This is a genomic window from Streptomyces sp. NPDC004647 (genome assembly GCF_040609575.1).
Classification (GTDB): domain Bacteria; phylum Actinomycetota; class Actinomycetes; order Streptomycetales; family Streptomycetaceae; genus Streptomyces.
The window spans coordinates 1-55,952 of record NZ_JBEXKU010000016.1 but is presented as its reverse complement, the minus strand read 5'-3'; the positions used below and the strand labels follow the sequence as shown (position 1 = coordinate 55,952).

The window sequence follows — 55,952 nt, the reverse complement described above, 5'->3', positions numbered from 1 at the left end:
GGGCGGCGACCGGCCTGGCCCTCGCGCGCGTGCCGGTCCGCCCCGAGCACCTCACCGGCACCTGACAGCTCTCCGGGCGGTACGGACGGCTCGTCCGCACCGCCCGGGGACCGGCACCGTACCGCTCGCGGTGTGCAGTGCAGTACCCCGTTTCGCAGTACCCCGTTCGTTCGTCTCGGGCCGTCCCCCGGGTCGTGCATCCCAAATCCCGCGGAGATTTCCCCCGCACGCGGGTGCCCCTATGAACCTTGGGAGTTCGCACCATGACCCAGTCGTCAGTAGAGCCGAGGACCGCGTCGCCGGACGCGGGCTCCGGCTCCCGCCCGCCCACGGGCCGGTCCTGGCTCGACCGGTACTTCCACATATCCGCCCGAGAATCGACGGTCGCGCGAGAGGTGCGCGGCGGCATCACCACCTTCATGGCGATGGCGTACATCCTGCTGCTCAACCCGCTGCTGCTGTCCGGTGAGGACGCGAGCGGGAACACCCTGGCCCGCACCGGTCTGATCACGGCCACCGCGTTCGCCGCGGCCGTCAGCACCCTGCTGATGGGCTTCGCCGGGAAGGTGCCGCTGGCGCTGGCCGCCGGACTCGGCGTCTCGGGTGTGGTGTCCACCCAGGTGGCTCCCAACATGACGTGGCCGCAGGCCATGGGCATGTGCGTGATCTACGGCCTGGTGATCTGCCTGCTGGTCGTCACCGGACTCCGCGAGATGATCATGAACGCCATCCCGCTGGCGCTGAAGCACGCCATCACCATCGGCATCGGGATGTTCATCGCGCTGATCGGCCTCGTGAAGGCCGGCTTCGTACAGATGGGTGTGGAAGCAGCCCCGGTCACCCTGGGGGCCGGCGGCGCGCTCGCCGGCTGGCCCGTACTGATCTTCTGCGTCACTCTGCTGCTCATCTTCATGCTGCAGGCCCGCAACGTCCCGGGCGCGATCCTGATCGGCATCGTGGCCGGCACGGTCATCGCGGTGGTGGTCAACGCGGTCGGCAACCTCGACCCCAAGACCTGGGGCGGCGCCCCGCCCGAGCTCGACGGAAGCGCGGTGTCCTCGCCGGACTTCTCGCTCTTCGGCCAGGTCGAGTTCGGCGGCTGGGACTCGGTCGGCGCCATGACCGTCGGCGTGATCGTCTTCACGCTCGTGCTGGCCGGCTTCTTCGACGCGATGGCCACGATCATCGGTGTCGGCACCGAGGCGGGGCTCGCGGACGGCAAGGGCCGGATGCCGGGGCTCAGCAAGGCGCTGTTCATTGACGGCGCGGGCGGTGCGATCGGCGGTGCCTCGAGCGCCTCCGGGCAGACCGTCTTCATCGAGTCGGCCACCGGCGTCGGCGAGGGCGCGCGTACGGGACTGTCGAGCGTGGTCACGGGTCTGTTCTTCGCGGCCTGTCTGTTCTTCACGCCGCTCACCCAGATCGTTCCGGGCCAGGTCGCGGCCGCGGCCCTGGTCGTCATCGGCGCGATGATGATGCAGAACGCCAGGCATGTGGACTGGAGCGACCGGGCGGTGGCGATCCCGGTCTTCCTGACCGTCGTGCTGATGCCGTTCACGTACTCCATCACGGTGGGCGTCGGCGCGGGCGTCATCGCCTTCACCGCCATCAAGGCGGCGCAGGGAAAGTGGCGCGAGCCCGGTGCCTTCATGTGGGTGCTGACCGGGATCTTCCTCGTCTACTTCGCCCTCAGCCCCATCGAGCACTGGCTCGGCGTCAAGTAGCGCCGCCGTGTCCTCCGCGCAACCCTGAAGGAGAGGTGATCGCCATGCTGGACATCGCCGAAGAGCTCGACCGGTGGTGCGAGCAGGGACGCGACTTCGCCGTCGCCACGGTCGTGGCGATCAGCGGCAGCGCACCCCGGCAGCCCGGTGCGGCCCTCGCGGTCGACACCGACGGCACGGCGATCGGCTCCGTCTCCGGCGGCTGCGTGGAGGGCGCGGTGTACGAGCTGTGCGAGCGGGCCCTGGAGACCGGCGAGTCGGTACTCGAGCGGTTCGGGTACAGCGACGAGGACGCCTTCGCCGTCGGGCTGACCTGCGGCGGTGTCATCGACATCCTCGTCACCCCGGTCCGTGGGGGTGGTTCCTCGGCGGGGGGCGGTTCCCCGGTCCGTGCGGGGAGCTCCTCGGTGGAGGGCGGCTCCTCGGCGGCGGTCGGTTCTTCGGCGGGGGCCGGTTCCTCGGCGGAGCCCGGTTCCTCCGCGGAGCGCACCGACCGGGAGACGTTCGCGGTCGCGCTGGCCGCCGCTGCCGCAGGGGAGGCGGCGGCAGTCGCGCGCATCGTCGAGGGCCCGCCGGAGCTGCTGGGCCGGCCGCTGGTCGTACGGCCCGGCGGCTCGTCCACCGGGACTCTGGGCGGTCACCCGGAGCTGGACCGTACGGCGGCGGGGGAGGCCGTCGCCCTACTGGACGCGGGACGCACGGAGACGATCGTGATCGGCGCCGACGGCAGCCGCTGCGGACAGCCGGTGGTCCTGCTGGTGGAATCCAGCGTGCCGCCGCCCCGCATGATCGTCTTCGGCGCGATCGACTTCGCCTCGGCTCTCGTCCGGGTCGGCAAGTTCCTCGGTTACCGCGTCACGGTGTGCGACGCCCGCCGCGTCTTCACCACCGCGCTGCGCTTCCCCGAGGCCGACGAGATCGTGGTCGACTGGCCGCATCGCTACCTCGACTCGACCGAGGTCGACAGCCGTACGGTGCTGTGCGTGCTCACCCACGACGCCAAGTTCGACGTCCCGCTGCTGGAGCGGGCGCTGAGGCTGCCGGTCGCCTACGTCGGCGCGATGGGCTCCCGCCGCACCCACCTCGACCGCCTCGACCGGCTGCGCCAGGCCGGTCTCACGGAGCTGGAACTGGCCAAGCTGCGCTCCCCGATCGGCCTCGACCTCGGCGCCCGTACGTCCGAGGAGACGGCCCTGTCGATCGCCGCGGAGATCGTGGCGAACCGCCGCGGCGGCACGGGCGTACCCCTGACCGGCGCCCACACCCCGATCCACCACGACGCGACTGAACCGACAGGCCGAATCGACTCGGTCGTCGCCTGAGCCTGCTGCGGGGTATGCGAGGCGGCTTCCAGAGGTCATCCCACCCCACAGTGCTACGAGCGTCGCGTCACCGTCATTGATGCCTTCTTCGTCCTCGCCGACACAATCATCACCGTGCGCGGCCCGATCCGGTGGTCCTGGACAACTCACCGCTGGGACGAACGGCCGAACCGCCGACCATGACCACACACCTACTGTATCCGCGCGACCTCTTACCGCGGCGCGACGGCCGCGAGTACTCCCCGTGTAGCCGTTCCGTTTGGCCAGGTCCACCCGGCGACGAGGCGTCCGGACGACCTCTGCGCGGCCTCCGCCGGCCGCAGGACGCGGTTGACCTGAACGTCAAGCCCGTCGTCAGGGCCAGTTCCGTGCACGGTGACCGTCGGGTCAGGGGCGTCGCTCTTGCTCTGCTGCTGCGGCATCGCCTCACCGCGCAGGAGGGTGCGCAACTGCGCCACCACCACCGGGTCGTGGACGCCATCGTAGATCCACCGGGTGCCGAGCACCACATGCTCGGAGGTGCCGATCAGCGCCTCGCCGGGGACGCCCTCCAGCGCCGCACCGCGGTATTTGCCGCCTGTGAATACTCTGTGGATGCACTGTAAGAGATGTAATGGAGATGGAGAAATTCCGGGTGAGGTCTCGCGGCGGCCCGGCCGCCCATTACGCCCCTTACACCATGCCGCAGAAAGCAAAAAAGGAGTGAGGGCGGTATCGGCCGATCCAGGCCGACACCGCCCTCACCCCCCGGCGCTGTGCGCAGGCAGGCTCAACCGCGGCAGTCGCCGACTTACTTGCCGAGCTCGGCGTCGAGGTTCTCGAAGGAGTCCGCCGCCTTCTCCAGGTACTGGGCCAGGCCGTCGAGACCCTCGTTGGTCTTCGACATGCCCTGCTTGAACTCCTCGAAGTCCTGGCCGAACTTCTTCGACGCCTGCCGGGTGACGAAGCCGCTCTCGAGCAGGCCGTCGATGTAGGTCTTCAGGTCCTGGAGCTTCTCCTCGATGCGCTCCTTCTCGCGGTTCATCTTCTTCGCGGCGGCCCGCATGTCCTCATATGTGACATCGAGGTCTTTAGCCATGACGCTCCCCTTCCCTCCGTTGACGACCGCGAGGTCCCCCTCCCGGCATACGTGTGGCGCGCACCGGTTCGGGCACACGCCGTTGGGCACCTTAGTCGCTAACCACTCACAGATGCACACAAGTTCAGTCACGCGGCCATCAACTCCCCTTAAATCGGGACGTTGTTGAGGAATACCGCAGGTGCACGACCGAGTTGCCGGGACGATATTCTCTCCCTCGTAGAGAGGCATTTCGAGGAGGAGCTAAGTGCGTTTGAAGCTGACTGTCGTCGACCCCTATACGAACGCCAGCAAAGACCTTGTCCTCGATGCCGACCCGGAGACCCGTATCGACGCCGTTGCCCGGGAGCTGGCGGCCCGGGTGCGGGGTGGGGTCGGGCCCGGCTCGCTCGCCGGGCAGCCCGGTCCCGCGCTCTACGTCGACAACTGCCAAGTGGACCCCGCCCACACCGTCACCACCTCCCCGCTGCGCGACGGCGCGGTGGTGAGCCTGGACGACCCCTCCGCCACGCTGCCCGGCGAGCAGTCCGGTGTCATCGAGGTCCGGGTGGCCGGCGGGCCCGACGCCGGCGCCGTGTACCGGTTCGGCATCGGCCGGTACGACATAGGCTCCGGCCCGAACTGCCAACTGATCATCGACGACCCGGAGTTGCCCCAGCGCGCGCTGACGCTCTACGTGGTCTCCGCGGACGACCTCCGCCTGACCGTGCACGGCGGCAGGCAGGGCGGCGAGGGGCCGGGACAGCAGCCAGGCGGGCAGCCCGGCCGGCCGGGTGCGGCACCCGAGGACAAGGAGCCCAAGCCTGACGAGGTGCGCGTCGACGGCAAGCCGCTCGAAGGGCAGCGGCTGCGCGTCGGCTCCCAGCTCGCCATCGGCAACACCCTGCTCGACGTGGCCCGTTACACGCCCCCGGACGCGGCCCTGAAGTGGTCCGACGACGCCTCCGGGCTCGACTACAACCGCCCCCCGCGGCTGCGCCCCCCGGAGCGCACCACCAAGTTCCGCCTGCCGGCGCCCCCGAAGGAGTACGAGGCCCGGCCGCTGCCCTGGCTGATGGCGCTGTCCCCGCTCGCCATGGCCGTCACCATGGCGTTGGTGATGGGGCGCATGACGTACCTGCTGATCGCGGTCTTCAGCCCGCTGATCATGATCGCCAACTACTTCTGGGACAAGAAGCACGGCCGCAAGTCCCACGCCAAGCAGGTCAAGGAGTACGAGGAGCACAAGGCCCGGATCGAGCGCGACGCGCAGGAGGCGCTGGTCCTGGAGCGCGGCGACCGCCGCCTCGACCACCCGGACCCCGGCACCATCTGGGCCAACGCCACCGGCCCCCGCACGCGTCTGTGGGAGCGCCGCCGCAGCGACGCCGATCACCTGCTGCTGCGGGTGGGCACCGGCCGACTGCCCTCCGCCGTCGTCCTCGACGACCCCGAGCAGGACGACCACCGCCGCCAGGTCACCTGGGACATCGCCGACACCCCCGTCGTCCTGCACCTGGGCCGGCTCGGCGTGATCGGCTTCGCGGGTCCCGACGATACCGCGCGCAGCCTGGCGCGGTGGACGGTGACGCAGGCGGCCGCCCTGCACAGCCCGCTGGACGTGCAGTTCTACGTGCTCACCGAGGCGAACGCGCAGGCCGGTTGGGACTGGGTCCGCTGGCTGCCGCATGCCCGTCCGACGGCGCAGGACGCCAACGTCCTCATCGGGAACGACGCCGAGACCGTCGGCGCCCGTATCGGCGAACTCACCCAGATCCTTGAGGCCAGGCAGAAGGCCGCCCAGGAGAACCGCGGTCAGGTGGGCTTCTCCGACCCCGACATCGTCGTCGTCTGGGACGGCTCGCGCCGGCTGCGCTCGATGCCCGGCGTCGTACGGCTGCTGAAGGAAGGCCCGGCCGTATCGATGTACGCGATCTGCCTGGACGCCGAGGAGCGCTTCCTGCCGGGCGAGTGCAAGGGCATCGTGATCGCGGAGCCGCGCAATGCCCGGCACGCCAGGCACGAGCAGCAGGCCGGCGGCGGCGCGAGCGACGCTCTCGAAGTGCTGCGGCGGGCCGCCGAGGAGGAGCAGCGGAAGAACGCGGCGGCCGAGGCCGGCAGGTCGCGCCGCAAGCGGAAGCGGAAGAAGTCGGCCGCGCCCGCCACGCCGGCGCTGACCAACACCGCCGCTGTGCTGCTCTCCCTCGACAACCAGAGCGGCGCCCCCGCGCCGGCGGCGCCGGTGGCTGCGGAGCAGGTCGACCCCTCCGTGCTGCGGCTGCGCGTGCAGCAGGAGGGCAAGGCCAAAGTCCTGGGCGTACGGCCCGACTTCGTCTCGCCGGCCTGGTGCGCCCGGGTGGCCCGGGCGCTCGCCCCGCTGCGCGACATCAGCGGCGAGGCGACGGACAGCGCGCTGCCGGACGCCAGTCGGCTCCTTGACGTCATCGGGATGGAGCCGCCGACGGCCGGCGCGGTGGCCGCCCGCTGGCAGACCGGCGGGCAGTCCACGCTGGCGATGGTCGGTGAGTCGTACGACGGGCCGTTCGGCATCGACATCCGCAAGGACGGGCCGCACGGCCTCATCGCGGGTACGACGGGCTCCGGCAAGTCCGAGCTGCTGCAGACGATCGTCGCCGCGCTGGCGGTGGCGAACACGCCGGAGAACATGACCTTCGTGCTCGTCGACTACAAGGGCGGCAGCGCGTTCAAGGACTGCGTCCACCTGCCGCACACCGTCGGCATGGTCACCGACCTCGACGCCCACCTCGTCGAGCGCGCCCTGGAATCGCTCGGCGCCGAGCTGCACCGCCGCGAGCACATGCTCGCCCAGGTCGGGGCGAAGGACATCGAGGACTACCAGGACCTGGTGCGCCGTAATCCGGGTATGGCGCCGCTGCCCCGACTGCTGCTGGTCATCGACGAGTTCGCGTCCATGGTCCGCGACCTGCCGGACTTCGTCACCGGCCTTGTCAACATCGCCCAGCGCGGCCGCTCCCTCGGCATCCACCTGATGCTGGCCACCCAGCGGCCGTCCGGCGTGGTCTCGCCGGAGATCCGGGCCAACACCAACCTCCGTATCGCCCTGCGGGTCACCGACGGCGGCGAGTCGACGGACGTCATCGACTCGCCCGAGGCCGGCAACATCTCCAAGAACAACCCGGGCCGCGCCTACGTGCGCACCGGCGCAGCCTCCCTCATCCCCTTCCAGTCCGGCCGCGTCGGCGGCCGCCGCCCCGGCACCGTGGACCCGATGGCCGTCGCCCCGTGGACCGGGGAGCTGGACTGGGCCGGCCTGGGCCGCGCGGCGCTGGCGAAGCCCGCGGCCGCCAAGAGCGAGGAAGAGGAGATCACCGACCTGAAGGTGCTGGTCGACGCCGTCCGGGAGGCCAACGCGCACCTGCGCATCCCGCAGCAGCACAGCCCGTGGCTGCCGGCCCTTGCGGAGACCTTGCTGCCGGAGGACCTGCCGCCGGCGCAGGGTCTGGGCGTGCTGCCCCCGGCGCCGTACGGCATCGAGGACCTGCCGTCGAGCCAGGCCCGCCGCGCGGTCGCGATCGACTTCGCCACCTTCGGCCACCTGCTCATCGCGGGTGCGCCGCGCAGCGGCCGGTCCCAGGTGCTGCGTACGATCGCGGGCTCCCTGGCCCGCACCCTCTCCTGCGCCGACGTCCACCTGTACGGCATCGACTGCGGCAACGGCGCGCTGAACGCTCTGTCCAAGCTGCCGCACTGCGGCGCGGTGGTGGGCCGCAACCAGAGCGAGCGGGCCGTCCGCCTGGTCCGCCGGCTGTCGGCGGAGGCGAGCAGGCGGCAGGAGCTCCTTGCGGAGTACGGCTTCGCGGACATCGGCGAGCAGCGCGCCGGGATGCCGGAGGACCGGCGGCTGCCGCATATCGTGCTGCTCCTTGACCGCTGGGAGGGCTGGGTCTCCTCCCTGGGCGAGCTGGAACACGGCGAGCTGACCGACGAGTTGCTGACCCTGATGCGCGAGGGCGCGAGCGTCGGCATCCACCTGGTGATCACGGGTGACAGGCAGCTGCTGACCGGTCGGATCTCCTCGCTGACGGAGGACAAGTACGGCCTGCGCCTTGCGGACCGTAGCGACTTCTCGATGCTGGGCATCAACAGCCGCAAGGTGCCGGACGAGATCCCGCCAGGCCGCGCGTTCCGCAACGAGGCGGGTACGGAGATCCAGTTCGCGCTGCTGAGCGAGGACGCCACCGGGCAGGGGCAGAACGCTGCCCTTGTGGCCATCGGAGAGGGGGCGACTCGCCGGGACGCGGCGGTGCCGCGGGCCCTGCGGCCGTTCCGGGTGGACTCGCTGCCCAGCCGCATCACCTTCGACCAGGCATGGCAGCACGTCGACCCGGCGGCGTCCGCCTCGCCGCTGTGGGGCCTGGTGGGCGTCGGCGGCGACGACCTGACGGCCTTCGGCCCGGACCTGGCGTACGGCTCGCCGGGCTTCGTGATCGCGGGCCCGGCGAAGTCGGGCCGCTCGACGGTGCTGATGAACCTGGCGCGTACGTTTGTGGGCCGCGGCGCCCGCCTGGTCGTCGCTGCCCCGCGGACCTCCCCGCTGCGCGAACTGAACGGCCTTGAGGGCGTGCTGGCGGTCTTCACGGGCAGCGACATCGAGGAGGACGAGCTGCAGGAGGCCGTGGCGACGGCGTCTGTGGAGCGTCCGATCGTCGTCCTGATCGACGACGGCGAGCTGCTGGAGGACTGCGATGCGGAGGACGAGTTCAAGAGGCTGATCTCGACGGGCTCCGACCGCGGCATCGGCATCGTCATCGCCGGCGACGAGGACGACGTCTGCTCGGGCTTCAGCGGTTGGCAGGTCGACCTGAAGAAGTCCAAGCGCGGCCTGCTGCTGTCCCCGCAGGACACGTCGAGCGGCGAACTGATCGGCGTGCGCCTGAGCCGGAGCGCGGTGGGCGGCCCGGTGACCACGGGCAAGGGCCTGCTGCACCTGGGGAGCGGGGAGGCGTTCACGGTGACTGTGCCGGTGGGTTGATCCGCAACGGGAGCTGTTGACCACGTAAGGCAAAGGGAGGGGGACGTATGGGCAGCCGCGACCGGCTGGTTGTCGACTACACACTGCTGGAGGACTCGAAGAGGAATCTCGGACAGATCCATAAGGTCTTCGAAGGTATCGACGACCGCAGCGAAGCCATAAGCGATATCTGGGGCCACGACAGCATCGCCGAAAAGATGGACGAGTTCGTGAGCAACTGGGACAGCTATCGAGAAGAACTGGTCAAAAACGTCGAGGACTTGAAGAACCATGTGTCGGGGGCACTCAAGAACTTCCAGAAGCAGGACCTCGACCTGAAGAACGCATCCGAGAAAAACGGGAAAAACGGGGGAAAGTGACCGATGGTATCGGGTAAGGGCAGGCGGCGACCGACTGACTGGCAGCCGCTGGCGGAGAAGGATCCGATCCCCGGCGATCCGGAGGACATCCGGGACGAGGTCACCAAGATGAAGAACCTCGCCAAGACCCTCCGCGACCAGGCCCGCATCCTGCGCAAGGCCGAGGACGGCGATGCGCTGCAGGGGAACTATGCCGACAAGATCCGTGAAAAGTCCGGCGAGCTGGACAAGCGCTTCCGTGAGACGGCGGGCCGCTACGAACGGGTGGTCGGTGACCTCGGCAAATGGGCCAACGACCTGGAGGGTTTCCAGGAGCGGGCGGACCGGATCCTCAGGTCCGCAAAGCAGGCCAACGAGGATCACTCTGCTGATCTGAAGAAGAAGGAAGCCAAGGCGGAGAAGGACGGTGGCGATCCGCCGGACTACGTGGACGACAGTCACCTGGAGGCGTATCGCAAGCAGTTGAACGAAGTCACCGCCGACCGGGACGCCGCAGCCGAGAAGTGCGCCAGAAACATCGACGATGACATCTCAGACGTGCTTGAGGACAGTACGTGGGAGAACTTTGCGGATGGGCTCTCCACAGCGCTCGACGTCCTCGGCTATCTCGGGACTGCTATCGCAATCGTCGGCATCTTCTGCACGCCGGCGGGTTGGATTGTGGGGATCGGGCTCGCGATCGGGGTCGCGAGTTTGGTCGGTCACTCACTGCTGGCAATCACTGGCGAGGGTTCATGGACTGACGTGGCGTTTGACGCGATTGGGCTGGTGACGATGGGGCTCGGCGGGAAGGCCCTGACGGCCCTTAAAGCCAGCCGGGCCTTGACCAAGACCGCCTCCAAGGTTGCCGCGAGGACTGGAAAGGCTCGCGGGGTGTTGGAGCGTCAAAAGGGCGTAAAAAACTTCACCGATCGGGTTATAGCCCGCCACGGAGTCAATTCAGAGCGTGGGCAGATGGCGCAGAGGATCAAACTGCGCCAGCAGGAAAAGCTCAACGATGAGATGCGTGCAGCGGAGCGAGCGGAGGCTGACGCCCCGATGGCACAGGGGCGGGGACTCGGAGACAAGGAAGCCAAAGACCTTGCTGAGGACGCCAAGCAGATGGGGATTAGGCACAGCGGGAATGAGGTAGTCGAAAACGCTGCTAGGCAGGCCGATGAGGCGTCTAAGAAGTTCAATATGTACTGGCGTACAGGTACGGGGATCGACGTTGGCGACAAGGCGATTGACCTCGGATCAGAGGCCGTCGGTTTTGACGGCTACGGGGACCTCAAGGACGTCCCAACGATGGAAGTGGGGAGTCAATGGTGAGCAATTTCGGTAATAAGGGAAATGAGGACGCGATGTCATCTGGAAGTGATGAATCCAAGGCCCTGCTTGCAGTTCGAGTGACTGCGCTCGCACCCTTGCTCTGGTTCTTTCTGGTAGGAGGGGCGCTTAGAAAGGCTGTCGGAGAGGACTGGGTGCCAGTCGAGGTATACATCTGGCCCGTGATGATCGCTCCCGTTGTATTGACTGCGGTGTACGTGAAGTATCGACGGGTTATCCAGTGCGCCCCCAATGTGCGGTCGTTGTTTAGGGTCGCTGCGGGACTGTATATTATCGTGAACGGCGCAATGGTCCTCTATTCCTGGATCGCCGCGATTCCGGCAGCACTGTGTGTGGGAATCCTGCTGGATGGGCTGATCAACAAGCCCGGCAAGGAGGCTCCGTGAGTTTCAACGCGACGGCCGAAGCGCCGCCCATCGGATACACCCTCATCATCCCGCCGGGGTGGGCTCGGATTCCGCTCCGCGAGGGGACGAAAGAGGCTCTGGAGCGGATCTTTTTCACGCATATGGATAAGGTCCCGGACGGTGTAGCGCGCGACGACGCCATGAGCTTGCGACTTGAGCTGCGCCGTCAGCTGCAGAAGAGAGCTCGCGCTGCACGGCGTAACGGCGGCCTGGATCTCTATCTGCCGGTGATCCCGCGTGGTGGCACCCTCGTGGCCGCATCGATCATCGTGTCTGAACTGCCGATCGGTGGCGCCGATAACGCGCGAGTGCTGTCGCGGCTTGCAGCCAACACCGCGGGCCCCGGCGTTACCGCTGTGAAACTCGACGGCGTCAAAGCCGTCCGGCGGGAGAGTCAAGTGGCAGCAGACTCCAGCCAGGAGATCGACGTTGACTCGCGCCGGGTCGAATACGTCTTGCCGGTGGCAGGCACCTCAGGAAACTTCCTTGCGATCAGTTTTTCCACTCCAGGTGACGGAAACCTCGACAGTGAACTTACCGATGTGATGGTCGAGCTGTTCGACGCAGTCGTGAGTACATTCAAGTGGAGGTATGAATGAGCTGGCTCAACGTCAAACCCGCGGCGCGGCTCGACCCCTGGATCCGCGTTCCGCTCGCGTGGCCCGAGCTGGGTCTTGAGGACGTAGAAATTGCGCAGACCCCCCAGGCGTGGGCACGTGCGATTGCCGAGGAGTGGTGGGAAGACTTCGCGACCGAGAAGCCGCGACTGGGCGATGTCGACCTGCTGACCGACATCCTTGCGATGCACGCGGAGAGGGCGCCCGCCATTAGGCCGGATGCCGAAGTCTTCTTGCACATGCCGCACCCGAGAGACATTCCCCTTACCGTTTTCGTTGAGCTGGTCGAGATCGAGGAGGAAGACCGCGACACGGCTCTGCGTGAACTGGCGCAGGCTGATGCGAGCGACGCAATCGAGCTCCCGATCGTCGAGGACTTCGAATCCCCGCACCTTGGGACCGGTTTGCGCGTGCTGCGCTACGTCCAGGACGAGGACAGCAACGAGGTGCATGCCGGCCTCCGTTATGCCTGGCGCTACGAGAAGGGGTCGGGTGCTATGGATGTCCTCATCTTTCTGGCCCACCCGGATCCGGGTCGGATCATTCGTGCATCCCTCGACATCGACGAATTCGCCCGCACCATCCGAATCAGCTCGGAAGAGGAAAAGGATGCCTGGGGGGTCGCGTGATCCCGACGCCGCCATGACCATCTTCCACTGAAGCACAGCATGGTCCTTCCGTAAGCACTCGACTTCACCGAAGAACCGGACCCGAAAAAAGAGTGGTTGGCCATCCCCATCCTTGGGGGAGGGCGCTGGCCGGACTTCATGATCATGGCCGCCGATGGTGCGGGGTCCTATCCAGCGGAGTGGCACCCCTAAGACCTAGCCTGCTGACTCACGCGCGCGCGTGCCCGCACTCTCCCTCTTAGAGCAGCCCCTGAACACCGCAGCTATGGCCACTTCCGCTGGAGCGCAGAATGACCCTCCGATACTCGCTCGACTTCACCGAGGACCCGTCCCCGGAGGCGTGGATTGCTGTCCCCATCCTTGAGGGGAGGGGCGCTGGCCGGCAGCGGCGGAAGTGGGCGAAGAAATGCGCCGAGTTGCGCTGGGGCTTTGAGGGCGGGGCCCTCGTGACAAGTCGCAGGTGAAGGAGCTGGCGCGCTGGCTTGAGGGCTTCTCCGAGAAGCTTCCGCAGCGGACCCCCATGCAGCATCTGTTCGCGTACGCTCCGGATCTCAGCATGGAGCCCTTGCCGTTCTTCTTCTACGCGGCCCGGTCGGAAGGGCCGGTGGAGCAGATTTTGGACACGCTGGTGCGACGCAACGAGCCCGGAGCCGTCCAGAACCCCCAGGTCGTGGATTTCACCACCGACAACCTCGGCAAGGGGTTGCGCTCCATCCGCCACTACGTGCCGAAGGGGGGCGAAGCACTCTGCGTGTCGGTCAACTACGGGTGGCGCGTCGACTCTTATGGCGTCGACCTGTCCATGCGCACCGTCAGTGACAACCTCGGCTGGGTGTCCGCGAATATTGACGCGTTCGACGAGTTCGCTCGCCGCCTGAAGGTGGTGCACCCGAACGACATTGTTATTGATTGATGGCAAGGGGGCTGAGTCCCCCAGTTACGTAGATGGTTTCGAAGATTTTGCACGCAACTTGCATCCGGCCGATAAGCGGCACGGGTAGTTGGGCTGGTAAATGGTGCGGGAAGAAGGCGAGTTCGCCGTCGGCGCGGAGGTCGCTTCTGAGAAGCAGGCACGGGAAGTCCGATCAGTATTTCTGCGATGGCTGTTGTTCTACCTCGTGTGCTTGGCCGGGATCATCGGGCTCACATGGTTGGCACCTGCGGTCCCGCTGGATCCATGGATCAGCGGGGGTGCAGCTCCTGTGCTGGGATGGGCCCTCATCCCGCTCGCCTCGTTTATGGTGCCGATCTTCTGGATCCGGCGTGTCCCCTACAGTCGACGGAAGTTGGCGTGGCAGCTCCTGCTGCCACTTGTCAGTGGCGCTGTGCTGGGCTTCGTGTCACATGGAGCCGGCGAGGATTCAGCGTTGAAGGAGCGCGGCCGTTGGGTCAACTCCAAGGTTGTGGCGGTAGAGAATGATAATTCCAACAAGACCCGTCAGTGCACCTTGCAGAAGCTGAATGGGCAGAAGATAGAGCCGGATCTCAAGGAGAGTTACGGCTGCGAGGACGGGGTTGAGCGAGGTGAGGTGTTGCGGGTTCGGTACGACCCCGAGGGGGTGGCCAGCCCGGAAGAGTCCTGGAAGCCGGGGTCCTACGGAGGCCTGATCGCCGGTCTGGCGACGGTATTTGTGGCGTTTGGTATGTGGGGCTGTATGCGGATGTCCCGGCAGGACCGCGAGTAGCCGCCGCATGACAATCCCCGCGCGACTCGTGAAGTCAATCGACTCACCGCAGGACGAAGCACCCGGCGTTCAAGGGCGCTGACCGGCAGCGGCGGAAGTGGGCGAAGGAGTGCGCCGAGTTGCGCTGGGGCCTTGAGGACCGGGGGCCCTCGTGACAAGTCGCAGGTGAAGTTGCTCGCGCGCATGCTTGAGGTTTCTCCGAGCAGTTTCCGCAGAGGATCCCTATGCAGCACTTGTTCGCGTACGCTCCGGATCTCCGCAGGAACCCGACGACGGTACCGCGCGGGCGTGGTGACCGGGCCGGTCTCCCGTCGACAGCCGACTCCGTGGTCCTCGCGGCGAGGGCGTCCGGTGGTCGCGGTCGGGCGTACTGCGGACTGTATGCGGACCGGGGCGGGCCGGGCAGGCGGCTCGGGAATGCGCCGCCGCACGCCGTCTTCCAGCCGCCGCCAGGAGTCGGGCTGGGGCCTATCCGCCGGACAGGCGGCGCCGCGTCTTGCATGATGGCCGGATGAGCGATCGTGAGGAACTGCCGGTAGCGGTGGACGCGGAAGCGCTGCTCGCCCTGGCCGATGGGCACCACGCGCGCACCACACGGGCGTTGGGCACCCGCGAGGCCGGCGGCCATCTTGTGAAGATGTACGCCCTTGAGGCCCTCGGCCGCGCGGTGACGGAGCGGGACGAGGCAGTGGCGCTGCGGATCGCCGGGGCACATCTGGAGCTCGGCCGCGCCCGCGGATCGCTCGGGCTCGCCGTCCTGATCGTGCACGCGGGTGGAGACGGGGACTATGTCCTCGTCTCCAGCTGGATCGAGGGGTACATGACCGACCTCGCGGTCTTCGTCGGCCCGGCCGGGCAGCCGGAGCGACTGCGGCCGGGTCGGGTGGGGCTCGCCCCCTGCGTCTGGGAAGCAGCAGTCCTGGCCCATGAGCGCGACGCGTTCACGCGGCATGTCCTCGACGGCAGCGGCCGGGTCGCGGACCGGCTGGCCGCGTGGGGCGCAGACGTCATGGAGGGAGATGTCCGATGAAGGGCGCTCCCCGCGTGAGGCATGCGCGCCTCGCAGACCTGACGCGTGTCGCCGAACTGGCCGCCGAGCACGCCTCGTACGAAGAGGCAGCACCGCCCGCGCCCGACCTCGCGGAACGGCTCGGGGTCCTTCTCTTCGACACCGCGAACCCGCGTTTGCGCTGCCTTGTGGCGGAGTTGCCCGACAGCGAGGTCGTCGGCTATGCCACGTGCGCGCCCGAACTCTCCACCTGGGACGGCCGCGAGTACCTCCACATGGACTGTCTCTTCCTCCGCTCCGGCAACCGGGGCCTTGGCCTCACCGAGGTCCAGTGGCAGACCCCCGCATGGAACGAGGGCGCGGTCCGCTTCTACGACCGGATTGGCGCAGGCGTCAAAGAGAAGCTCCGCTACACGCTGCCGGTCCAGGGCTGAACCCTCCGCCGCGTGAAGGCCGACGAGCGGCGGTCTTCCACGGAGCCGTCGCTGTCGCTGTCACCGTCATCGCCATCGCCATACGGCCAAAGGGCCATGCGATTCGTTCGTGACCCAGTGACGAGCGGTCAGCCGTCCGCGCTCCGCGTTCCACTGGTCGCTGAACCAGCAAGCTCCCCAGAGCAGTGCGCTGGTGCAGCACCGCCCGTCCGGCGCGGACCGTGATGATCAGTCCCCGAGGACGGCGAACCGCACCCGGCCCGTCATGGACTCCGTGACGGGAGTCCTGCGGACCGGGTGCGGACAGAAAGAACCCTGCGGAAGGGAAGGAAACCGCAGGTCAAGCGGACTGATGAAAGATCAGGTCTGCTGGGTCTCCCCATGGCCGGCGCCCAGTGTGAAGTGGAAGATGCCCCACGTGAGGTGCTGCGCCCGGCCACCGTCGACCCAGTGTCCGAGGCCCTTCTTCATCTGGGTCAGATAGTCGCGGCTCACCTTCCCGGCCAGCCCTTCGGCCTCCTGGCGCTCGGTCTCCTCGAGGACGCGCCCGTAGTGGGTCACCAGCTGCTCGCGGTGCTCCTCGAAGCCGCCGCCTGCCGGGATGAAGCCGAGGCGGGCCAACTCGCGTGTGTAGAAGCCGGGTGAGCCCATGTCGTCCAGGTGGATGCGGTCGAGAATCGGCTGCAGCACGCCGGCGGGGCAATGGTCGGCCGCCATGGGATCGGTGAAGATGAGATGCCCGCCGGGCCGCAGTACGCGGGCGGCCTCCTCCAGCACCCGGACGCGGTTCCCGCTGTGCAGGAAGGCGTCCTGGGACCAGATGACATCGACGGAGGAATCCGGGTACGGGATGTTCTCGAAGGACCCGTCCACGACGTCGATCCTGTGCGAGAGGCCGCGGGCCGCGTTCAGCTGTTTGTGGCGCTGGTTCTCCACTTCGCTGAGGTTGAGCGCGAGGACCCGGCAGCCGTGGGTCTCCGCCAGGTACCGCGCCGAGCCGCCGAAGCCCGAACCGAGGTCGAGCACCACGGAATCCTGGGTCGGTTCCACCTTCGAGGCCATCCGCTGGACGGTGCGGCGGCTGGCGTCCGCAATCGCCTCGTCGGGGCGCTCGTAGAGCCCGATGTGAATGTCCTCGCCGCCCCACACCGTGGCGTAGAAGGTGTCGGCGTCGGGCGAGTTGTAATAGCTGCGGGCGGTGCCGACCGCGCCTCTGTACGGGCTCTCCTGATCGTCTTCCATCCGGTACTCCTTCTCCGCGACATGGACGAAGAAATCGGGCTGCTCGCCCCGGTACGTGTGCTGGAAGTCGCCGAAGGTCTCGACGCGCTGGAATCCCACCTCGGACATGAGCCGACGGGTGTAATCCTTGCGCAGCGGGAACATGTTGAGGTGGTAAACGGAGTTGTCAGGGAACTGGTACCGCATGCGGCACAGCCCCTCGTCGACGTACTCCGGCTCCACTGCGACGTCCTCGCCGCAGTAGTAATAGGTGTGCTTGCTCGTGTATCCCTGGTCCAGAATCGCGTCGTAGTTGCGCTGGTCGAGGACGAGGATTCCGTCGTGCTTCAGCATCGCGTAGAACTCGGCCAGTGCCTTGCGCCGGGCGCGCTCCGAGAAGAGATGCGTGAAGGAGTTGCCCAGGCAGACGATGGCGTCGTACTCGCCGTGCACATCCCGGTTGAGCCAGCGCCAGTCCGCCTGGACGACGCGCAGGATGTGGTCCCCGTTCTGCATACCGTTCTTGAAGGCCATCGCGAGCATGTCGGCGCTGCCGTCGGCACTCACGGCGTCGAAGCCGGCCGCCAGCAACTGCACCGAGTGGAAACCGGTCCCTGTCGCGACGTCGAGTACGCTCTTCACCCCCCGCCTGCGCAGCAGGTCGATGAAGAAGTCTCCTTCGCTCTCCGCCCTCTTCTCCCAATCTATGAGGGAGTCCCATTTCTCGACGAAGCTGGGGACGTATTCCTCGGTGTAATGTCCGGTTTCCCGGACCTCGACGGGGTTGTCTCCGAATTTCTGAGCCGGTTGCGCGGTGATGAGGAAACCTCCAGTTGCAGGGACATGGCCTACGACGCGGCCGCCCAGGACGGAACAACTTCAGGTCTCGGGAACCGCGCACGGTCTCCAGCGCATCGCTGTCCAAACCGGGGAGATCTATGCCTCAACATTCCGTGCACAGCCGCCGGGCCGCCCCCGAAAAGCGGCCTTGACCAGTGTCTTTGCTGTCTCGGATTCCTGCGGAATCTCACGCTCCGTGGCCGATCGGATGCACACCCAGGGTGCAACTCCGGGAGCGCACAGTGCGTTTCCCGCCCTGGCGGCTGCCGGCCAGGGTCTCGCAACCGCGGGCCGGCGGGGCGGGCCGCGGCGTTTGGGGGACGACCCAGCGGCTGACGCAGACCACGTCCTTCAGGGGATGGGGGAGGGGGCGCGGGTGCTCCTTTTCCTCATTCGGTGCGTGCCATCAATGCGTGCCATCAACGTGCCATCAATGGGCCGGTTTCACGGGACGGGACTTCGGACCCACTCGTGCAGAGCCTGTGCCCGCATCCCGGCCGGGATGCGGGCACAGAACGTGGCGTGTGCGGTGCCGCGGTGTCGGCGCGGCACCGCACACCGGATGACCCGGCCGGGACGGGTATCGGCTCAGTCCTGGTTCAGGGGAGGGCGACGTCGAAGCCCTGGCGATTTGTGGGAAAGGCGCCGAGGTTGGTGGCTCTACCGGTCAGGAGACTGACCTTGTATGGGCGGTAGGCGCCTCCGGTCTGCAGGGCGGCGAAGCCGCGGTTGGTGCCTTCCTCGGGGTTGTAGTAGATGTCGAATCCGGCACTGGGTCCGGCGTCAACGCCAAGGCTGCCGGTGGGGGCGAGGGTGCCGGCGTTGGCGGGAGACTGCAGAGAGACGCGGTCATTGGTGGTGTCGATGTCGAACAGCGTCGTGTCGGTCGCCGCGTTGAGGTCGTTGTTGGTGTATGCCGCGCCGGTCACCCCGAGGGCGGTGGTCGGCGGCATGGTCGGGTTGGTCAGCGTGGTGTCGACCGTAGTGCCGAGCGGGGCCGAGGGGTCGTCAATGTTGTGCCGGAGATTCGGGCGGCCTCGGCGGCGGCAAGCGGTTCGTAGCGCAGATGCGCTCTCGGGTCGGGCGTGCCGCCATGCTTCAACTTCAAGCTGACTTGAGGTCAATTCGTCACCGGCGTTACTGGCCAATGTCACCGGAGACCCTCATCATGGCGTATGCATGCCAATGACAGACTTTGCCGGACGGGTCGCGCTCCGCGAGGGGAACGGGGTGGTCGTGAAGAGGCTTTTCGTCAGGTCGGTGCTGGCTGCCGCGATGCTGGGCGTCCTGGCGGGTGCTTCGGCCGCGTCCCGGGCGACGGCCGCGCCGGGTCCCGCCGCCCCCGCGCGTACCGGGAACGTCACCGGACTCGCCGCCGTCCGGCCGGCGGAGGCCTGGACCCCTCCCCTGAGCACGCGGGGCCGCTACATCGTCGACCCCGACGGGAACCGGTTCAAGCTGAAGTCGGGCAACTGGCACGGGGCGAGCGGCACATGGACCGGTTCGGGCAGCCCGGATGACCCGGCGAACAACCACGCGGGCGAGAAGTCCGACCGTATGCCGCTGGGCCTGGACCGTGCTCCGATGTCCGAGATCGTCGCCGGATTCCGCGAACTCGGCCTCAACAGCGTCCGCCTCCCCTTCTCCAACGAGATGGTCCACGACACGCGCCCGGTCGTGGACGCCTCAGTGGCAGCCAACCCGGGGCTGAGGGGGAAGACACCTCTCCAGGTCTACGACGTCGCCGTCGAGGCCCTGACGGACGCGGGCCTCGCGGTGATCCTCAACAACCACACCAACACCACGCGCTGGTGCTGCGGCGTCGACGGCAACGAGCGGTGGAACGCGAGCCGGAGCACCGAGACCTGGGAGAGCGACTGGCTGTTCATGGCCCGCCGCTACCGGGACAATCCGCGGGTCGTCGGCGCCGATCTCTACAACGAGGTACGCCGTTCCGTCCTCGACGACCCCAACTGGGGCCTCGGTGACCGGCACGACTGGTTCGCCGCGTCACAGCACCTCGGAGACCGGATACTCCAGGAGGCCAATCCAGACCTGCTGGTGATCGTCGAAGGGATCAACTGGACCGGGATTCCCGTGGACGGCCTCCCGCACGAACGGCCCACCCTCGAGCCCGTCCAGCGCCTCTCGCACACCCTCGTGCGATCCGGAAAGCTCGTGTACTCGGCCCACTTCTACGACTACACGGGACCGAACCACAGCGGCGCCACCGGCACGGGAGAGACCTCCGACCCCCGCTACCGCGACTTCACCCGCTCCGATCTGTACGACGTGCTGCGGCGGCAGGCCTTCTACGTCGCCTCGCAACCGGACCGGCACTTCACCGCACCGGTGTGGATCAGCGAGTTCGGCGTCGGCGGCCGGGAGGAGACCGGTGTGAAGCAGCGGGCGTGGTTCCGCAACTTCGTCGACTTCCTCGTCGAGACGGACGCCGACTTCGCCTACTGGCCGCTCGTCGGCTGGCACGAGGACCGGAAGGGCAACGGGTGGGCGCTGCTGCACTGGGACTCCGCGGGCCGGCGGGTGGGCGTCTTCGACGGGGACGACTGGCGCGCCGAGGCCTGGGCGCGGCTGGTCGAAGCGCGCGGCCGTACGGGTGAGGTCGCCCCGGCCGACCGCTGGTCGATGCTGAGCCCGGACCACGGCGATTTCGTCCAGTCACTGCGGATGCGCGAAGTGCCGGACTGGGACCACGGGGCGCGGAAGGCGGCGTGCCAGGACGACCAGCGTCTGGCCGGACTCAGCCACTCCGGCAGCCGGGGACTGTGCACCGACGCCGGAGCCCGCGGTCTCCGCGCACCGGGCGGCGCCCATGAGGTGGTCCGCGACGAACGGCACGTCGAACCCGGCCGCGACTGGGCCTCCGGATACACCAAGCTCCAGTGCCCGTCGCGCCACTTCCTGACCGGCTACAGCGTGCGCGGGGCCGCCGTGTCCGCCGCCCTGTGCACCGAGGCGGGCGAGCCTCTGGGGACGGTGGGCCGGACCGTATGGTTCGACCGGTCCGACAGCCGCCCGCCGGCGGCCAAGGGAGGCGACTTCGCGTACGGCCACCACAAGGGGCAGTGCGCGGACGACGAGTACGCCGCCGGTATCGCGTACACCGGCCGCCTGGGCTCGTCGCGCACCCCGGACGCGCTCCTCTGCCGGAAGCTGCGCTGAGGCACGTCCCTGTCCCGCCGTACCCGCTGGGCTCGGGCCCGTGCGCCACCCTCGGGACTGGCCGTGGCTACGGGCGCGCGACAGGGCCGCGCCTCAAACGGTTACCGATGATCTTGCCCCTGCCGGCCGCACCCACGTCCCTGACCGTGACCAAGGACTCCTGCGGCCGGTACTTCGCCAGCTTCGTGGTGGACACCGACCCCGACCACCTGCCCGAGACCAGTACCGAGGTCGGCATTGACCTGGGACTGTCCGTCTTCGCCGTCCTCTCCGACGGCACCCGCATCCACTCCCCGAAGTTCCTGCGCCGTGCCGAGAAGAAACTGAGGCGGTTGCAGCGGGCTCTGGCGCGCAAGGCCAAAGGATCGAAGAACCGGGCGAAGGCCCGGACCAAGGTCGCGCGGCAGCACGCCCGGGTGGCCGACCGCCGCCGGGACTGGCACCACAAGGCGTCCACACGGATCATCCGCGACAACCAAGCGATGTACATGGAAGACCTCGCGGTGTCCGGCCTCGCCCGCACCCGACTGGCCAAGTCTGTGCACGACGCCGGATGGTCAGCGTTCGTCGGCATGCTGGAGTACAAGGCCGCCAAGCACGGCCGGTACTTCGGGAAGATCGGCCGGTTCGAGCCGACCTCCCAGGTCTGCTCGGCGTGCGGTGTCAAGGACGGCCCCAAACCCCTGCACGTGCGCACGTGGACGTGCAAGACGTGCGGGACCGTCCACGACCGTGACGAGAACGCGTCCAAGAACACCCTGGCCGCCGGACGGGCGGACAGGCTGAACGCCTGCGGAGCGTGGGTGAGACCGGGAACCGTCCCGGCACAGCGCGATGAAACAGGAAGCCACCCAGACGGTCAGACGACCGTGGCAGGAACCCCCGGACTTCAGGCCGGGGAGCACGTCAATCAGAGCCAGTCGCGCCGCTTGAAGATGAACCGCTGCCGCTGGAGGCGGGGCCAGGCGTGAAGATTTTGCGACGGTCGGCATCCTGCGCAAGCGGCCCCGGCCAGGATGACCACCTCGCTTCCGCCGGCAATTCCGGCGCATCGCCCTGAATTGGGCAAAGCGCGGAGGGCCCACGGGGGATTCCGTCCCGAGGCGCCCGGTAGAGTTCGGCGCAGTCGACAGGATCGCTTCACTCCGCGACGGGGGCAAAGGTGGGACAAGAAACAGACGTTGACGGCGAGGCTCTCCGCAAATATGCAGCGGCACTCGATAGTGCCGCGGGCCGCGTCGAATCCATTCGCAACCGCATCAAGGGCCTGGATCTCTCAGCGGAGCCCTTCGGCAAGTTGTCGGAGTCCAATAACCTCAAAGCGGATTACGACACGCAGTCCCAGGAAGCCGAGGACGACTTGCTGGACGTGTCCGACGCTCTCCATGCCATCTCCAAGGGCATAAAACTCTCAGCGACGGCTTATGAGGAGACTGAAGACGCCCACACTCGGCTCTTCGGAGGTGCCGGATGAGTGAGGCACTGGAGCGCATCGGCTTCACCGTCGACTGGAGCAACCCTCTCGCGGGGGCCCTCGACTCGGTGATCCGGGAAGCCATCAAGGAACTCGGACTCGACGAGAAACTCGAAATCGTCAGCGGCGACAACGAGCTGCTGCTCGAGGTCGCCGGCCATTGGCGTACCGCTGCCCGTGACATGCGGGGCGTGGTCGACGACTTGGTCGCCGAGCGCAGAATCCTGCATACCGCATGGGGCGGCGACGCATCCACCGCCTTCGGCGAGGTGATGACCGAGTTCGAGAAGTCCATGATCGGCGAGGCCGACGACATGGACACGGTGGCCGAGCTTCTCGAGGCGGCGGCGGAAGCCTGCGCCATGGCCGAAGAGGCCATGGTCGAGCTCATCGTCGAGATCGTGGAAACATTGCTGGTCGCGGCAGCCACGGCAGCCATTGTGGCTCTGCTCACCGCCGGCGTCGGTGCGGCCGTGGGGCCGCTGATCGCAGCCGCGGGCACGGCCCATCGCGTACTGAAGGCGGTACGGATCACGGCGAAGCTCGCCGACAAGCTCGCGGACCTCGCACGGCGTATGCAAGCGCTGCGCAAGCTCGCGAAGCTACGCCGAGTGGCGAGGCAGACCTGGAGGACCCGGAAAGACGGCAGCCTCCTGAATCCCAATGGCTTCACCAAGCTCAAGCAGGGCGTCAAGCAGGTAGTGAAGCCGGTTGTCGGCGCCCAATTGGTGGACGCCGCCATCGGTGCCGCTCCGACGGCAGGCAGCGTCGCCGAACATTACGGCGTCGACACCCAACCCGTGCGGGATGCCATGGGAACAGCCGGAGAGTTTGCGAACAGGGCTACCGACGGGGCGGAGCGACAGATTCACGAGACCACCGGTCTCGACCATGTGCGAGTCGGCGACGCGAACTGGGACCTCACGAGTCAGCAGCCGCGCCCCGCTCCGGAGGCGCCGGCTCCCACTGAAGAAGCAACGGACTACGAGAACCGGCCCGACTCGCAACGCTTCAACGACCGGCTCGCTGAGTCGGCCCCCAACGCGACGAGGTCCGTGCAGGAGGCATTCGGATGATGGTGAACGCCTCCCGGCGTACGGTGCCCTTCGGCGAAGCCGAATCGCGAGGAGCGCAGGTCCTGGTGACCGACGAGCGCCTTGTGGCCAGTCAGCTGATGTGGCCCGGGCAGCGTCTGCCCAAACCGCCGAGGAGGCGTCGCCCGCGGGTACTTCGGGGATTGCGCATGCCCGGAGACCGTTGGGAGGGGGCGAAGTCCTGGGCGTGGGCCGTCCTCGCCGTAGTGGATCTCCCCTATGCCATCTTCGACAGACTGTTTGACTGGAGGAGCCGCAAGAAGGGCAAGCCGTTCAGCGGTGGTTGGAACAGCCTGGCCGGGCAGTTCGCCGCGGCACTCCACCCCCGATCCAGAACGACTGGCGTTGCGCAACTGGTGCAGGTGACCAACCGAAGACTGCGCGTCACCTACCTCCAGCGCGGTCGCCGCAGCAACGAGCTGGGTGCCGTCGAGTCCGGCTGGACTACCGACATTCACCAGGTGGCATGGCTGCGCAACCGGCGCGATGTCGGCGACGACAACTACGAGCTCGGTTTCATCGACGGGTCCTGGGCCAGGGTGCGCCTCGCGGCACCTCGTCAGACGTCATTCATCCGGTCCTTCCCGGATCCGGGTCATCCACAGTGACCAGGTCCCATCGTCCAGCGTGAACCGTTCCGCGTTCGGTGGAGGGCGCTGATCGGGTCGGCAACAGGCGGGTGGGTCGAAAGGATGGGACCCACCCGCCTGTTGCGTCTTCAGTAACTACCATGCGTGATCGGCTTTGGTCGCGTCGGGCCGCCGGTCGCGCGTGCATCGTGAGGTCGGCGGCTTTCCTCCGGGGCGGGCTCGCTCCCAGCTTCGCCGTTCTCCCCAGATGCTCCCCATGTGGCGTGGGCAGCCCTCCTAAGGAAGTTGCAAAGATGAACAAGCTGTCCGGTGGTGGCGATGGGGGAGCGGTCGTTCAGAGCCAGTCGCGGTGCTTGAAGATGAAGTACAGACCGACGCAGACCACCGCCATCAGGGTGATCGCGAAGGGGTAGCCGAACGTCCAGTGCAACTCCGGCATGTGCTCGAAGTTCATGCCGTAGATGGTGCCGACGAGGGTCGGGGCGAAGAGGATCGCCGCCCAGGCCGAGATCTTCTTGATCTCTTCGTTCTGTTCGAAGCCCGCTTCCGCGAGGGCACGCATTTCGGCGTTCTGCTGCTGGGTGACCAGAGTTCCGTTCACGGTGAGGATGTCGGCCAGGGCCTGGCGGAATCCGTCCACGCGCTCGCTGGTGTGGGTGACGTGGTCGGCGACATCCCGCAGATAGCGCTGGAGTTCCTCGTCGGTGCGGTATTTGGCGAAGCCCGCCATCAGGCCGTTGAGCATGCCGACGAGCGGGCGGGTGGCGCGCTGGAACTCGACCATCTCGCGGGCGAGTTCGTAGATCCGGCGGGACACCTCGGGATCGCCGCGGAAGACCTCGGTCTCGATTTCGTCCACATCGTTCTGGACGCCCGCCACCACCGGCACATAGCCGTCGACGACCGCGTCGAGGATGGCGTACAGCACGGCCTCCGGACCGAGGCGCAGCAACTCGGGCGTCTCCTCCATACGGCGCCGCACCGCCGACAGGTCCGGGGCCGCGCCGTGCCGCACGGTGATGACGAAGTCCGCACCGACGAAGACGTGCAGCTCGCCGAAGTCGATGTCCTCGGGATCGTCCAGATAGCGGGCGGCGCGCAGGACGACGAAGAGGGTGTCGCCGTACCGCTCCAGCTTCGGGCGCTGATGGGCCTCGAGAGCGTCCTCGAGCGCCAGCGGGTGGAGATCGAACTCCTCCGCGAGCGAGACCAGCTCGGCCTCCGTCGGCTTGAACAGCCCGATCCAGGCCATGCCGTCCTGCTGGTCGCGCAGCTGGCGGAACGTATCCGCAAGTGTCGCGGGGGTGCTGATGCGGCGGCCGTCGTGGTACAGCGCGGCATGCACCACACTGCTCTCGTCGCCGGCGGCGGTCTCGGGCGCGGAGTCCGCCCCGGCCGGCGCGGTGGCGGGCGGGGACGGGGCTCCGGGCCGGGCCGAAGTGGGGCGCAGCCAGGCGTGCTTCCGCGGGGAGAGCAGGGGGCGGGGACGGCGCTCGGACATGAGCGTCCCTTCCGTAGGGAACGGGATCCGGCTGGGCAGTCGGGGAACACCGCAGGCACCGCTCCCGGTCCCTCCTAGCGCAGGGAGGGGCAGGCGCCTCGCGGCGTACGACTGGGGGGTTCGCTGCTCACCGCAGACTCACCTCCTGCCTCACACACATGTCACTTGGACCACCGAGAAGGATATACGCCGCGAAAGCCACAGGCGAAGTGGCGCCGGTTCCGCACCTGCGCGGGAGGGCGTGCGAAGGCGGCGGGCAGCGTTCCCGGCGGCGGCGTACCCGGCGTGCGGCGTTCTCGGCGGGGGCGCGCGGCGGACAGCGGTGGACGGGCGGCCGGCGGCGGGCGGGCGGAGAGCGCTTGACGGGCGCCGGGCGGCGCTGGACGAGGCCGGGCGGCGGCGGGCAGAGCGGGCAGCGGGGAGCGGCCGGCAGGGGCGGACGGGGGCCGGCGTGCGGTGGCAGCAGGCAGTAGTCGGCGGCCGGGCCAGCAGGCAGAGCGGTCGGCAGGGAGCGGCAGCACAATGGAATGAGAGAGCTTGCCGTCCCGGTCCGGAAGGCGAGGACGTTCCATGGCCTACATCGTGGTGAGCGCGCTGAGCCACGCCGGGCTGCTGCGGGACCGCAACGAGGACAGCCTCGTCGTCGGCCCCTGGACCCTGTGCAGCACTGTCACCGAGAGCCCGCAGACACTGCTGTTCCCGCTCGGCACCCCGCTGATCGTCGCGGTCGCCGACGGCCTCGGCGGGCATCCGGCCGGAGAGGTGGCCAGCGCGATGGTCGTCCGCCGGCTCTCCCGGATCGGACCTGATCTCGACAGCGAGGAGGCCGTACGCGAGGCACTGGAGGGCTGCAACCGGGCCGTGTACGCGGCCGCGGACGACGACCCCGACCTGATCATGATGGGCACCACGGTCGCCGGTGTCGTGGTCGCCGAGGAGACCGTGTTCACGTTCAACGTCGGCGACAGCAGGGTGTACGAGGCCGGGGAGAACGGCCTGCGGGAGTCGAGCGTCGACGACAACCCGCCGCTGGCCCCCGGACAGCGCAGCACCCCCGTCGTCACGCAGACCCTCGGCGGAACCCCCGACTTCAGCCCCGTCGCCCCCCATGTCTCCAGCTCGCCGCTGTCCCCCGACACACGTCATCTGATCTGCACGGACGGTCTGACCGATCCGGTGCCCGACGAGGAGCTCGAGGGTGTGATGGCGGCGCACGCGGACGGCCGGGCGGCCTTCGAGATGTGGAAGGCGGCCATGGACGCGGGCGGCCCGGACAACATCACCCTGGCTGTCGTACGCATCGGCGATGAGCCGATCGGCGCGTGAGCAGCGGGGGGAGTCCGGGGGGAAGGGGAGACTGCGAACAGAACGAGGTCGCGGACAGCAGCTGTCCGCAAGGCTTCCTAGCGTGGGTGCCATGACGAAGACCACCGGACAAACCGCCGCCCCCACCGCCCCCGCCGTTCTCGGCACCCGGGCACTCAACCGGGCCTTCCTCGACCGCCAGCTGCTGCTGCGCCGGTCGCGTATGTCCGCGGCGGACGCGGTCGAGCATCTGGTCGGCGTGCACGCCCAGGTCCCCAAGGTGCCGTACTACGCGCTGTGGGCCCGGCTCGCGGACTTCCGTCCGGAGGAGCTGTCCGAGCTGCTGTCCTCCCGCGAGGCCGTACGGATCGCGCTCCAGCGCTCGACCCTCCACCTGGTCACCGCCCGCGACTGCCTGGCGCTGCGGCCCCTCCTCCAGGAGGCGCAGGAGCGCCGCTTCCGGGGCAGCTTCGGGAAGCGGATGCCGGGTGTGGACCTGGCCCGGCTCGAAGCGGTGTCCCGGGCGCTGGTCGAGGAGCAGCCGCTGATGTTCAACGACCTCGGCAAGGCGCTCACCGAGCTGTGGCCCGACCACGACGCACTGGCGCTGTCCATGGCCGCGCGGACCGTGCTGCCCCTGGTCCAGATCCCCCCGCGGGCCCTGTGGGGACAGAGCGGCCTGGCCAAGCACACCACCGTGCAGCAGTGGCTGGGGCAGGAGCCGGAGGAGCCGGCAGCGCAGGCCCTGGAGCGGATGCTGGCGCGCTATCTGGCGGCCTTCGGTCCGGCCTCCGTGCGGGACATGCAGATGTGGTCCGGACTCACGCGGCTGCGGGAGGTCACCGAGGGGATGCGGCCGCGGCTACGGACCTTCCGCGACGCGCACGGCGTGGAGCTGTTCGATGTGCCCGACGGGGCGCTGCCGGACCCGGAGACGACCGCCCCGGTCCGCTTCCTGCCCGAGTTCGACAACCTGTTCCTCGCGCACCAGGACCGTACGCGCGTGATCGCGGACGCGTTCCGCAACGACATCTGGAAGGGCAACCAGGCCTTCAGCGTCGTTCTCGTCGACGGCTTCATCCGCGGCGTCTGGCGGATCGGCCGGGAGCGGGACGGCGCCACCCTGGTCGTCGAGCCGTTCGAGCGCCTGTCTGCCCGGGAGCGTGCGGACATCGAGGCCGAGGGCGCCCGGCTGCTGGAATTCGCGGCTCCGGACGCCACTCACGACGTGCGGATCGTGCAGGGCTGACCCGCCCGGCGGTCCGTGGCCGGGTGGGACACGGGCTGGGTGGGACACGGGCCGGGGGATGCGGGCCCGGTGGGACGCAGGCCGATGTGTCAGGAGGGGGAGCTGGTGATCACCGAGAAGTCCGCACCGCCCGGGTCGGTCAGCCGGGCGAATCTGCCGATGCCCTCGGCCTGCACGGCATGCACGGCGATCGAGCCGCCGAGCTGCTCCGCCTTGGCGACCGTCGCATCGCAGTCCGCCACCTCGAAGTACGGAAGCCAGTGCGCCGCCACACCGGCCGGCGGCGCCAGCGGCATGATCCCTCCGAACGAGGACTCCTGTCCGCCTCCGGCCAGTGTCAGCACGGTGTACGTGGTCCCGGCGAACGGCATCTCCTCGGCCTGCCAGCCGAGGACCGATCCGTAGAAGTCGCGGCACGTATCCGGTTCGGGGCTGTGCAGCTCGACCCAGTTCAGGCTGCCCGGGTCGTTCACCACATGCAGGCCCTGGTGCTCGCGCGGCTGCCAGACGGCGAACCGGGCGCCGGCCGGGTCGGAGAACGCGGCCATCCGCCCCTCGCTGAAGATGTCCATCGGCGCCACGCGCACCGCACCGCCCGTCTGCTCGACGGACTTCGCGGTGGCGTCCGCGTCGGTGGTGTGGAAGTAGACGGTCCAGGCACTGCTCGCGCCCTGCTCGGTGAGCGGGGCGAGACCGGCGGCGGCCTTCCCGTCGAGGCGGAACATCACATACGCATCGGTCTCGGGCCCGTGCTGCTCGGCCTGCCAGCCGAACAGCCCGCCGTAGAACGCGGCGGCCGTGTCCATGTCGGGCGTGCCGAGGTCGAGCCAGTTGGGCGCACCAGGCACGTACTGGGTGCTGAGCATGATGGTTCCTCCGTCGACGTGACCTGTCCGTCCGGGCAGCTCGTGACCTGTCCGTCCGGGCAGCTGAAGCTGCCCCGAGCTGCCGACTGCCACTGCCCTGTACATCCAGCCTGACTCCGATCCCACGGCTTCGCACCCTTGCGCGGCCGGGCTCCCGCCCGCGTTCGGGCGGGGGAGGAGGCGCTGTCCCGTGGCAGGTGATGGCTCGGACGTACGCCGCCGAGAGCGCCGAGAGCGCCGGGGTCGGACGGGTCTGACCGGGCCGGAGGCGGGTCAGACGCGGGGCAGCAGCGTGCCCAGCGGACCCAGGTCGAGATTGAGGTCCTCCGGGCGCAGCCCGTGCTGCTCCCGCAACTCGGCCATCCGCTCGTCCAGCAGCATCAAGGTCGTCCCGATCCGCTCCACCTGTTCGTCGGTGAGACCGCCTCCCTCGACCTGCCGGATCGCCTGGCGCTCCATCAACTGCCGGAGGAGTTCGACGACGGTGAGCACCAGTGCCACGAGGTCGCGCCCGACGGTGTCGGCGTCCACATCGAGCCGGTTGCGGGTCACAGCGGGCCCCCGTCCGTCCAGGGGGCGGGCACGCGTTCATTGACCGATGACAGCAGGGCGTGCAGCGAGAGGCGTACGAGCGGTACCTCGGCGATCGCGATGACCACGTCGCCGCTGATGACCACGCCGGTGGCGAGGACGCGGTCCAGGAGATCCACCAGAGGCACGCCGAGCGGTCCGAAGGCCTCTGCCGGGGCCTCTCCCCAGGCGGGCTGGAGTGCGGTCATCAGCCGGTCCCCCCGTCCGTGAAGGAGTACGGAACCCACGGCCCGGAGATCTCGATCTGCACGCCGGTGTCCTGGCGGAGCGGCTCGAGAGCGGCGGCCAGTTCGTGGTCCCGGCCGGCGGCGACCAGATAGGCGGCGTTCAGAACCTGGGTGCGGCGGTCCCCGGTGGACTCCGCCCCGTGCGGACGGAGCCGGCGGGCCGCGACCGCGATCCCGCGCAGCGTGGCGTCCACTGTCTCCGCGGCGCGCAGGGCGGCGTCGTACCGCAGTTCGCGGGCCTGCTGCCGGCCTCGTACGCGGTCCAGGTACGCGCGGCCGGCGCCGGGCTCGGGCGCGGTCGTCCGTTTCGGCGGCCGCTCCGCCGCCCGCGCTGTCGGCGGGGCCGGGGCAGCCGCGGGCACCGGCTGGGGGTGGGGCTGGGGCTGGGGCTGGACAGCGTAGACCTTGACGCCCCACTCGACGCGGCCCGCGATGCGTTCCAGGGCGACGCGAAACTGCCCTTCGCTCTCGAGCAGAGCGGTACGGGCACGCTCGTCCCCGAGGTAGAGGGTGGCGAGTGGCAGCGGGACGGCCGGGCCGGCGGCGGCGGCCGCGGTGACCACAGCGTGGTGCGCCCGTGCGCAGCGTTCGAGCTCGTCACGGTCGGCCAGCCGCTGCTGCAAGGACGATTCGGAGAATTCCTCGGCGGACACGTCTTGCACGACGGCGGTGAGGGAGCCCGCGGCCAGCAGTCGGACCGGGCTTCCGCCACCCTGTCCGGCCAGCCCCTCGAGGACTGCCGGGTCGCAGTCGCGGCAGACGGCATACACGTACGTGGCGGTGGCGGGCGCGCCGGCGGTGGCGGCGGTAGCGGAATCGGCGCGGCAGGAGGTCGCGGTCATGTGCGGCGCCTCTTCTCGGCCGCTGTCCGCGACTTGGGCTCGGGGGCGGGCTCAAGTGCCTCGATACGCTCGCGCAACCGCTGGTTCTCGTCGGCGAGGGCGTTGTGGGCGGCACGGGAGGAGAGAGCGGGGTCGGTTTCCCACCAGTCGATGCCGGCCTTCTTCGCGGTGTCGACGGAGGCGACGAACAGGCGGAGCCGGATGGTCAGCAATTCGATGTCGAGGAGGTCGATCTTGATGTCTCCCGCGATGACGATGCCCTTGTCGAGAACGCGTTCAAGAATGTCGGCGAGATTGGAGGTGGTCGGCCCGGATTGCACCGGGGCCATGCGCATGGTGTCCAGGTCTGTCACTGCTCGACCTCACTCCTCTTCCTCGTCTTCCTCTTCCTCGTCCTCTTCTTCGTCGTACTCGCCCTCGGGCTCTTCCTCCTCGGGCTCTTCTTCCTCCTCTTCCTCTTCCTCCTCTTCCTCGGGCTCTTCCGCCTCTTCGCCCTCCTCCTCGTACTCGTCCTCCTCGAGGCCTTCCTCATGGGTGCGGACGACCTCGCTGTCGCGGATCTCGCCGCGCCAGCCTTCGACCTCCTCGTCGGCGGCCAGCGTGACGTACCGCTGGAAGAGTTTGAGGTCCAGCCGCAGGCGGCGTCCCTGCGCCCGCCAGATATTGCCGGTCTTCTCGAAGAAGCCGGACGGGTAGTACTCGACCACGACGACGATTCGGGTGAGGGACGGCGTCAGTTCGTGAAAACTGACGCACCCGCGGGTGGTGCCCTTGGCTCCCTCCGAGGTCCAGATGATGCGGTCGTCGGGGATCTGCTCCAGCACCGTCGCTTTCCAACTCCGGTTCGAAGGACCGACTTTGAGCTTCCAGTCGGATTCGATCTCGTCGGACTGCGACACACTGCGCACGCCCTTCATGAAGCTGCTGAAGTCCTCGAACTGCGTCCAGTTGTCGTAGGCGGTACGCAGCGGCACGCCGATGTCGAGCACCTCGATGATGTTGGTGACCTTGGTGTCACTGGGCTTCCTGCCGCCCCCGCCGCCAAGGACGTCCTTGACCTTCCCGACGACGTTGTCCTTCACGTTCTTGGTCTTCTCCCCGACGAATGCCTTCACCGGTGATTCGCCCCCGAGGATCCGGCCTCCCACACCCTTCAGCATTCCGCCGTTGTCGGCCACATCGGTGAGACTTGAAGTCAGGTCCGTCATTTTTCCGCCGGCAGTATCGGCGAGCTTCTGCAACTGCGCTTCCAGATATCCGCCGAACTCCTTCCGCAGCCTGTCGAGTCCGGAACCGCCGTCTTCCGTGGTGTCCTGCTCCTTCTTCGCCATGGCGGGCTACCTCCGGCGACCGGCGGACGACTTCTTCGCCGCGGTCTTCTTGGACGGGGCGGACTTCTTCGCTGCCGACTTCTTCGCTGCCGACTTCTTGGCCGCGGCCTTCTTGCCTGCGGTCTTCTTGGCGCCGGCCTTCTTCGCAGGGGCCTTCTTCGCTGCGGCTTTCTTCGCGGTTCCCTTCTTTTTCTCAGCTTTGCGAGCGGGCGGCTCCTCCTCGCCCTCTTCTTCTTCCTCCTCTTCCTCTTCCTCTTCCTCCGGCTCTTCCTCTGGCTCTTCCTCTTCTTCCTCCGCCTCTTCACCCTCGCCGCTCAGCGCAAGCGTGCGCTCATGCAGGGTGTCGGCGAGCGATCCCAGGCTGCGGTCGGCCGCCGCCTGGAGCGCGGAGCGAGCGGCCTTCATCAGGTCACCGGTCAACTGCTCCGTCAACTGGGCACCCTGGGGCGTCTCACCGAGCTTTTTCACGCCCGCTTTGAGGAGTTCCTGTGGATCCAGGCTGAGCTTGCGGCCCGCCAGGAAGGTCGCGATCGCGAACGCGAGTTTCGCCTTCTTCGTCCGACCGAGGACGTAACCGCCCACGATCGCCGCCGCCACGGCGGCTTTGGTGCTGTCGTCCATGAGTGAGAGAGCCCCTCGTCAATTCGCGCCGTGGGCACGGCCGGTCGGCTGTCGTAGCTCGAGCAGGTCGAGCAGTCGTTCTTCCTCGCGTTCGAACTCCTCCACGCCGATGTCCCCTGCCTCCAGCGCCTGGTTCAGGGCGGCGAGCTGAGCCCGGAGAGCCGCAGGGTCGTGGAGCTCGTTCTCCGCCGCGTCGGCCAGCCGTTCCGCCACCCACATGACGCTCCGTACGGGCGCCAGGGGCAGCAGGAGCAGCTCCGTGAACAGCCCCATGTCAGGCTCCGGACGGCACGAGGCGCTCGGGGGGCGGGAGGGGGTCGCAGTCGACGAAGCTGTAGCAGGGCAGCGGCCCGGTCAGTCGCAGCTCCACACGCTCTTGATGCTCGGCAGCGAACCGCTCCACCGCCGTACGGAACCGGTCGGTCTCCGACCGGGCGACGAGGAACGAGGCGTTGAGCACGCACCCCGCCACCTCCGGCCCGTGGGTACTTCCGGCGGAGAGCCCGGAGAGCTCCGCGAGCAGCTTCGCCGCCGCGTCGGCGGCCCTGCGTGTCAGGCCCGCCGCCACCGCCTCGCCGAGCCTGACGTTGGCCTCGTAGCCGGGCCGGCGCCGGGTCTCCTCGCGCAGTCGCCGTACGAGCGCGTCCTCGCGGATCAGGGCGTCCAGGAAGCCCTGTGCGGGCAGCGCCTTGAGATTCATCTCCTGAAGGCCGTCGAGGCGCTCCAGCGCCGACAGATGGCTGCTCTCGGCGGCGGTCAGCTGCTGGACCACGGAGAACTCGCTCTGGCAGACCATGCCGAACCGCATGGGCAGCACCGGCCCGTCCGCCGCGAGTGCGATCAGCAGCTCCTGGTGAGCCATCAGGTCGCGTCGGCGGGCGCGCAGCCCCTCGGGGGCGTCACTGACGACGGCCGCCAGCGACGAGCCGACCGGGAGCAGGCGGGCCGGGGCGGCGGGGTCACCCACGCCGGCCCGTCCGCGGGGACCGGGGTGGCCGGCACGGATGACTCCGTACACGTACACGCTCTGCGGGGTCATGGACTTCACTCCTCCTCGGAGCGGCGGCTTCGGGTTCCGGTGCTGCTGCGGCGGCGCGGGCGGGACTCCCTGCTCTCGTCCTCGTCCTCGTCGCCGGAGCCGACGGCCTTTTTGACCTTGTCCCCCACGGAGGCAGCCGCCTTCTTGACCTTCCGCTTGCTGATGCTCTTGGCCGCGCCCCCGCCGACGCCCCCGCCGAACAGCTCGGGGACCGTCCTGCTCCGTGTGTCGGCCTCGAGGTCGAGGCGGTTGCAGGCTTCGGCGAAGCGGAGGTAGGTGTCCACACTCGCTACGACGATGCGTACGTCGACCTTGAGGATCTCGATGCCGACCAGGGAGACCCGGATGAAGACGTCGATCACCATTCCGCGGTCGAGGATGAGTTCCAGGACGTCATAGAGGTTGCCTGCGCGCGGGACGCAGACGACCTCGTCGGAGTACGTGGTGGTCGTTTGCATGGCGGGAGTCCTCTCGGGGGCGGGCACGCAGCGGTCATTCGTCGGCCGCGCCGCGCCGGTAGCGGCGGACCCTGCGGTACTGGACGAGATCACCGTCCTGGCCGATCTCCACCTCGTACGTGGCGAGCAGACTGGTGGTGTCGGGGATGCGGGGCACCTCCAGAACGTCCACGCTGACGCGCCAGCCGTCATCCGCCCGGCATACGGCGGAGACACCTTCCGGGGGGTGGCCGATCAGACCGGACAGCCGTCGGCAGGCCTGCTCGGCCGCCTCTTCCGGTCCGCCCACGCGTGACCGCCCTGTTGCGGGCTTTGACCGCGAGCGTCGCTCTTGCTCCACCATGTGAACCAGTGTGATCACGGGCCCGGCTCATGCGCCCGCTGTGCTGGGCCACCCGGGTTGCCGACCGAGGGGTGAGTTCCGTGCCGCGCTCACTACGGACCCGGTCCGTCCCCCGCGCGGGGCTCAGTACGGACCCGGTCCGTCCCCCGCGCGGGGCTCAGTACGGACGCGGCCCGCTGTTTTGAGCGGTCATCGGGGGGAACTCCGTCCCCACTCGCTGTCTGTGGCACAGGAGAGGTGCGATGACCTCGTCGGCAGTGGATCTCATGGCCTCGACCCTGGGCGTGGAGGAGGAATTCCTCCTGGTGGACGCGGCGGGCGGCCACCTGGTGCCGCGGGCAGCGGAAGTCCTGGACGCTGTGCGGCGGACGCCCGGCCGGACACACGGCGTCGAGTTCAAGCACGAGCTCCTGTCCAGCCAGGTCGAGGCCGCATCCGGGGTGTGCCGGGGACTCGATGCGCTCGCCGCCCAGACGCGCTTCGGCCGGGAGAGGCTGGCCGCGGCGGCGGAGCGGGCAGGCGCCCTGCTGATTTCGTCCGGCACACCACCGCTGCCGGGCGAACGGTCGCCGGTGACCTCGGGAGCGCGGTTCCGGGAGATTCTCGACCTCTACGGCGGGATCGTGGCCGACTACCAGGTCTGTGGCTGCCATGTGCACGTCGGCGTGCCCGACAGGGAAACAGCGGTGGCGGTGGTCAACCATCTGCGCCCCTGGCTGCCGACCCTGCTCGCGCTCTCGGCCAATTCCCCCTTCCACCAGGGCAGGGACACCGGATATGCGAGCTGGCGCATGGTGGAACAGTCGCGCTTTCCCGGCTCGGGCGTGCCCCCGTACTTCGCGTCGGCCGCGGCCTACGAGGACGAACTGGCGCGGCTGGTCGACTGCGGCTCCCTGGTGGACGCCAGGATGAGCTTCTGGCTGGCCCGGCCCTCCCTGCGATTCCCCACCGTCGAGATGCGAGCCGCGGACGCCGCAGCGACAGTGGAGGAGGCGCTGCTCCAGGCGGCGCTGTCACGCGCCCTGGTACGCACCGCGCTCGCTGCGCTGTCCGCCGGGCGGGAGGCACCGCCCGTACGCGAGCAGGTGGCCGCCGCAGCCGTCTGGTCGGCAGCCCGGTACGGCTTGCGGGGGCCCGCTGTGCACCCCTGGTACGAGCGTCAGGTGCCCGCACTCGACCTGGTCGAGGCGCTGGTGGAACAGGTGCGCCCCGCATTGGAGGAAACCGGTGACCTGTCCTTCGTCCGCGGGCAGCTGGCGGAGCTGGCCGTCTGCGGCACGGGTGCCGAGCGGCAGCGGGCCGCAGCAGCCGGCGGTATCGGTGCGGCGCTGCGCTCTCTCGCCGTGCAGACCGATTCCTCCGTCAGTCACTCCCCGCCGCGCCGGAGGGAGACCGCCTCCGCCGCACCGTCGACCGACGCGCCCGACCGAGGAGAACTCCCGTGAGTGATACCGCCGTCTCCCACCGGGCCGCTGCTGGGCGTCCGTCCGTACTACCGGAGCCGCGGGGGCCGTTGTCGGCCGCGGTCCTGGACACCCTGAGGTCACCGCCACCGCTCACCGCGGGCCCCCGCCTGCCGGCGACCGAGCGCTGCGACCCCTTCGGCGAGGACCTGCATCTGGCGCTGCAGCTCTGCTACGAACTGCATTACCGGGGCTTCCGCGGAGTGGATGACGCCTGGGAGTGGGAACCGGGACTGCTGTGCTTCCGAGGCCGGGCCGAACGAGTCTTCCTGGACGCCCTGCGCTCCGGCACGGCAGGAGGCCGCGATGTCGACAGCGCTCTCGACGCGCTGCTGGTGGAGCCGGTACGGGGCACGGGCGTCTCCCACCACCTGTGCGACCACGGCGAGTGGTGGCAGATGCGCGAGTACCTGGTGCACCGGTCGGTCTACCACCTCAAGGAGGCCGACCCGCACGCCTGGGTCATCCCCCGGCTGCAGGGACGCGCCAAGGCCTCGCTGGTCGCCGTGGAGTACGACGAATTCGGTGGTGGCCGGGCCGAGCGGATGCACTCCCGGCTCTACGCCGACCTTCTGGCGGGGGCCGGCTTGGAGACCGGTTATCTGCACTATCTGGACGCCGTGCCCGCGCCGTCCATGGCGATCGTCAACATGATGTCCCTGTTCGGCCTCCACCGTGCCCTGCGCGGCGCGTTGGTCGGGCACTTCGCGGCGGCCGAGATCACCACCGCGCCGAGCGCGCGGCGTATGGTCCGCGCCCTGCGGCGCATGGAGGCGCCCGAGGCGTGCGTCCACTTCTACAGCGAGCACATCGAAGCGGACGCGGTGCACGAGCAGATCATGCGCCACGACGTGATCGCCGATCTGCTGGCCGGCGATCCGGATCTGGCCGGGGACGTGGTGCTGGGCATGCAGGCGACGGAGCTGCTGGAGGACCACCTCGGCCGCCGGCTGCTCGAGGCATGGAGCGGTGGGTCGTCATCGCTCCGGCTCCCTTTGCCGTGATCGCTCCGGCTCCGCCTGCCGTGAGGTGACCGTGCTCCGGGCAGTTTCCGGGCCGGTGGCCGCTTCCTGGCCGGTGTGGGTCCGCCGCCGGTGGCTGGTGTCGCACCAGGGGTAGCTACCGCTGCGCCTGCAGGTGCAGATGGCGACCATGAACCGGTCGGAGGTGACCGTACGGCCGTCGGGCAGCACCACCTCGACCGGCCCTTCCACGAGCGTCGGTCCGCCCGGTTCGATGATGACCCTGCGCGGTTCCCGGTCTCGGGCGGCGCAGCCGCCGCGCCGGTCCGGCGCGGGGTGTTCAGGATGGGGACGGGACGCGGTCGGCACGGATGACCACCAGCTCCTCTTCCCGCTGTCCGGGGGCGATGAGGCCCTGGTCCTCCAGCCATCCGGCGCGGCTGAGAAGGACGGGGCCGAAGGGTTGGCGGCGACGGGCCACGACGGACGTTTTGAGGCCGGTGTCGCGCAGCATCCGTACGGTCACGGCGGGTCCGCACAGGGCGGAATGCACCATCAGGAGCATGCCGTTGGCCTTCAGCAGGTGTGGTGCCGCCGCACAGAGCCGGTCCAGGTACCAACGGCCGTCCTCCCCGGCGTCCCAGGAGCGGGCCCTTCTCGTGCTCCAGGCGGCGTGGCGGGGGCAGGGTACGTAGGGCGGGTTCGCCGTGACCACGTCGTACCGGCGCCCCGCTGCGCAGGAGAGGAAGTCTCCGTGGTGCACCCTGATGGGGAGCCGGCGCAGCCATGCGTTGCACCGGGCAGCCAGGACGGCCGATGCGGAGATGTCCACGGCTGACACCTGTCCCGCGCCCAGACGCGCCGCGGCGACGGCGAGCAGGCCCGTACCGGTACAGACATCCAGGGCCGCCGCCCCCGGGGGGAGGGCCGCATTCGTCAGGGCGTCCCGCAACAGATGGGAATCGCCCTGGGGCGGATAGACCCCCGGAGGTCTGACCAGCAACACCGACCCCGAGTACCTCCCCCGCCCGGGGTCAAACGGTCCCATTTCGAACGACCGCACCACCGCCCCGGCGCGGGCCTCCAGCGGCCGGCCCGCCGCCGCGCGGCGAAGCTACGGCAGGAACCCCCCGCGGCGGGCCGTGACCACCGCCTCCAGGCGGGTGTGCGCGCCCAGTTTGCGCATGGCCGCGCGGAGATAGCCCTTCACCGTCTCCGGGCGCAGGCCCAGCGCGGCCGCCACGCTCGCATTGGTCGCCCCCGCAGCCACGCAGGACAGCACGTCCAACTCGCGCGGCGTGAGCCGTACGTCCGCCGCCCGCGCCCCGGGCCCGGAGGACCGCGGGCCGCCGGAGACCGCCGGGCCTCCGTCCGCACCGGCCGCCGCCGCGAGCCGGCCGCATACGGAGAGGACCTCCTCGCGCAGCGCCGGGTCGGCCACCCGCGGCGCCAGTGCCCGCAGTTCCCCGTGCGCCTCCCGGACCTCCTCCCACGCGGCTGTACCCGCCGTGCCGGCCGGTGAGCGCCCCGGGGCGGGGTGGGCCGCCAGCAGCCGCTGGGCCTCGTCCCGTACGGCCAGCGCCTGTTCCAGCTCGCGGGCCGTCTCCACCGCCGCCGACAGGGTGCGGTCGCCCAGCGGCATCGGCTCCCGCAGCGCGCCGTAGAGCACACCGCGCACCCGGCGCCGTACGACCACCGGCACCGCCAGCACGGCCCGCAGTCCCTCCGCCCCCACCGCGGCGTCGTACTCATGGCTGATCGTGCGCGAGGACTGATAGTCCGCCACCGCCACCGGCCGGGTCAGGGCGACCGATTTGCCCCCCAGTCCGTTGCCCGTCGCCACCATCAGACCGCGCAGCGCCCCCGTCCTCGCCCCGCTCAACTCGCCGATCCGCAATTGCCGGTTGTCCTCCAGCAGTCCGCCGAAGGCGATCGGCAGCCCGCTGGTGCGGCGCAGGCTGAGCAGCGCCGCTCGTACCTCAACCGCTTCGCCCGTCTGCGCCACGGCCACCCCCTTCACCCCCGTCCGGGGGTAGTGAGACCCAGGTCACTGATTACACGATGCTAGGTGAGCGGTCGGCAATGAGGAGGACAGATGGCGGTAACCAGTGCGACGCAGGAGTTCCGGGAGGCCCGGGATTTCCTGTTGCGGCACCGGGAGGACTACGCGGAGGCCTACGCGGGCTTCCGCTGGCCCCGCCCGGAGCGCTTCAACTGGGCGCTCGACTGGTTCGACCGGATCGCCGAGGGCAACGACCGCCCCGCCCTGCACATCGTCGAGGAGGACGGCAGCGAGCAGCGGCTCACCTTCGCCGAAATGTCCGAAAGATCGAACCAGGTCGCGAACTGGCTGCGCGCGCAGGGCGTACGGGCCGGCGACCGGATCGTCGTCATGCTCGGCAACCAGGTCGAGCTGTGGGAGACCGCGCTCGCCGCGATGAAGCTGCGCGCCGTCGTCATCCCCGCGACCCCGTTGCTCGGCCCGCTCGACCTGGCGGACCGCGTCGAGCGCGGCGGCGCCCGGCATGTGGTCGTACGGGCCGAGGACACCGTGAAGTTCGACGACGTGCCGGGGGAGTACACCCGGATCTCCGTCGGCGGCGCGGGCCCCGGCCGGCAGGCGTACGAGGACGCGTACGAGCAGCCCGCCCTGTTCGAGCCGGACGGGCCCACCCTCGCCACCGACCCCCTGATGCTCTACTTCACCTCCGGCACCACCGCCAGGCCCAAGCTCGTCGAGCACACCCACCTGTCCTATCCGGCCGGCCATCTGGCGACGATGTACTGGATCGGGCTGCGCCCCGGGGACGTGCATCTCAACATCTCCTCGCCCGGCTGGGCCAAGCACGCCTGGAGCAATCTCTTCGCCCCCTGGAACGCCGAGGCGACCGTCTTCATCCACAACTACACGCGCTTCGACGCCGCCCGGCTGATGGCGGAGATGGACCGCTGCGCGATCACCACCTTCTGCGCCCCGCCGACCGTCTGGCGGATGCTCATCCAGGCCGACCTCACCCGGCTCCGCACCCCTCCACGCGACGTCGTGGCCGCCGGAGAACCGCTCAACCCCGAGGTCATCGAGCGGGTACGGGAAGCCTGGGGAGTGACCGTACGGGACGGTTTCGGGCAGACCGAGACGGCCGTGCAGGTCGCCAACACCCCCGGTCAGCCCCTGAAGACCGGCTCCATGGGGCGGCCCACCCCCGGTTTCGCCGTCGCGCTGCTGGACGCGTCCACCGGCGAGCCGGGCGACGAGGGCGAGATCTGTCTCGACCTGTCCGGCGGTTCCTACGGCCCTCCCGTCGGCCTGATGACGGGCTATCACGGCGATCCGGAGCGCACCGCCGAGGCCACGGCGGGCGGCTACTACCGCACCGGCGACATCGGCTCCCGCGACACCGACGGCTACATCACCTACGTCGGGCGGGCCGACGACGTCTTCAAGGCCTCCGACTACAAGATCTCACCGTTCGAGCTCGAGAGCGCGCTGCTGGAGCACGAGGCGGTCGCCGAGGCCGCGGTCGTTCCGGCGCCCGACCCGCTGCGGCTCGCGGTGCCCAAGGCGTACATCGTGCTCGCCGAGGGATGGGAACCGGGACCAGAGACCGCGAATCTCCTGTTCGCGCACTGCCGGAAGATTCTGGCGCCGTACCAGCGCGTACGGCGCATCGAGTTCGCCGAACTCCCCAAAACCGTGTCCGGCAAGATCCGCCGGATCGAGCTGCGCGAGCGTACTGCTCAGGGAAGCACCGCCGAATACCGCGAAGGGGACCCCGCATGACCGAGCTCTCCTACAGCAGTGGCACCGGCAAGGGCGCGCTGCTCGGTGACACGATCGGCATCAGCCTGGACCGGGCCATCGCCGCACACCCCGACCGCGAGGCGCTGGTCGACGTCCCGTCCGGGCGCCGCTGGACATACGCGGAGTTCGGCCGGGCCGTCGACGACGTCGCCCTCGGCCTGATCGCCAAGGGCGTCCACAAGGGTGACCGGGTGGGCATCTGGGCACTCAACTGCCCCGAATGGGTGCTCGTCCAGTACGCCACCGCCCGGATCGGCGCGATCATGGTCAACATCAACCCGGCCTACCGGGTGCACGAGTTGGCGTACGTGCTGAAGCAGGCCGGCATCGAGGTACTGGTCTCCTCCACCGCGCACAAGGACAGCGACTACCGGCGGATGGTCGAGCAGGTCCGCGCCGACTGCCCCGCGCTGCGCGATGTCGTCTACATCGACGATCCGACCTGGCACGGGCTCGTCTCGGCGGGCAAGCAGGTGCCGCGCGAGCGCCTGGCGGCCCGCGCCGCCGAGTTGAGCTGCGACGACCCGGTCAACATCCAGTACACCTCGGGCACCACCGGCTTCCCCAAGGGCGCCACCCTCTCCCACCACAACATCCTCAACAACGGCTACTGGGTGGGGGAGATGGTCGGCTACACCGAGCAGGACCGGATCTGCCTCCCGGTGCCCTTCTACCACTGCTTCGGCATGGTGATGGGCAATCTGGCGGCCACCAGCCACGCCGCCTGCATCGTGATCCCGGGGCCCGGCTTCGACCCGACGGCCACGCTGAACGCGGTAGAGCGCGAGCGCTGCACCTCGCTCTACGGCGTGCCGACGATGTTCATCGCCGAGCTGAACCTGCCCGACTTCGCGACGTACGACCTGTCCTCGCTGCGCACCGGGATCATGGCCGGATCGCCCTGCCCGGCCGAGGTGATGAAGCGGGTCGTCGCCGAGATGCACATGGCGGAGGTCTCCATCTGTTACGGCATGACGGAGACCTCACCCGTATCGACGCAGACCCGGCGCGAGGACGACCTCGAGCGGCGTACGGGAACGGTCGGCCGGGTGCTGCCGCACATCGAGGTGAAGGTCGTCGACCCGGCGACCGGGGTGACGGTCCAGCGCGGCGAGCCCGGCGAGCTGTGTACCCGCGGGTACAGCGTGATGCTCGGCTACTGGCAGGAGCCGGAGAGGACGGCGGAGGCGATCGACGCCGGTCGCTGGATGCATACGGGCGACCTCGCGGTGATGCGTACGGACGGCTATGTGCAGATCGTCGGCCGGATCAAGGACATGATCATCCGGGGCGGCGAGAACGTCTATCCCCGCGAGATCGAGGAGTTCCTCTACACGCACCCCAAGATCGCCGATGTGCAGGTGGTCGGCGTGCCGGACGAGAAGTACGGCGAGGAGATACTGGCCTGTGTCGTCCTACGCGACCCGGCCCAGCCCCTCACCCGTGACGAGCTCGCCCGCTACTGCCGGGGCCGGCTCGCGCACTACAAGGTCCCGCGCTATCTCCAGGTGCTGGAGGTCTTCCCGATGACGGTCAGCGGCAAGGTGCGCAAGGTGGAGCTGCGCGAGCGGTTCGCCGAGCAGCTCGCCTGGGCCTGAGACTGGGGGGCGGGTGGGTTGTTCCGGGCCGGCTCCTGCCAGCACCTGATCCGGACCAGGCTGCTGTGCGAACTCGGTAGTCAGGGTGGCGAGTTCGGTTTTCCCATCACACAGGGTGGCCACGCGGGCCTACCCTGACCAGGAATGACTTCGGTACGGAGCGCGGGTGCACGCCCCAGTTGGTTCGCTCTGCGAACGCTGCGGGCCGCCGGGCTCGGGCTCGCCGTTGGGGCCGTGGCACTTCCAGATGTGCAGGATGGTGATCAATACAGCTAGGGCGTGCCTTGGGCGCCCATGCGGATCAGGTCGTCCGCCGCGTCGTTGACCGGCTGCGGCGTGCCCGTCAGGTCCATGACGAAGAGCGGTATATGCAGGTCATCGGCGCGTAGCCGCGCCTGGCGGGAGTAGCCGGCCAGTGAGAAGAAGACGCTCTCCGCCGAGGAGTTGAGGCCGTTGAGCCAGAGGCACTCGACATCGCGGACGGTGGACGGCCGGGTGGTGGGGTCCACCTGCGCGACGATGCCCGGGCCGCGCAGGTCCACGCCCGACGGCGCGGGCTCCTCGGCCCGCAGCACGTTCGTGAAGCCGAGCCACTTCAGGTACTGCGCCGCCGCGGTGACCGCGTCCCGGCTCGTACGGATCGTGACCGGGCGGAAGGCGGGGCGCAGCACGGCCGAGGACTGTGCCTGCGTCGTGGTTCCGTGGCCGCCCAGGCCCGTGCTGCTCACGCCGGAGGCCGTGGTCCTGGGCAGCGGCTCTTCCGGCAGCTGGGCCACCGGGAGCCGGATGATGGTGCCGCAGGGACAGCCCAGTTCGGGTTGCGGCCACTGGTCCTTACGGGCGCACGACGGGCAGCGGACCGTCACCCAGGCTTCGTCCCAGGTGTGGTGCCGCAACGGCTCCGGCTGCGCTCCCCGCTGTACGGGAAGGGTCAGCGGAGCGCCGCAGGCGCAGGGGAAGGTGGACGGGGTGAAGCAGTGCTCGCGGCGGCACGCCGGGCACCGCACCGGCACGCTCTCTGCCATGTTCGGCTCCAGCACGTTCCGTAGGAGGGCTGTTCGCTCCCATGCTCCACCAAGCGCGAGACCTTGGGGAGTGGTCGGCTCATATGTTCGCATGCGACTTCGTTCTTGCACGGGTGAATTCGCCTCGAACAGCATCAATAGGTCGTTGAAGTGGGTTCGAAGTGGGTTCCAGGCGGCGGCGCTTGGGCGCGACAGGACATGTGTCAGCGCTGCCGCCTGGAAACTTTGGGTGAGGCCCGGCGGGTCGCTACGCCTCGGGCTCGAACTCCTTGACGGCGTCGATGTCCGGGCCGTGCGGAGTGTTGGCCTCGCGCTCGATCAGGATCTCGACGAGCACCGGGCGTGAGGTCGAGACGGCCTCCTTGCGGGCCCACTCGATGGCCGAACGGATGTCGGCGGGGTCGATGACGCGGCGGCCGGAACAGCCGTACGCCTCCATCAGCTTCACGTTGTCGGTGCCGTGCTCGTCGTAGTGGATGTCGACCTGATAGTTCATGTCGTAGCCGATCGAGGCCTGGCGGATGAGGCCCAGGTACTCGTTGTTGAGCATGATCAGCACATACGGCACGTTGTACTGCGCCGCGACGGCGAGCTCCTCGACCATGTACTGGAATCCGTAGTCGCCGACGATGCCGACGACCTCGGTGCCGCCCCTGCCCATGCCTTCCAGGGCCTTCTTGACGCCGATCGCGGCCGGTACCTCCCAGCCGAGCGGGCCGGCCTGGCCGCAGACCTGGTAGCGGCGCGGCTTGTGGGCCTTCTGATGCTGGCCGCCCCAGATCTGGTAGAGGCCGATCGCGGTGACGAAGTAGGTGTCCTCGTCGAAGATCTCGTTGATCTCCTTGTAGACCCGGGGGGCCTTGACCGGGACCGAGTCGAAGTCCTCCTTGCGCACGAGGGTCCGCTTGAGCTCCTGGCAGCGCGCCACCCAGTCGGGGACACCGGCCGTGGCGCGGCGCCTCTTCGCGGCGTCCAGCAGCGCCTTCAGGAAGAGCCCGGCGTCGGAGACGATGCCCAGGTCCGGCTCGATGACCTTGCCGAGCTGGGTCGGCTCGATGTCGACATGGACGAAGGTGCGGTCGCCCTTGTAGACGTCGATGTTCGCGCCGGTATGGCGGTCGCCGAAGCGGGCACCGACGGCGAGGACGAAGTCCGACTCCAGGAAGGAGGCATTGGCGTAGCGCTGCGAGGTCTGGATACCGGTCGTGCCCAGGTTCAGCTCGTGATCGTCCTCGATGACGCCCTTGCCCATCAGGGTGACCTGGAACGGCACATGGAGATACTCGACCAGCTTGCGCAGCTCGTCCGCGGCGTCCGCGAGGATGACGCCACCGCCCGCCAGGATCAGCGGCTTACGGGCCGCCAGCAGCAGGTCGAGGGCGGCCTCGACGCGCGGCGGGTGCGGCTTGGGGATCTCCACCGGCAGCCTGGTGTCGATCGAGGCGTCGTACCGGATCTCGCGCCGGGCGATGTCGACCGGGATGTCGATCAGGACCGGCCCGGGGCGGCCCTCCCTGGCGATCCGGAAGGCCTCCCGGAAGGCCCACGGAATCTGCGCCGCCTCCTTGATCTGCACGGCCCACTTGGTGACCGGACGCGCGATCTCGACGATGTCGACCGCCTGGAACGCCTCCTGGTGCAGCTTGGGGGAGACGGCCTGGCCGGTGATGCACACCATCGGGATGGAATCGGCCTGCGCGGTGTAGAGGCCGGTGATGAAGTTGGTCGCCCCCGGTCCCGAGGTGGCGATGGCGACGCCGACCCGGCCGTTCGTACGGGCCCAGCCGTCGGCCATGTGGGTCGCGCCCTCTTCGTGGCGGACCGTCAGATGCTCGATGCCGCCGACCTCTTCCATCGCCTTGTAGAGCGGCAGGATCGCGGCGCCGGGACAGCCGAAGGCGATGTCGACGCCCTCGTCCTTCATGATCTGGACGGCGGCTCGCATGGCGGGCATCTTCGTACCGGTCGCGTACGGCTGCTGCTCCTGCTCCTGCGTCTGCGTCTGTGCCTGTGCCTGAGTCTTCGTCTGCTGCTTCTGCGCGGTCATGACGCTGTGCCCTCGGCCTTCTGTCCGGAGAGACGCTCGACGCCGCGCAGCAGCGCGGAGTGGTCCAGGCCGCCGTCGCCCTGGGCACGCAGCGAGGCCACCAAATTGGCGACGACCGCGCCGACCGGGAGGGCGGCGCCGACAGTGCGGGCCGCGTCGATGACGATCCCCATGTCCTTGTGGTGCAGGTCGATACGGAAGCCCGGGGTGAAGTCGCGCGCCAGGAAGTTGGCCTTCTTCCGGGTCAGCACGGTGGACCCGGCCAGGCCGCCGTTCAGTACGTCGAGCGCGGCGGCGAGGTCCACGCCGGACTTGTCCAGAAAGACCACGGCCTCGGCCGCCGCCTGGATGTTGATGGCGACGATCAGCTGGTTGGCGGCCTTCACCGTCTGGCCGGAGCCGTGCGGGCCGCACAGGACGATGGTTTTGCCGAGGGCCTCGAAGATCGGCTCGGCCCGGTCGAAGTCCGCCTGTTCGCCGCCGACCATGATCGACAGTACGGCCTCGACCGCACCGGCTTCGCCGCCGGAGACGGGCGCGTCCAGGACGTTGATGCCCTTCGCGGCCGCGGCCTCGGCCAGGTCGATCGAGGTCTGCGGGGTGATCGAGGACATGTCGATCAGCAGGGCGCCTCGCTTGGCGTTGGCCAGAATGCCGTCGTCGCCGTACGCGATGGCCTCGACCTGCGGGGAGGCAGGGACCATCGTGATGATGACGTCGGCGTCCTTGACGGCCTCGGCCGTCGACGCGGCGGCGGTGCCGCCGCCTGCGACGAGCCGGTCCAGCTTGTCCTGCTCCAGGGTGTAGCCGGTGACCGGGTAGCCGGCCTTGATCAGGTTCTCGGCCATGGGGGAGCCCATGATTCCGAGTCCGATCCAGGCGATCTTCGGCTGTGGCGTGGGGGCTTGGGCGGTGGTGCTCATGGCGTCCTCTCGATGAGGTTCGTGGGCAGGGCGGGCGTGATGCCTCGTGTCGAGGGCCGGTCAGGTCGTCGGCCGCGTAGCGGGTCGCCGACCGGGCACAGGACAGGCCCGTCGGCTCGTGGGCAGGGGCGTGACGCCTCGTGTCACGGGCCCGTCGGGTCACGGGCCCGTCCGGCCGCGGAGCGGTCGGCGGCCCTCGGCCGGTGTGACGACGTCAGATGTCAGCGCGCCGCGCGGGAACCGCCCGGCAGCCAGTCGAAGGAGTCGGCGCTCGGGCCGTCGGGCTTGTACTCCAGACCGACCCAGCCGTCGTAGCCGGCCTTCGTCAGGTGCTCCAGGAGCTCGCCCAGCGGAAGTGACCCCGTACCGGGGGCGCCGCGGCCCGGGTTGTCCGCGATCTGTACGTGCCCGGTCCTGTCGGCGTAGCGGTCGATGACCTCGTACAGGTCCTCGCCGTTCATCGACAGGTGGTACAGATCCATCAGGAACTTGGTGTTGCCGAGCCCGGAGGCCGCGTTCACCCGGTCCACGACGTCGATCGCCGCCGGGGCGCTCACCAGCGGATACAGCGGCGACTCGGGCCGGTTGAGCGCCTCGATGAGCAGGGTCGCTCCCACCCGGTCGGCAGCGCGGGCCGCCAGGACCAGGTTGTCCAGCGCCAGGCGGTCCTGGACCGCCGGCTCCACGCCCTCGACGCGATTGCCGTAGAGCGCGTTGAGCGTCGTGCAGCCCACGGACTGCGCGAAGTCCGCGGCGACGTCGATGTTCGCCCGGAAACGGTCCGACTCCTCACCGGGCGACGACAGCGCGCCGCGGTCCGGCCCCGGCAGCTGTCCCGCGTAGAAGTTCAGCCCCACCAGCTGGGTGCCGGAGTCGTTCAACGCATCCCCCAGGGCGTCGAGTTCGGCCTGTTCCGGGGTGGGTGAGCCGACCCATGGCCACCACAGCTCGACCGCCGTGAAGCCGGCCTCCGCGGCCGCGGCCGGACGCTCGAGGAGGGGGAGCTCAGTGAAGAGGATCGAGAGATTCACATCGAAGCGCCGGTCCGCGCTGCCTGCCTCTGGGAGGGCCACGAGTGCGCTCCTTCCATATTGCGGAAAGTTTATTCTGCTTAATGGAAAGCGTGCAGGGGCTCGTGCTGACTGTCAAGAGGGGCTGCGGGCTCCTGGGATGTCGCGGTCCGGAGGGGGCGCAGTAGGTTGTGGGCGTGAGACTGAGGGTGGAATTCACGACCGAGCCGTTCGACCTCGACGAGCCCCCGCCCCATGCGGTGGTCGCGCGTGAGGTCGTATCGGCCGCCGGGCTGGACGCCGTGGACGTGGGCCCGTTCGGCAACACCGCCGAGGGGCCGGCCGGGGCCGTGCTGGCCGCGGTGGACGAGCTGCTGCGCAAGTCCCTGGAGGCAGGTGCCACCCGGGTCTCGATGCAGCTCAATGTGATCGGGGAGGGCGACGGATGACCGGGCCCGGCGACCACCCGTTCATCGCGGCGGTCAAGCCGCTCGTCGACGCCATGGGCGGCGAGATGCTCGCCCCGGAGCTCGCCCAGGGTGACGATGTCGTCCTCGCCTGGGAGGGGCGGGACCTGCTGGCCGTACGGTTGCCCCATCTGTCGGACTCGCTCGACCACATCCTCGCCGAACTGCAGCGCCGACACGGCGTGCCGCTCTCGGAACTGGACCGGAAGACGAAGCAGTCGGTCGTCCGGGTGCTGGAGGCGCGCGGCGCCTTCTCCGTACGGCATGGCGTGGAGACGGTGGCCGGGGCCCTGGGGGTCAGCCGCTTCACCGTCTACAACTACCTGAACAGGGAAAAGGGCGAGGGCTGAGGCCGGAACGCCACGTCGGGGCGCGTGCGACGGTGGGCCATGGGCGCCAGCGCCGTCCGGGCGTTGCGGGGTGCCGTCCGCACGATTGATTCAACAAAGTGTTGACGAAATCTCGGTGCAGGGCGTTAGCTGTGTGGTGCCCGGCATGATCGGCCGGACCGGACCGCACTGGGCATCAGGCCACGGAGGCACCCGTGACGTCGACTTCCCCGCCGGGCCTCACCCGGTTCAACACCTCTCAGGACAGCGTGGCACGAGCCGCGCTGCACGCGGTCTGCGCCAGTACGGCGTGGGGGAACGGGGTGCTCGCCCGGCGCCCGTACGCCACACCCGGGGACCTGTTCGCGGCGAGCGACGCCGCCATGGCCGGGCTCACCGCGGAGGACCTGGCCGAAGCCATGGCGGGGCACCCGCCGATCGGCCGGCCGAAGCCGGGCGACCCGACCTCCTCCCGTGAACAGAGCGGGATGGCCGGAGCCTCCGAGGAGCTCCGGGCGGAGATGCTGGAACTCAACCTGGCCTACCAGGAGCGGTTCGGGCATGTCTTCCTGATCTGCGCCACCGGCCTGACCGGAGAGCAGATGCGGGACGCGGTCCGTGACCGGCTCGGCAACACGCCGGAAGAGGAGCGCGAGACCGTCCGGGAGCAACTGGGCAGGATCAACCGCATCCGGCTGGCCCGCCTCGCAGATGAAGGACCCGCAGCATGAGCAGCGACACCACCGCTTCGGTCTCCACGCACATCCTGGACACCAGTGCCGGACGTCCCGCCGAGGGCGTCGCCGTCGAGCTGTCCGTACGACGGGGCCGTGACGGCGCCTGGACCGCGTACGGAACCTCCAGGACCGACGCGGACGGGCGCTGCAAGGACCTCCCGGCTCCGCCGGAGGGCACGACCCACGTACGGCTCTTCTTCGCGGTCGAGCCGTACTTCGCACATCAGCACAGCTCGCGTCAGCAAGCCGAGGAACAGCAGGACGCCCCCCGCGCAAGGGACAGCGGAGCCTTCTTCCCGGAGGTGGCGATCACGTTCGCCGTCGAGCCGGGGGAGCACTACCACGTGCCGCTGCTGCTCAACCCGTTCGGCTACTCCGTATACCGAGGGAGCTAGCACCGATATGTCACCTTCTCTGCCGCCCGCCCGCCCGGTGGTCCTGGGCCAGAACCAGTACGGCAAAGCGGAGAACCGCGTCGTCAGGGTCACGCGGAACGGCGGCACCCACCACATCAAGGACCTCAACGTCTCGGTCGCCCTCTCCGGCGACATGGACGAGGTGCACACCTCCGGCAGCAACGCCCATGTGCTGCCCACCGACACGACCAAGAACACCGTGTACGCCTTCGCCAAGAAGCACGGCATCGAGTCGGCCGAGCAGTTCGGCATCCATCTGGCCCGCCACTTCGTGACCAGCCAGGAGCCGATCAAGCAAGCCCGTATCCGCATCGAGGAGTACGCCTGGGAGCGGATCGAGCCCTCCGGCGCCGGTCCCCATCTCCCCGGCGCCGACCAGCCCGAGCACTCTTTCGTCCGCAAGGGGCAGGAGACCCGTACCGCCCAGATCACCTTCGACGGCGAGCGGTGGGAGGTCGTGGCCGGCCTCAAGGACCTCACCGTCCTGAACTCCACCGACTCGGAGTTCTGGGGCTATGTGAAGGACGAGTACACCACCCTCCAGGAGGCGTACGACCGTGTCCTGGCCACCGAGGTGCACGCCCGCTGGCGGTACGGCTGGGCCGGTGGCGAGGAGCCGATGCCCGGCTGGGACGAGTCGTACGCGCAGGCGCGCGGCCATCTGCTGCACGCCTTCGCCGAGACCTACAGCCTCTCCCTCCAGCAGACGCTGTACGAGATGGGCTCCCGGGTCATCGACGGCCGTCCCGAGATCGAGGAGATCCGCCTCTCACTCCCGAACAAGCACCACTTCCTGGTCGACCTGGAGCCGTTCGGCCTGAAGAACGACACCCCGGACGGGGCCGTGTACTTCGCGGCCGACCGCCCGTACGGCCTGATCGAGGGGTCCGTCCTGCGCGACGGCGCAGAGCCGCGGATCCCGGTGGACCTGACCAACCTGTAGCAACCTGCCCTACCCCCGACGCGCGCGCCGGTGTCAGGAACAGGGGGACGCGGGGCAACTGCACAACAGAGCACTGCGGACCGGTCGTTACCCCGCCCGACCCCGGGTCCGCTCCTCCAGAGGGAAGAACGAGGAACCTGACATGGCGGCTCAGCGCATCGTCATCGAGAACTGCGCCATCGCGACCGTGGACCCGAACGACACCGAGTACGCCTCGGGCCACGTCGTCGTCGCGGACAACCGCATCGAATCGGTGGGCGCGGGCAAGGCCCCCGAGAACCTCGAAGCCGTCGTCCGGCGCGTCGACGGCACCGGACACCTGGTCACCCCCGGGTTGGTCAACACCCACCACCACTTCTACCAGTGGCTCACCCGCGGCCTCGCCCAGGATGCCAACCTCTTCGACTGGCTGGTCGCGCTCTATCCGATCTGGTCGCGCATCGACGAGCAGATGGTCCACGCGGCTGCCCGCGGCTCCCTGGCGATGATGGTCCGCGGCGGCGTCACCACCACCATGGACCACCACTACGTCTTCCCCCGTGGCGTCGGCGATCTGCTCGCGGCCGAGGTCGGCGCGGCCGCCGAGATGGGTGTGCGCTTCACCGCGACCCGCGGCTCCATGGACCGCGGGAAGTCGGACGGCGGTCTGCCGCCCGACTTCGCGGTCGAGACCACTGAGGCCGCGCTGCTCGCCACCGAAGCCGCGATCGACACCTACCACGACCCCTCCTTCGGCTCGATGCTGCACATCGCGGCCGCCCCCTGCTCGCCCTTCTCGGTCTCCACGGACCTGATGCGCGAGGCCGCGGCGCTGGCCCGGCGCAAGGGCGTACGGCTGCACACGCACGGCTCGGAGACCGTCGAGGAGGAGCAGTTCTGCAAGGAGCTGTTCGGCATGGGCCCGACCGACTACTTCGAGTCCACCGGCTGGCTCGGCGAGGACGTGTGGATGGCGCACTGCGTCCATATGAACGACTCCGACATCGAGGCCTTCGGGCGTACCCGCACCGGCGTCGCCCACTGCCCGTCCTCCAACGCCCGCCTGGCCGCCGGGATCGCCCGCGTCCCGGACATGCTCGCCGCCGGAGTCCCCGTCGGGCTGGGCGTGGACGGCACCGCCTCCAACGAGTCCGGCGAGCTGCACACCGAGCTGCGCAACGCCCTCCTCATCAACCGCCTCGGCCCCCACCGCGAGAGGTCCCTGAACGCCCGCCAGGCGCTGCGCCTGGGTACGTACGGTGGCGCGCAGGTCCTCGGCCGGGCGGACGAGATCGGCTCGATCGAGGCGGGCAAGCTCGCCGACCTCGTGCTCTGGAAACTCGACGGCATCGGCCACTCCTCGATCGCCGACCCGGTCGCGGCGCTGGTCCTCGGCGCGGCGGCCCCGGTGACCCTGTCGCTCATCAACGGCGAGCCGGTCGTCGAGGACGGCCACCTCACGACGGTCGACGAGGACGCCGTCGCGCGCGGCGCGCGGGAGGAGGCCCAGCGGCTGGCGCGTATCGCCGACGAGGGGTGACACCGACGGTCACGCCTCCGAGGGGCGGCGCCGACGAGGGGCGACGCATCTGAAGGCTGACGCCCCCGAGGGTCGGCGCCTCCGAGGGCTGACGCCCCCGAGGGTCGGCGCCTCCGAGGGCTGACGCCCCCCGAGGGTCGGCGCCTCCGAGGGCTGACGCCCCCGAGGGCTGACGCCTCCGAGGGTCGGCGCCTCCGGGCACGCACCGGAGGCGCGCGCCACGCACCGGCACCCGGCAGGGAGGGGACGGCTTCCCTGCCGGAGGCTACGGACCCGAGCGGGGCCCGTAGCAGCCGCGTTCGGGGGCGCGGACACCAAGTCCGCGCCCCCGGGCGGGGTGAGAAGAGCACCAGGCATCACTTCGCACCACCTCCTGAAAACCACGTCGCGTCCGGTGACGTGCAACCGACCGGAGGGAACCGCCGTGGCAGCAAAGCCCAGGTTTCACGCAGACGCAGACGCAGAGGCAGACGCAGACGCAGAGAAGGACGCAGACGCAGGCGCAGCAGCGCACCCGGTCACCGTGCCGGGGGACCAGCACGCCCCCGCCCGGGACAGGCATCCGGTCGACGACACCCTTCCGCCCTTCAAGCTGGTCACCAGCGGCCTCCAGCACGTCGCCGCGATGTACGCGGGCGTGGTGGCCCCGCCCATGATCCTCGGGCCCGCCGTCGGCCTGAACGCCTCCGAGACCGCGTTCCTGATGGGCGCGAGCCTGTTCACCGCGGGTCTGGCCACACTGCTGCAGACGATAGGTTTCTGGAAGATCGGCGCCCGGCTGCCGTTCGTCAACGGAGTCTCCTTCGCCGGTGTCACCCCGATGGTCGCCATCGGCAAGGCCCAGAGTCCCGAGAACGCCCTGCCGATCATCTTCGGCGCGGTCATCGTGGCGGGTCTGCTGGGCTTCGTCCTCGCCCCGTACTTCTGCAGACTCGTACGGTTCCTCCCGCCGGTCGTCACCGGCACGGTCATCACGCTGATCGGCGTCTCCCTGCTGCCGGTCGCCTTCAACTGGTCCCAGGGCGGTGACCCCGCGGCCGAGGGCTACGGATCGCCGAAGTTCATCGGCATGGCCGCCCTGACGCTCGCCATCGTGCTGCTGCTGCGCAAGGTGCTGCGCGGCTTCCTCCAGCAGATCGCCATCCTCCTCGGCCTGGTCGCCGGAACAATCGTCGCCATCCCCTTGGGCATGACGGACTTCGGCACCATCGAGGACGCGGGTCTGATCGGCTTCCCGACCCCCTTCCACTTCGGCGCACCGCAGTTCGAGGCGGCCGCGATCGTCTCGATGTGCATCGTGATGCTGGTCTGCATGACCGAATCCACCGCGGACATGCTCGCGCTCGGCCGGATCGTCGACCGCCCGGCGGACGAGCGGACCATCGAGGGCGGTCTGCGCGCCGACACCCTGGGCACCGCCATCAGCCCGGTCTTCAACGGCTTCGCGTGCAGCGCCTTCGCGCAGAACATCGGCCTGGTCGCCATGACGAAGGTGCGCAGCCGCTACGTCGTCGCCACCGGCGGCGGGATCCTCATCCTGCTCGGCCTCTGCCCGTTGGCCGCGTCGGTCATCGCCCTCGTACCGCTGCCGGTGCTGGGCGGCGCGGGCGTCGTGCTCTTCGGCTCGGTCGCCGCCAGCGGTATCCAGACCCTGGCCTCGGCGGCGATGGAGAAGGGCGAGAACGCCCTGATCGTCGCCGCGTCGGTCGGCGTCGGACTGATCCCGATCGCGGCACCCGGCTTCTACCACGCCTTCCCGGACGACCTGTTGGTGATCCTGGACTCCGGCATCAGTACGGGCTGCGTGGCGGCGATCGTGCTGAACCTGCTCTTCAACCACCTGGGGAGTAAAGCGGATTCCGGCGAGAGCGGCGCGCCGGTGCCCGGCGGGACAGGTGCTTCCGCGGATGCGGGGGAGCCCGCCGCCGCCACCGTCCATTGAGCCACGGCCGAACGACAACCGGAACGCGGTGGGAAAACGCGGCGGGAAGGCGCCGAGGCCGCTCGCGGGACTCTCCCGCGAGCGGCCTCGGTGATCCGGGCGCGGGTCAGTCGATGTGGAAGCTGTCGCCGTAGACCTTCCAGTCCAGCGGCGTGTCCAGGTCGAGGTTGCCCTTCCTGAGGAACACGCGCTGCGCGGTGTCGACCCGGCTGGTGTCGTTGTGCGCCTCCTCCTGCTTCATCGCCCAGACCCGGGCGTCGAGGAACGCGTTGAGGTACTTCACCTCGTCACCGCCCTGAGCCGGCGGCTCGGCCTTGTCCAGGGCCTTCTCGCGTATCGAGCCGAAGCTCGTCGAGTCAGTGCCGCCGCCGTGCATGACGATGGCGTCGTAGTACGCGAACTGGCCGAGCGTGCCCACGCCGTCCTGCTTGGCCCGGCTGACCGCGGGGTTGAAGTAGACCCGGTCCCGCTCCTTGTCCTGGGCCTTCCGGAAGGCCGAATCCTGGGCCGCCTTCTTCCAGTCGCCGGTGAAGTCCGGGTCCAGGCCCTCGTGCGAGTCGCTGCCGTCCACCTCGCGCAGCGCGGGCAGGTACTTCGCCAGGACGTTCCCCGGCTTGGCGTCGGTGTAGGCCTCCACCAGGTCCAGCATGTCGCCGGTGCCGGAACAGAAGCCGATGATGCCCGCCGTGTAGCCGCGGCCGTCGCCGATGTCCTCGATGTACTTGTACTGCGCCTTCCAGTCCAGCGAGGAGTTCTCCGCGCTGGAGACCAGCTGCATCGCAATGTCCTTTTTGGCGGGATCGTCGAGCCCGTCCGCCGACTGTGCCGCCGGTGCCTGCGAGGCCTGCTTCTGCTGCTCCGCGGGTCCGGCTGTGGTGGCAACCGCGGTGGCCGGCACGGCGAGCAGGGCCAGCCCGAGCGCGACGCGGGTCATGGGGCGAAGCCCCTTGCCTATGGAGCGGGTTCTCATATGTCCTCAGTCCTCCGGATGGGGGGTAGTTGCCGGTGGAGAGCAATCGTTAGGAAGCTTTCCTATCAGGTTGCCGCGTTGACGTACACCCATCAACGCGATTCGATCGTGAGCCGGGCCTCGGGCTGCGAGGGCCGGGCGCCCGGCGCCGTCATCCCGGACTGATGCCTCGTCATATCCGGTCGTCGCGAGGCGAATTGCTGCGATCGGGCTGGTTTCGAGTGAACCCCTGGAGCCACAGGTGATCAGACGCCCGTACACCGTCCTCGCCATGACCGCGGAGACCCGCGACGCCCTTCTCGAGGCAGCCACCGTGCAGCGGCTCCGCCGCTCTGCCGAGGTGGACACCGGGCTCCTCGTCACCGACTTCGGCTGCCCCGACCCCGTCGCCGTCAAGGCACTCGCTTCGGCCGAAGTGCTGTTCACCGGCTGGGGCTGCCCGCCGCTGACCGCCGACGCGCTGGCCCGTATGCCGCGGCTGCGGGCCGTCGTCCACGCCGCGGGCACGGTCAGACACCATGTGACCGCCGCCGCGTGGGAGCGCGGCCTCCTCGTCTCCAGCGCGGCCGCCGCCAATGCCCTCCCCGTGGCCGAGTACACGGTCGCCGCGGTCCTCTTCTCCAACAAGCGTGTACTGGCCGCAGCCCGGGCCTACAGCGCGGAGCGCGGGCGGGTGAATGTGCTGCGGAGCTTCCCCGGCATCGGCAACTACCGCCGCACCGTGGGCATCGTCGGCGCCTCCCGGATCGGCCGCCGGGTCATCGAGCTGCTCCGCCCGTTCGACCTGCGGGTGCTGGTGCACGACCCGTACCTGGACCCGGCGGAGGCCTCCGGACTGGGCGTGGAAGCGGCCGGTCTCGACGAACTGGCCCGGAGCAGCGATGTGGTGAGCATCCACGCGCCCGAACTCCCCGGCACCCGGCACCTCTTCGATGCGGCGCGGCTCGCCCTCATGCCGGATGGCGCCACGCTCATCAACACCGCGCGCGGTTCGCTCGTGGACACCGCGGCGCTCACCGAGGAGCTCGTCTCCGGGCGCCTGCACGCCGTACTCGACCACACGGACCCCGAGGTCCTGCCGGCCGAATCACCCTTGTACGACCTGCCGAACGTACTGCTGACGCCGCATCTGGCGGGCTCTCTGGGCGCCGAGTTGCGGCGGCTGGCCGACGCGGCGGTTGACGAACTGGAGCTGTACGCCCGGGGCCTGCCCTTCGTTCACGGGGTGGACCCTGGGTTGCTGGACCGCTCGGCTTGAGAAGCCCCGCGCCGACGCCCCCTGAATGTCGCGGATATCGGTGAACGTCGCGGTGCCGGTGAACGCCGTGGCCGGTGCGGCCGGTGGCCTGCGGCCCAGCGGTCCGGCGCTTCGCCGTCGGCGCATGCCTCGGCACCGGTATCGGCAGCGGCATCGGGGTCCGCCGCGCAGCCGGCTGCC

Annotated in this window: 53 protein-coding genes and 4 pseudogenes (1 of these 57 running past the window's edge); 33 read left to right on the top strand and 24 right to left on the bottom strand. The window is 69.3% G+C overall.

The window, feature by feature from the left end:
* The 4 genes and pseudogenes from ABZW18_RS09845 to ABZW18_RS09830 form a co-directional block, all read left to right on the top strand.
* A protein-coding gene (locus ABZW18_RS09845; protein WP_356184615.1) for a molybdopterin cofactor-binding domain-containing protein crosses the window boundary here: on the top strand, positions 1-65 show its 3' end. The gene continues 2,323 nt to the left of window position 1, outside the view; only the last 65 of its 2,388 coding nucleotides appear in the window; the start codon falls outside the window, past its left edge; its stop codon occupies positions 63-65.
* Between the two features lie 198 nt (positions 66-263).
* Complete coding sequence (locus ABZW18_RS09840) at positions 264-1,724, top strand: NCS2 family permease (RefSeq protein WP_356184613.1); 1,461 nt, start codon at positions 264-266, stop codon at positions 1,722-1,724.
* A 44-nt stretch (positions 1,725-1,768) separates the two neighbouring features.
* Positions 1,769-3,046: an XdhC/CoxI family protein gene (locus ABZW18_RS09835; protein WP_356184725.1), complete on the top strand. Its 1,278-nt coding sequence runs from the start codon at positions 1,769-1,771 to the stop codon at positions 3,044-3,046.
* Positions 3,047-3,094: 48 nt separating this feature from the next.
* Positions 3,095-3,229 (top strand): annotated as a pseudogene (locus ABZW18_RS09830) (IS5/IS1182 family transposase); the annotation flags it as partial.
* 29 nt (positions 3,230-3,258) lie between these two features.
* On the opposite strand, the pseudogene ABZW18_RS09825 reads toward ABZW18_RS09830, so the two are convergent.
* Positions 3,259-3,615: pseudogene (locus ABZW18_RS09825) on the bottom strand (1,4-alpha-glucan branching protein); the annotation flags it as partial.
* 221 nt (positions 3,616-3,836) lie between these two features.
* The gene (locus ABZW18_RS09820; RefSeq protein ID WP_356184611.1) at positions 3,837-4,124 is read right to left on the bottom strand and encodes a WXG100 family type VII secretion target; all 288 of its coding nucleotides are present in this window, start codon (positions 4,122-4,124) and stop codon (positions 3,837-3,839) included.
* 247 nt (positions 4,125-4,371) lie between these two features.
* On the opposite strand from ABZW18_RS09820, the gene ABZW18_RS09815 reads away from it, so the two are divergent.
* The 10 genes from ABZW18_RS09815 to ABZW18_RS09770 all read left to right on the top strand — a co-directional run bounded on the left by ABZW18_RS09815 (position 4,372) and on the right by ABZW18_RS09770 (position 15,586).
* Positions 4,372-9,117, top strand: coding sequence for an FtsK/SpoIIIE domain-containing protein (locus ABZW18_RS09815; RefSeq protein WP_356184609.1), 4,746 nt, complete (start codon positions 4,372-4,374; stop codon positions 9,115-9,117).
* A gap of 47 nt (positions 9,118-9,164) precedes the next feature.
* Positions 9,165-9,476, top strand: a complete 312-nt coding sequence (locus ABZW18_RS09810) for a hypothetical protein (RefSeq protein ID WP_356184607.1) — start codon at positions 9,165-9,167, stop codon at positions 9,474-9,476.
* A 3-nt stretch (positions 9,477-9,479) separates the two neighbouring features.
* Positions 9,480-10,787, top strand: a complete 1,308-nt coding sequence (locus tag ABZW18_RS09805; RefSeq protein ID WP_356184605.1) for a putative T7SS-secreted protein — start codon at positions 9,480-9,482, stop codon at positions 10,785-10,787.
* Positions 10,784-11,191, top strand: a complete 408-nt coding sequence (locus tag ABZW18_RS09800) for a hypothetical protein (RefSeq protein WP_356184602.1) — start codon at positions 10,784-10,786, stop codon at positions 11,189-11,191. Before ABZW18_RS09805 ends, ABZW18_RS09800 begins: the two co-directional genes overlap by 4 nt.
* Complete coding sequence (locus ABZW18_RS09795; protein ID WP_356184600.1) at positions 11,188-11,811, top strand: hypothetical protein; 624 nt, start codon at positions 11,188-11,190, stop codon at positions 11,809-11,811. Before ABZW18_RS09800 ends, ABZW18_RS09795 begins: the two co-directional genes overlap by 4 nt.
* Positions 11,808-12,458 (top strand): hypothetical protein, encoded by a 651-nt coding sequence (locus tag ABZW18_RS09790; RefSeq protein WP_356184597.1) that lies wholly within the window; start codon positions 11,808-11,810, stop codon positions 12,456-12,458. Before ABZW18_RS09795 ends, ABZW18_RS09790 begins: the two co-directional genes overlap by 4 nt.
* A 460-nt stretch (positions 12,459-12,918) precedes the next feature.
* Positions 12,919-13,371, top strand: coding sequence for a hypothetical protein (locus tag ABZW18_RS09785; protein WP_356184595.1), 453 nt, complete (start codon positions 12,919-12,921; stop codon positions 13,369-13,371).
* 100 nt (positions 13,372-13,471) lie between these two features.
* Positions 13,472-14,143 carry a hypothetical protein gene (locus tag ABZW18_RS09780; RefSeq protein WP_356184593.1) on the top strand — a complete coding sequence of 224 codons (672 nt, stop codon included), beginning with the start codon at positions 13,472-13,474 and terminating at the stop codon, positions 14,141-14,143.
* 511 nt (positions 14,144-14,654) lie between these two features.
* The gene (locus ABZW18_RS09775) at positions 14,655-15,173 is read left to right on the top strand and encodes a hypothetical protein (protein ID WP_356184591.1); all 519 of its coding nucleotides are present in this window, start codon (positions 14,655-14,657) and stop codon (positions 15,171-15,173) included.
* Positions 15,170-15,586 (top strand): GNAT family N-acetyltransferase, encoded by a 417-nt coding sequence (locus ABZW18_RS09770; protein WP_356184589.1) that lies wholly within the window; start codon positions 15,170-15,172, stop codon positions 15,584-15,586. Before ABZW18_RS09775 ends, ABZW18_RS09770 begins: the two co-directional genes overlap by 4 nt.
* Positions 15,587-15,946: 360 nt before the next feature.
* On the opposite strand, the gene ABZW18_RS09765 is transcribed toward ABZW18_RS09770, so the two are convergent.
* Together ABZW18_RS09765 and ABZW18_RS09760 are read right to left on the bottom strand one after the other, a co-directional pair.
* A complete protein-coding gene (locus ABZW18_RS09765) occupies positions 15,947-17,449 on the bottom strand; it encodes a methyltransferase domain-containing protein (protein ID WP_356184587.1) in 1,503 nt (500 codons plus the stop codon).
* 797 nt (positions 17,450-18,246) lie between these two features.
* Positions 18,247-18,675, bottom strand: a pseudogene (locus ABZW18_RS09760) (DUF4394 domain-containing protein); the annotation flags it as partial.
* A gap of 151 nt (positions 18,676-18,826) precedes the next feature.
* Between ABZW18_RS09760 and ABZW18_RS09755 the strand changes: the two are divergent.
* From ABZW18_RS09755 to ABZW18_RS09735, 5 genes and pseudogenes are all read left to right on the top strand, one after another.
* Positions 18,827-20,830: a cellulase family glycosylhydrolase gene (locus ABZW18_RS09755; protein WP_356184585.1), complete on the top strand. Its 2,004-nt coding sequence runs from the start codon at positions 18,827-18,829 to the stop codon at positions 20,828-20,830.
* A 119-nt stretch (positions 20,831-20,949) separates the two neighbouring features.
* Positions 20,950-21,801 (top strand): annotated as a pseudogene (locus tag ABZW18_RS09750) (RNA-guided endonuclease TnpB family protein); the annotation flags it as partial.
* A 191-nt stretch (positions 21,802-21,992) separates the two neighbouring features.
* Positions 21,993-22,304, top strand: a complete 312-nt coding sequence (locus ABZW18_RS09745) for a hypothetical protein (RefSeq protein WP_356184583.1) — start codon at positions 21,993-21,995, stop codon at positions 22,302-22,304.
* A complete protein-coding gene (locus ABZW18_RS09740) occupies positions 22,301-23,380 on the top strand; it encodes a WXG100 family type VII secretion target (protein WP_356184581.1) in 1,080 nt (359 codons plus the stop codon). The genes ABZW18_RS09745 and ABZW18_RS09740 overlap by 4 nt, the downstream gene beginning before the upstream one ends.
* A 167-nt stretch (positions 23,381-23,547) precedes the next feature.
* The gene (locus ABZW18_RS09735) at positions 23,548-24,006 is read left to right on the top strand and encodes a hypothetical protein (RefSeq protein WP_356184580.1); all 459 of its coding nucleotides are present in this window, start codon (positions 23,548-23,550) and stop codon (positions 24,004-24,006) included.
* 316 nt (positions 24,007-24,322) lie between these two features.
* Here the strand turns inward: ABZW18_RS09735 and ABZW18_RS09730 are convergent, their stop codons facing one another.
* On the bottom strand, positions 24,323-25,489 hold the full coding sequence (locus ABZW18_RS09730) for a magnesium and cobalt transport protein CorA (protein ID WP_356184577.1): 1,167 nt from the start codon (positions 25,487-25,489) through the stop codon (positions 24,323-24,325).
* A gap of 570 nt (positions 25,490-26,059) precedes the next feature.
* On the opposite strand from ABZW18_RS09730, the gene ABZW18_RS09725 reads away from it, so the two are divergent.
* Entirely contained in the window at positions 26,060-26,815 is a 756-nt protein-coding gene (locus tag ABZW18_RS09725) for a PP2C family serine/threonine-protein phosphatase (RefSeq protein WP_356184574.1), read from the top strand.
* Between the two features lie 91 nt (positions 26,816-26,906).
* Complete coding sequence (locus ABZW18_RS09720) at positions 26,907-28,043, top strand: winged helix DNA-binding domain-containing protein (protein WP_356184571.1); 1,137 nt, start codon at positions 26,907-26,909, stop codon at positions 28,041-28,043.
* 89 nt (positions 28,044-28,132) lie between these two features.
* Here ABZW18_RS09720 and ABZW18_RS09715 read toward each other — a convergent pair whose 3' ends face one another.
* The 11 genes from ABZW18_RS09715 to ABZW18_RS09665 all read right to left on the bottom strand — a co-directional run bounded on the left by ABZW18_RS09715 (position 28,133) and on the right by ABZW18_RS09665 (position 34,361).
* Positions 28,133-28,909, bottom strand: coding sequence for a VOC family protein (locus tag ABZW18_RS09715; RefSeq protein WP_356184569.1), 777 nt, complete (start codon positions 28,907-28,909; stop codon positions 28,133-28,135).
* Between the two features lie 273 nt (positions 28,910-29,182).
* Positions 29,183-29,461 carry a gas vesicle protein K gene (locus ABZW18_RS09710; protein ID WP_356184566.1) on the bottom strand — a complete coding sequence of 93 codons (279 nt, stop codon included), beginning with the start codon at positions 29,459-29,461 and terminating at the stop codon, positions 29,183-29,185.
* Complete coding sequence (locus ABZW18_RS09705) at positions 29,458-29,688, bottom strand: gas vesicle protein (protein WP_356184563.1); 231 nt, start codon at positions 29,686-29,688, stop codon at positions 29,458-29,460. Before ABZW18_RS09705 ends, ABZW18_RS09710 begins: the two co-directional genes overlap by 4 nt.
* Positions 29,688-30,569, bottom strand: coding sequence for a GvpL/GvpF family gas vesicle protein (locus ABZW18_RS09700; RefSeq protein ID WP_356184562.1), 882 nt, complete (start codon positions 30,567-30,569; stop codon positions 29,688-29,690). Before ABZW18_RS09700 ends, ABZW18_RS09705 begins: the two co-directional genes overlap by 1 nt.
* Positions 30,566-30,904 (bottom strand): gas vesicle protein, encoded by a 339-nt coding sequence (locus ABZW18_RS09695; protein WP_356184723.1) that lies wholly within the window; start codon positions 30,902-30,904, stop codon positions 30,566-30,568. The genes ABZW18_RS09700 and ABZW18_RS09695 overlap by 4 nt, the downstream gene beginning before the upstream one ends.
* Before the next feature lie 27 nt (positions 30,905-30,931).
* The gene (locus tag ABZW18_RS09690) at positions 30,932-31,900 is read right to left on the bottom strand and encodes an SRPBCC family protein (RefSeq protein WP_356184559.1); all 969 of its coding nucleotides are present in this window, start codon (positions 31,898-31,900) and stop codon (positions 30,932-30,934) included.
* A gap of 6 nt (positions 31,901-31,906) precedes the next feature.
* A complete protein-coding gene (locus ABZW18_RS09685; RefSeq protein WP_356184557.1) occupies positions 31,907-32,521 on the bottom strand; it encodes a histone protein in 615 nt (204 codons plus the stop codon).
* A gap of 18 nt (positions 32,522-32,539) precedes the next feature.
* Complete coding sequence (locus ABZW18_RS09680; RefSeq protein ID WP_356184554.1) at positions 32,540-32,794, bottom strand: gas vesicle protein GvpG; 255 nt, start codon at positions 32,792-32,794, stop codon at positions 32,540-32,542.
* Position 32,795: 1 nt separating this feature from the next.
* Positions 32,796-33,560 carry a GvpL/GvpF family gas vesicle protein gene (locus ABZW18_RS09675; protein ID WP_356184551.1) on the bottom strand — a complete coding sequence of 255 codons (765 nt, stop codon included), beginning with the start codon at positions 33,558-33,560 and terminating at the stop codon, positions 32,796-32,798.
* A 5-nt stretch (positions 33,561-33,565) separates the two neighbouring features.
* Entirely contained in the window at positions 33,566-34,018 is a 453-nt protein-coding gene (gene gvpJ, locus ABZW18_RS09670; RefSeq protein WP_356184549.1) for a gas vesicle protein GvpJ, read from the bottom strand.
* 34 nt (positions 34,019-34,052) lie between these two features.
* On the bottom strand, positions 34,053-34,361 hold the full coding sequence (locus ABZW18_RS09665) for a gas vesicle protein (protein ID WP_356184547.1): 309 nt from the start codon (positions 34,359-34,361) through the stop codon (positions 34,053-34,055).
* A gap of 242 nt (positions 34,362-34,603) precedes the next feature.
* Between ABZW18_RS09665 and ABZW18_RS09660 the strand changes: the two genes are divergently transcribed.
* On the top strand, positions 34,604-35,806 hold the full coding sequence (locus tag ABZW18_RS09660; RefSeq protein WP_356184545.1) for a glutamate--cysteine ligase: 1,203 nt from the start codon (positions 34,604-34,606) through the stop codon (positions 35,804-35,806).
* On the top strand, positions 35,803-36,828 hold the full coding sequence (locus ABZW18_RS09655) for an iron-containing redox enzyme family protein (RefSeq protein ID WP_356184543.1): 1,026 nt from the start codon (positions 35,803-35,805) through the stop codon (positions 36,826-36,828). Before ABZW18_RS09660 ends, ABZW18_RS09655 begins: the two co-directional genes overlap by 4 nt.
* On the opposite strand, the gene ABZW18_RS09650 is transcribed toward ABZW18_RS09655, so the two are convergent.
* From ABZW18_RS09650 to ABZW18_RS09640, 3 genes are all read right to left on the bottom strand, one after another.
* A complete protein-coding gene (locus ABZW18_RS09650) occupies positions 36,802-37,155 on the bottom strand; it encodes a CDGSH iron-sulfur domain-containing protein (RefSeq protein ID WP_356184540.1) in 354 nt (117 codons plus the stop codon). The genes ABZW18_RS09655 and ABZW18_RS09650 overlap by 27 nt on opposite strands.
* The gene (locus ABZW18_RS09645; protein WP_356184537.1) at positions 37,127-37,792 is read right to left on the bottom strand and encodes a HemK2/MTQ2 family protein methyltransferase; all 666 of its coding nucleotides are present in this window, start codon (positions 37,790-37,792) and stop codon (positions 37,127-37,129) included. Before ABZW18_RS09645 ends, ABZW18_RS09650 begins: the two co-directional genes overlap by 29 nt.
* 108 nt (positions 37,793-37,900) lie before the next feature.
* Positions 37,901-38,791 carry a helix-turn-helix transcriptional regulator gene (locus ABZW18_RS09640; protein WP_356184535.1) on the bottom strand — a complete coding sequence of 297 codons (891 nt, stop codon included), beginning with the start codon at positions 38,789-38,791 and terminating at the stop codon, positions 37,901-37,903.
* A 90-nt stretch (positions 38,792-38,881) separates the two neighbouring features.
* Here ABZW18_RS09640 and ABZW18_RS09635 point away from each other — a divergent pair, with 90 nt between their 5' ends.
* Both ABZW18_RS09635 and ABZW18_RS09630 read left to right on the top strand, forming a co-directional pair.
* Positions 38,882-40,567 (top strand): AMP-binding protein, encoded by a 1,686-nt coding sequence (locus tag ABZW18_RS09635; RefSeq protein ID WP_356184532.1) that lies wholly within the window; start codon positions 38,882-38,884, stop codon positions 40,565-40,567.
* Positions 40,564-42,186: an AMP-binding protein gene (locus tag ABZW18_RS09630; RefSeq protein WP_356184530.1), complete on the top strand. Its 1,623-nt coding sequence runs from the start codon at positions 40,564-40,566 to the stop codon at positions 42,184-42,186. Before ABZW18_RS09635 ends, ABZW18_RS09630 begins: the two co-directional genes overlap by 4 nt.
* Before the next feature lie 272 nt (positions 42,187-42,458).
* On the opposite strand, the gene ABZW18_RS09625 is transcribed toward ABZW18_RS09630, so the two are convergent.
* The 4 genes from ABZW18_RS09625 to ABZW18_RS09610 form a co-directional block, all read right to left on the bottom strand.
* Entirely contained in the window at positions 42,459-43,211 is a 753-nt protein-coding gene (locus tag ABZW18_RS09625) for a hypothetical protein (protein ID WP_356184527.1), read from the bottom strand.
* A gap of 247 nt (positions 43,212-43,458) precedes the next feature.
* Positions 43,459-45,258 carry a glyoxylate carboligase gene (gene gcl / locus ABZW18_RS09620; RefSeq protein WP_356184524.1) on the bottom strand — a complete coding sequence of 600 codons (1,800 nt, stop codon included), beginning with the start codon at positions 45,256-45,258 and terminating at the stop codon, positions 43,459-43,461.
* Positions 45,255-46,181: a 2-hydroxy-3-oxopropionate reductase gene (locus ABZW18_RS09615; RefSeq protein ID WP_356184521.1), complete on the bottom strand. Its 927-nt coding sequence runs from the start codon at positions 46,179-46,181 to the stop codon at positions 45,255-45,257. The genes gcl and ABZW18_RS09615 overlap by 4 nt, the downstream gene beginning before the upstream one ends.
* Before the next feature lie 221 nt (positions 46,182-46,402).
* On the bottom strand, positions 46,403-47,254 hold the full coding sequence (locus tag ABZW18_RS09610) for a TIM barrel protein (protein ID WP_356184519.1): 852 nt from the start codon (positions 47,252-47,254) through the stop codon (positions 46,403-46,405).
* Positions 47,255-47,388: 134 nt separating this feature from the next.
* Here ABZW18_RS09610 and ABZW18_RS09605 point away from each other — a divergent pair, with 134 nt between their 5' ends.
* The 7 genes from ABZW18_RS09605 to ABZW18_RS09575 all read left to right on the top strand — a co-directional run bounded on the left by ABZW18_RS09605 (position 47,389) and on the right by ABZW18_RS09575 (position 53,544).
* Complete coding sequence (locus ABZW18_RS09605; RefSeq protein WP_356184517.1) at positions 47,389-47,640, top strand: hypothetical protein; 252 nt, start codon at positions 47,389-47,391, stop codon at positions 47,638-47,640.
* Positions 47,637-48,008, top strand: coding sequence for a helix-turn-helix domain-containing protein (locus tag ABZW18_RS09600; protein WP_356184515.1), 372 nt, complete (start codon positions 47,637-47,639; stop codon positions 48,006-48,008). Before ABZW18_RS09605 ends, ABZW18_RS09600 begins: the two co-directional genes overlap by 4 nt.
* 194 nt (positions 48,009-48,202) lie before the next feature.
* Positions 48,203-48,718 carry a 2-oxo-4-hydroxy-4-carboxy-5-ureidoimidazoline decarboxylase gene (gene uraD / locus ABZW18_RS09595; RefSeq protein ID WP_356184512.1) on the top strand — a complete coding sequence of 172 codons (516 nt, stop codon included), beginning with the start codon at positions 48,203-48,205 and terminating at the stop codon, positions 48,716-48,718.
* Positions 48,715-49,119 (top strand): hydroxyisourate hydrolase, encoded by a 405-nt coding sequence (gene uraH, locus ABZW18_RS09590; protein WP_356184509.1) that lies wholly within the window; start codon positions 48,715-48,717, stop codon positions 49,117-49,119. Before uraD ends, uraH begins: the two co-directional genes overlap by 4 nt.
* A 7-nt stretch (positions 49,120-49,126) precedes the next feature.
* Complete coding sequence (gene pucL / locus ABZW18_RS09585; protein WP_356184506.1) at positions 49,127-50,083, top strand: factor-independent urate hydroxylase; 957 nt, start codon at positions 49,127-49,129, stop codon at positions 50,081-50,083.
* Between the two features lie 142 nt (positions 50,084-50,225).
* Positions 50,226-51,602, top strand: a complete 1,377-nt coding sequence (locus tag ABZW18_RS09580) for an 8-oxoguanine deaminase (RefSeq protein ID WP_356184504.1) — start codon at positions 50,226-50,228, stop codon at positions 51,600-51,602.
* A 523-nt stretch (positions 51,603-52,125) separates the two neighbouring features.
* Positions 52,126-53,544 carry a nucleobase:cation symporter-2 family protein gene (locus ABZW18_RS09575; protein ID WP_356184502.1) on the top strand — a complete coding sequence of 473 codons (1,419 nt, stop codon included), beginning with the start codon at positions 52,126-52,128 and terminating at the stop codon, positions 53,542-53,544.
* A gap of 106 nt (positions 53,545-53,650) precedes the next feature.
* On the opposite strand, the gene ABZW18_RS09570 is transcribed toward ABZW18_RS09575, so the two are convergent.
* Positions 53,651-54,514: a chitosanase gene (locus ABZW18_RS09570; RefSeq protein WP_356184499.1), complete on the bottom strand. Its 864-nt coding sequence runs from the start codon at positions 54,512-54,514 to the stop codon at positions 53,651-53,653.
* 271 nt (positions 54,515-54,785) lie between these two features.
* On the opposite strand from ABZW18_RS09570, the gene ABZW18_RS09565 reads away from it, so the two are divergent.
* A complete protein-coding gene (locus ABZW18_RS09565; protein ID WP_356184720.1) occupies positions 54,786-55,772 on the top strand; it encodes a hydroxyacid dehydrogenase in 987 nt (328 codons plus the stop codon).
* Positions 55,773-55,952: the final 180 nt, after the last annotated feature.

Excerpts from the sequence above, each read along its gene's own strand:
- ABZW18_RS09680 (WP_356184554.1), bottom strand. The coding sequence starts at position 32,794 with ATGGGGCTGTTCACGGAGCTGCTCCTGCTGCCCCTGGCGCCCGTACGG.
- ABZW18_RS09565 (WP_356184720.1), top strand. The coding sequence starts at position 54,786 with ATGACCGCGGAGACCCGCGACGCCCTTCTCGAGGCAGCCACCGTGCAG.
- ABZW18_RS09570 (WP_356184499.1), bottom strand. The coding sequence starts at position 54,514 with ATGAGAACCCGCTCCATAGGCAAGGGGCTTCGCCCCATGACCCGCGTC.
- ABZW18_RS09725 (WP_356184574.1), top strand. The coding sequence starts at position 26,060 with ATGGCCTACATCGTGGTGAGCGCGCTGAGCCACGCCGGGCTGCTGCGG.
- ABZW18_RS09600 (WP_356184515.1), top strand. The coding sequence starts at position 47,637 with ATGACCGGGCCCGGCGACCACCCGTTCATCGCGGCGGTCAAGCCGCTC.
- ABZW18_RS09820 (WP_356184611.1), bottom strand. The coding sequence starts at position 4,124 with ATGGCTAAAGACCTCGATGTCACATATGAGGACATGCGGGCCGCCGCG.
- ABZW18_RS09790 (WP_356184597.1), top strand. The coding sequence starts at position 11,808 with ATGAGCTGGCTCAACGTCAAACCCGCGGCGCGGCTCGACCCCTGGATC.
- ABZW18_RS09805 (WP_356184605.1), top strand. The coding sequence starts at position 9,480 with ATGGTATCGGGTAAGGGCAGGCGGCGACCGACTGACTGGCAGCCGCTG.
- ABZW18_RS09735 (WP_356184580.1), top strand. The coding sequence starts at position 23,548 with ATGCCCGGAGACCGTTGGGAGGGGGCGAAGTCCTGGGCGTGGGCCGTC.
- ABZW18_RS09635 (WP_356184532.1), top strand. The coding sequence starts at position 38,882 with ATGGCGGTAACCAGTGCGACGCAGGAGTTCCGGGAGGCCCGGGATTTC.
- uraH (WP_356184509.1), top strand. The coding sequence starts at position 48,715 with ATGAGCAGCGACACCACCGCTTCGGTCTCCACGCACATCCTGGACACC.
- gcl (WP_356184524.1), bottom strand. The coding sequence starts at position 45,258 with ATGACCGCGCAGAAGCAGCAGACGAAGACTCAGGCACAGGCACAGACG.
- ABZW18_RS09630 (WP_356184530.1), top strand. The coding sequence starts at position 40,564 with ATGACCGAGCTCTCCTACAGCAGTGGCACCGGCAAGGGCGCGCTGCTC.
- ABZW18_RS09730 (WP_356184577.1), bottom strand. The coding sequence starts at position 25,489 with ATGTCCGAGCGCCGTCCCCGCCCCCTGCTCTCCCCGCGGAAGCACGCC.
- pucL (WP_356184506.1), top strand. The coding sequence starts at position 49,127 with ATGTCACCTTCTCTGCCGCCCGCCCGCCCGGTGGTCCTGGGCCAGAAC.
- ABZW18_RS09755 (WP_356184585.1), top strand. The coding sequence starts at position 18,827 with ATGCCAATGACAGACTTTGCCGGACGGGTCGCGCTCCGCGAGGGGAAC.
- ABZW18_RS09685 (WP_356184557.1), bottom strand. The coding sequence starts at position 32,521 with ATGGACGACAGCACCAAAGCCGCCGTGGCGGCGGCGATCGTGGGCGGT.
- ABZW18_RS09660 (WP_356184545.1), top strand. The coding sequence starts at position 34,604 with ATGACCTCGTCGGCAGTGGATCTCATGGCCTCGACCCTGGGCGTGGAG.
- ABZW18_RS09810 (WP_356184607.1), top strand. The coding sequence starts at position 9,165 with ATGGGCAGCCGCGACCGGCTGGTTGTCGACTACACACTGCTGGAGGAC.
- ABZW18_RS09720 (WP_356184571.1), top strand. The coding sequence starts at position 26,907 with ATGACGAAGACCACCGGACAAACCGCCGCCCCCACCGCCCCCGCCGTT.
- ABZW18_RS09580 (WP_356184504.1), top strand. The coding sequence starts at position 50,226 with ATGGCGGCTCAGCGCATCGTCATCGAGAACTGCGCCATCGCGACCGTG.
- ABZW18_RS09780 (WP_356184593.1), top strand. The coding sequence starts at position 13,472 with ATGGTGCGGGAAGAAGGCGAGTTCGCCGTCGGCGCGGAGGTCGCTTCT.
- ABZW18_RS09700 (WP_356184562.1), bottom strand. The coding sequence starts at position 30,569 with ATGACCGCGACCTCCTGCCGCGCCGATTCCGCTACCGCCGCCACCGCC.
- ABZW18_RS09740 (WP_356184581.1), top strand. The coding sequence starts at position 22,301 with ATGAGTGAGGCACTGGAGCGCATCGGCTTCACCGTCGACTGGAGCAAC.
- ABZW18_RS09835 (WP_356184725.1), top strand. The coding sequence starts at position 1,769 with ATGCTGGACATCGCCGAAGAGCTCGACCGGTGGTGCGAGCAGGGACGC.
- ABZW18_RS09770 (WP_356184589.1), top strand. The coding sequence starts at position 15,170 with ATGAAGGGCGCTCCCCGCGTGAGGCATGCGCGCCTCGCAGACCTGACG.
- gvpJ (WP_356184549.1), bottom strand. The coding sequence starts at position 34,018 with ATGCAAACGACCACCACGTACTCCGACGAGGTCGTCTGCGTCCCGCGC.
- ABZW18_RS09690 (WP_356184559.1), bottom strand. The coding sequence starts at position 31,900 with ATGGCGAAGAAGGAGCAGGACACCACGGAAGACGGCGGTTCCGGACTC.
- ABZW18_RS09615 (WP_356184521.1), bottom strand. The coding sequence starts at position 46,181 with ATGAGCACCACCGCCCAAGCCCCCACGCCACAGCCGAAGATCGCCTGG.
- ABZW18_RS09775 (WP_356184591.1), top strand. The coding sequence starts at position 14,655 with ATGAGCGATCGTGAGGAACTGCCGGTAGCGGTGGACGCGGAAGCGCTG.
- ABZW18_RS09695 (WP_356184723.1), bottom strand. The coding sequence starts at position 30,904 with ATGCGCATGGCCCCGGTGCAATCCGGGCCGACCACCTCCAATCTCGCC.
- ABZW18_RS09675 (WP_356184551.1), bottom strand. The coding sequence starts at position 33,560 with ATGACCCCGCAGAGCGTGTACGTGTACGGAGTCATCCGTGCCGGCCAC.
- ABZW18_RS09665 (WP_356184547.1), bottom strand. The coding sequence starts at position 34,361 with ATGGTGGAGCAAGAGCGACGCTCGCGGTCAAAGCCCGCAACAGGGCGG.
- ABZW18_RS09705 (WP_356184563.1), bottom strand. The coding sequence starts at position 29,688 with ATGACCGCACTCCAGCCCGCCTGGGGAGAGGCCCCGGCAGAGGCCTTC.
- ABZW18_RS09715 (WP_356184569.1), bottom strand. The coding sequence starts at position 28,909 with ATGCTCAGCACCCAGTACGTGCCTGGTGCGCCCAACTGGCTCGACCTC.
- ABZW18_RS09625 (WP_356184527.1), bottom strand. The coding sequence starts at position 43,211 with ATGGCAGAGAGCGTGCCGGTGCGGTGCCCGGCGTGCCGCCGCGAGCAC.
- ABZW18_RS09840 (WP_356184613.1), top strand. The coding sequence starts at position 264 with ATGACCCAGTCGTCAGTAGAGCCGAGGACCGCGTCGCCGGACGCGGGC.